The organism is uncultured Pontibacter sp. (assembly GCF_947502515.1).
GTDB lineage: Bacteria > Bacteroidota > Bacteroidia > Cytophagales > Hymenobacteraceae > Pontibacter.
The window spans coordinates 519043-576713 of sequence record NZ_CANNAI010000002.1 but is presented as its reverse complement, the minus strand read 5'-3'; the positions used below and the strand labels follow the sequence as shown (position 1 = coordinate 576713).

Genomic DNA, 57671 nt, shown 5'->3' with positions numbered 1-57671 from the left:
GCAGTTCCTGCTGCTTCTGATCGAAGTTTTTGCGGTTCTGCTGGTGCTGCTCGTTTTTGATGCGAACTGTGAGCAGGTCCTGTTGTAGTTTGGCAACTTCTTTTTCGAGCTGCTTGATCGCATCTTTCTGAGACTCGCTGCGGTAGTTAAGCAGGATCTGTTGCTGTGCGTTGATACGGCTCTGCATCAATTCCACTTCCTGCTGCAGTTGCTCGAGTTCTTCGGCCAGCTGCTCCAGGTTTTGCTTGCGGCCTAAGCGACTGCCGTCAAACAAGCCTACCGAACCACCTGACAAGCTCAATGGCTTCTTAATAGCAGATCCGTCTTTTAGGATGATCGTACGGTAATCCTCTGCTGAGAAGTCCTCCTCGGATTCGTCACTGATATATACATTGCGCAGCATGTACTTAAGCAGGCTACTATATTTTTTGTCAGCTTTCGTTACCTCAAAAGCTGCTTTCAAGTCACCGTCGCTAAAGGTTGCGGTTGGCTCTAATTCTTCGATCTCGGAGAGGATGATGAAGTTTGCGCGACCTTTGTTGTGCTGCTTGAGCAGTGCGATTGCTTCCACAGCATCCTGCAGCTCATCAACCACAAAGAAGTTCATGTAAGGCTCCAGGTAGCTTTCGATAAGCGACTTGTACTCAGGCTCACATACGATGATATCCGATAGGAGAGGAGCCGGTTTGTTCCAGTCATCGGACTGGGCCAGGTACTTGATCGCCTCCGGAAAACCTTCCATGTTCTCGACCAGCGATTTGGTCAGGTTGTACTGGTTCTGACGAGCGTCACGCTTTCTGTTCAGCGCTACCAGCTGCTCTTTAAGCCCCTCTATATCAGTTTCTGTTTTCTCAATGTTTTGCAGCAGCGACTCTTCTCTGGCCTGTAGGCTCACCATGGAAGAGGTCTTTTCCTCTAGTTCAGCCTGCGCCTCTTGTAGTTGCTCCTGCAGCACGCCTGCGTCTTCTTCAGCAGTAAGTTGTTGTTGACGAAGTTGCTCCAGGTCCTGCGTCAGGTTCTGGATCTGTACCTGGCTAATCTCAAGCGATTTGTTCAGTTGAAAAACGGCATTCTGCTTGCTGCGCTGTTCCTGGGTCAGTTCCTGAAATGCCTCCTGCAAGCTGAACTTCTGCTCATTGGCCTCCTGCAGTTGCTCTTTTAAGGCATTCACCTGCTCTTCGGCACCTGCAAAGCTGTCCTGTACCTGTATCAGTTCATCGCGCAGCTCTACAATGCTTTCCTGTGTATGCTCCAGGTTGGCCGTGTCCTGACTGATCTGCTGGCGCAGCTGCGTCATGCGCTCCTTCAGGAAATTGCTGCGCTCTGATTTGAGTTTTATATCATTCTCCAGCTGGCGCAGTTTAGCAGTCTGAACCTGCATGGTTTTCTGCATCTCGGCCAGTTGCTCCTGTGTCAGGTTCAGTTCGGCTTTCTGGTCGGCTATGGCGTCTTCAGCTTCTGTTACAGCCAGCACATAACCCTCTTTCAACTCCGTCTCACGCTGTACATCCTGGTCCAGGCGCTCCAATGTTTGCTGATACTGGTTGATGTTGCGGCGGGCATATTCCAGGCTGAATTTCTTATAGTCATCCTTTAACTGGAAGTACTTAATGGCCTGTTTTGCCTGACGCTCCAACGTTTTCATGTTCTTGCCAATCTCGAACAGCACGTCTTCCACACGTTCCAGGTCAGCGTCAGTTTCTTCCAGCTTCTTCAGCGTCTGCTTTTTGCGAACACGGAACTTAGAGATACCGGCAGCTTCTTCGAACAACAGTCGGCGGGAGTTCTCCTTGTCGTTCAGGATCTCGTCCACCATCTTGAGCTCGATGATGGCATAGCTGTCGGATCCTATACCTGTGTCGAGGAAGAGTTCATTGATATCTTTGAGGCGGCAGGTAACGCCGTTGAGCATGTACTCGCTGTCACCGTTGCGATAATACTTACGGGTAACGGTTACCTGGGAGTACTCGGTAGGGAGGATGCCCTTGTTGTTGTCGAAAGTGATGGACACCTCGGCCATCTGCACCGGCTTGCGGGTTTTGGAGCCGTTGAAGATGACGTTCTCCATTTTGTCAGATCGCAGGTTACGCGTCTTTTGCTCTCCTAACACCCAACGTATGGCATCGACAATGTTGGACTTGCCGCAGCCATTTGGGCCAACTATACCTGTGATACCTTCATCAAAATTAATGACGACACGGTCGCCAAAGCTCTTGAATCCTTTAATTTCTAATCTTGATACTTGCATTCGCGTCAGCGGAATCTATTCAAACCAAACTCAAAAATAAGACTAATTTGTTTACCATGACGCAAGGGAACAGTATAAATATGCAGGAAGTATGCAGACGGAATACATTATTTCTGCTATATTTGATAAGAGACTGACAGCATGGAAGATTTTAAACTGATTCTATACATATTGGCCATTGTGGCTTATTTCATCTACACGGCCTGGCGCAAAGCCTTCAACACGCCGGACGATGATGGCAGGCCGGCTGCACCCCAGGAACAACCGCCACAGGAGCGTCAAGCCCCTCGGCCCATGCCTACGGCACAAACACAGCCCCGCCAGCAAAGACCCTCGGCACCAGCTACTTCGTTTGAGGACATTCTGCGGGAGATGCAGAGCAAAATGGAGCGTGCCAATGAGAAAAACAGGGCGCCTGTAGAGCAGCCAAAGCCAGTACTGCAGCCGGTTATGCAACCCACCGCCAAGGAACGGGAGCCGAAGCGGGCTTTGTCACTGGAAAATCCGGAGCATGCCCGACTTTACAACCAGCAAAGAAAAGAGCGCATTGCAGCCGCTGATGCCCTGTATGAAGCCAAGAAGCAGGAACGGGTAGCGGTACCTAATGTATATGCTCAACTTTTGCACAATCCGCAGTCCGTTCGTCAGGCGTTTATTCTTTCTGAGATATTCAACAGGAAGCAGTACTAGTGCTTCCTTAAGCTATAAAGTAGGAATGTAATTCACGCTTACTGCTTAGTAAGATAAAACCGATTAGCAAGACTATACCTATAGAAATTCCCTACAAATACTGTGTGAGGGCATAAGCCAGAATGTTGGCTCCCATCTGAAGTGCTTCCTGCCTTTTATTTTCTGGATCATTGTGTACCTCTGCATCCTCCCAGCCGTTTCCTAAGTCTGTTTCATAGCTGTAAAAGCACACTAACCTGCCTTTGTGGATGATACCGAAGCCCTGTGGCGGCTTGTTGTCATGTTCATGTATCTTCGGCAAGCCATTCTTGAAGACATATTTCTGACTGTAGATCGGGTGGTCAAAAGGTAGCTCTACGAATTCGTACTCAGGAAACACTTTCTTCATTTCTTTGCGGATGTACTGGTCCAGCCCATAATTGTCATCGATGTGCAGGAAGCCTCCGCTCGTCAGGTAGTTGCGAAGATTCTGCGCATCGGCATCAGAGAACACCACATTTCCGTGTCCTGTCATGTGCACAAAGGGATAGCTGAAAAGCTCCGGACTCCCGACCTCTACTATACTTTCTTCGGGCGCGATGTTCATGTTCAGATTCTGATTGCAGAACCTGATCAGGTTTGGCAAAGAGGTTTTGTTCGCATACCAGTCTCCGCCGCCGTTATACTTGAGCTTGGCTATTTTAAAGCTGTACTTTTGCTGTGCGCCCAGCGAGCCACAAAGCAGGACAAGGTATAGGAAGAGGAGGGTGCGCTTCATGTATCGATTTTCTTAAGTTTATAACGGGGCGTAAATATCATGTAGTACGTGCAAAGTATGGCAAGCGACCAAGGCGGCCGTCTCGGTCCTCAACCTGCTCTGACCCAGCGTAACAGGCCTTATACCTAGATCATAGGCAGCCTTTATTTCCTTAGGTGAGAAGTCTCCTTCCGGACCGATTAGTATGCAATGCTGTCTGTCTGGTCTGTAGTAGTCCCTGATTGATTTGGTAGCATCGTCTTCCAGGTGCGCTATAAAGGTATCTTCCGGTATGCAGGATTTGATAAAATGCTGGTATGGTGTCAGCTCATTCAATAAGGGAAGGTACCCTTTCTGGGACTGCTTCATAGCACTGACAGCTATTTTCTCGATGCGATCTAATCGAAGTTGTTTACGCTCTGAATGCTCACATTCCAGAAAGGTAATGGCGCTAACACCGATCTCTACGGCTTTCTCTACAAACCACTCGATCCGGTCCATGTTTTTGGTAGGGGCCACTGCGATGTGCACATAGTAGGGGAGTTTGCCATACTCGAGCTGCTTGTCTATTATTTGCAGCTGACAGCGCTTCTGGTGCGCATCCTGAATAATGGCCGTATACATGCCGCCTCGTCCGTCTACCAGGTATACCGTATCCCCCTGATGAAGCCGCAGCACACGCGTGCAATGCTTTGATTCATCTTCAGCCAAGGTATAAATTTCGGAATTGATGTCAGGGGTATAGAATAAGTGCACAGTAGTTTCAGTTGGTTTCGATGCCAGATAAAGGTATACGAATGTAGGTAATTTTATAACAAGGAAACAGATTCAATTTCATAAAAAAAAGCCTTTCCGCTTTAGCAGAAAGGCTTTTTTTATCTTGTTTAGACGAACTAGTCGATCGATACTTCCACCTGAGGTGCACCGGCCATGATGTCTTCGCTCGCAAAGTCAGCGTACTTGCTGAAGTTTTTCACAAACTTAGCAGCAAGGTCTGTTGCCTTGGCATCATACTGCTCTTTGTTAGCCCAGGTATTACGAGGATTCAATACTTCGTCTGGAACGTTAGGGCAGCTATTCGGCATTTCAACGCCAAACACAGGATGCTTCGTGTACTCCACGTTATCCAGCTCACCGTTAAGAGCAGCCGTGATCATAGCACGTGTATAAGGGAGTTTCATGCGTGAGCCTACACCGTAAGGACCGCCAGTCCAGCCAGTGTTCACGAGCCATACGTTCACGTTGTTCTCGTTCATTTTCTGGCCCAGCATCTCGGCATACTTGGTTGGGTGCAGCGGTAGGAAGGCTGCGCCAAAGCAGGCAGAGAAAGTAGTCTGTGGTTCCGTTACGCCAACTTCAGTACCGGCCACCTTGGCAGTGTAACCAGATATGAAGTGGTACATAGCCTGGCTAGTGTTCAGTTTAGAGATCGGAGGCAGTACACCGAAAGCATCTGCTGTCAGGAAGAAGATGTTTTTCGGGATATCAGCTCTTGATGGCTCGATCGCATTGTCAATGTGATGGATCGGATAGGCTGTACGCGTGTTCTCTGTTACAGAATTGTTCGTATAGTCAACTGTACGCGTGTTTTCTATAAAGCGTGTGTTCTCCACGATAGCGCCAAACTTAATGGCATCCCAGATCTGTGGCTCTTTCTCACGTGTCAGGTCAATTACTTTGGCGTAGCAACCACCTTCAAAGTTGAATACACTGTCTGTTGTCCAGCCGTGCTCGTCGTCACCGATCAGACCACGGTTAGGGTCAGCTGACAGCGTTGTCTTACCTGTACCTGACAGACCGAAGAAAATTGCCGTGTCACCGTCTTTGCCCACGTTGGCAGAGCAGTGCATCGATAATGTATTCTTCTCCTCAGGCAGGATGTAGTTCAGCACGCCGAAGATACCTTTCTTCATCTCACCTGCATAGCCAGTACCACCGATCAGGATGATGTTGCGGGTAAAGTTGATGATGGCGAAGTTAGACTGGCGTGTTCCATCTACTTCAGGATCAGCCTCAAACTCAGGGGCACAGATGATCGTGAAGTTTGGATTGTGGTCTTTAAGCTCTTCTTTCTCCAAACGCAAGAACATGTTGTTGCAGAAGAGGTTATGCCATGCTTGTGTGTTTACAATGCGCAGGTTCAGACGGTAGTCAGGGTGAGCACCGGCATAAGCATCGCGCACATAAAGTCGACGATCCTTCAGGAAGTCGATCATTTTGTCGTAGAGTCTGTCGAACTTCTCAGGGTCGAACGCAATGTTGATGTCGCCCCACCATACGGTTTTTTCGGTTTTGGCGTCTTTTACCACAAAGCGGTCCTTAGGAGAACGACCTGTGAATTTGCCTGTGTCACACATCAGGGCGCCAGTGTCAGTGAGTACGCCTTCGCCATTTTTCAGAGCCTCTTCCACTAGCTCGGCAGGAGTGAGGTTCCAAAGCACTTCTTTAGCTTCTTTGATGCCCAGGCTCTCCAGACCTACTGTACCTGATTTAATACCAGATTCTTTCATTTGAAAATAAAGGGTTTTAAGTGAACTGTTTGTTTCACAACGGTGCTACAAAAATATAAAATATTAGATATTAAAATAAGATTAGTCGCTATAATTAAAAAAGAGGTCTGCAAATGGCGTTGCCCCAAAAAATATTTGTCTGTAAGTGTTTAAACCGATATATTTACCTTCTTTGTATGCTCAACTAAACTAAACAATCAACTAACAAATCCTATGTCTTATAAAGAACATACGCTTACTGACCAGGTAAGTGAGCAAAATGCACCGATTGGCGCTGACCCGACCGGCCCAGAGATGTTCGGGCATCCGAAGGGACTGTTCTACCTTTTCTTTGCCGAGCTCTGGGAGCGCTTTAGCTTTTATGGTATGCGCGCCCTGTTGGTGTTATACATGGTGAACAACCTGTTTGAGTCATTTGCGAATCGCGATGAGATTGCAATTGGTATCTACGCAGCTTATGGCGCCTTAGTTTATGCTACTCCTGTAATTGGCGGTATGATCGCCGATAAATTACTCGGCTATCGTAAAGCGATCATGCTGGGTGCCGTTTTGATGGCGCTTGGACACTTCGCACTCGCGATCGAACATCCTGTATTCTTCTACGGTTCTCTTGCTCTTTTGATTGTAGGTAACGGCTTTTTCAAACCGAATATTTCAACGCTTGTAGGCACGCTTTACAGAGAAGGCGATACGCGCCGCGATGCTGGTTTCACCATTTTCTACATGGGTATCAACATCGGTGCGATGGTAGCCCCGCTTGTTTGCGGCTGGTTAGGCATGGAATATGGCTGGCATTATGGTTTCGGCGCTGCCGGTATCGGTATGTTGCTCGGTCTGGTGATGTTCTGGCAAGGTGGACGTAGCGGCGTGTTTGGTAACAACGGGCTTCCGCCGGAGCCAGCTGTTATTAAAGAGCGTGTAGCAGGTGTAACAAAAGAGGCATGGGTAACAATCCTCAGCTTCCTGTCACTTCCTGTTTTCGGTCTCCTCCTGTACAATGGTACACTGGATCTGCCAGGTTTCGGTGAGACGGTATTCGACGGTTCCATCATGCACATCGTGATGAACTACATCCTGCTTCCAGTTATCACGCTTGTGTTGATTTACAACCTGGTGAAGGTGGACAGTGTAGAGCGTCAGCGCCTTTTTGTGGTAATCCTGTTGACATTCTTCATCACAGTGTTCTGGTCATTCTTTGAGCAGGCAGGTTCTTCTCTTACCCTGTTTGCCGAGCGTAACGTGAACCTGACGTTCATGAATGCGGCGCAGACCAACTCGATCAACCCATTCTTTATCATCCTGTTTGCACTGCCGTTCTCAGCTATGTGGGTGTTCCTTTCCAAACGTCGTGTAAACCCATTCACGCCTGTAAAATTTGCCTTAGGTATAGCACAGCTTGGTTTGGGCTTCCTGATCTTCGCCTGGAGCGCCAACTATGCTGATGCGGAAGGCAGAGTGTCGATCTGGTTCCTGATCCTGGGCTATATGTTCATCACAACTGGTGAGCTATTCGTATCACCTGTTGGTCTTTCTAAAGTAACGGAGCTTTCTCCTAAGAAGATCGTGGCCTTCATCATGGGTATCTGGTTCCTGTCATCTTCTTTCGCGCACTACATCGCTGGCCTTATCGCTAAGCTGACTGCTGTGAGCGGTGGTGAAGGCGAAGCTGCCACAGGTATGGCATCCTTAATGGTATACACTGGCGTGTTTGAACAAATCGCCTATGTGGCCTTCGGATTCGCGGTGCTTGCCCTGTTGCTGACTCCGATCATGCGCAAGTGGATGCACGGCATTCACTAATCTGCAGAATATAGTATTCAAAAGAGCCCGCACTTTAACTAGTGCGGGCTCTTTGTTTTTATAGTACAATTTGTGATATTGCGAAAAATTCTGAAAATACGCTAAATATGCTTGATATTTAATTATTTGCTGCTATTTATGAATTTCGACTTTTAGCCATTTTACAATTTCCATGCATTTCTTATTCAGGCATCTTTTTTCAGCTGCCGTCCTATTGCTTATTGCCACCTCCTGTGAGGTAGAAACAACTGCCATTACGGAAACTGATCCTCCCACTCCGGAGCCGCCAGTCACCACGTATACTATCAAGAAAGGCGAACACGCCACCAACAGCCAGTTCAGGTTTGTCCAAGCTTCCATCATCCGTTTTGAAGCGGCTTTTGACAGCTCAGCCATTTACACCACAGCTATACCTAACAACCAGGCAGACATTAATAAACTGTATGGCCTGTCAGACTGCGATACAGACCACCACACCAACAGTGCCCGTTTTGGCTGGCGCTGGTACAATAACCGTCTGGAGATTCACGCCTATACCTATAGCAACAAGCAGCGCAACACAGCCTATATTGCTTCAGTACAACCCGGCCAGACGAACAGGTATGAATTAGAGATGGGAGAGAAGGTGTATACTTTTAAGGTAAACGACACGCAAATCACACTGCCGCGTAACTGCGCTACAGCTAGCAGCCACTACCAGCTATACCCATACTTTGGGGGAGATGAAACGGCACCACATGATGTCACGATTAAGATCAGAGAATTGTAATTAATTATTCTAATAACATTTTTACCTATTTTTATGGATGTCGTATAATTAATTGACCTAATGTTTTATTTAAATAGATAGGGTATGGGGAATAAAAAAGCAGTTTTACAACTCTGTGCTATTGGTTTGGTTCTTACATTAACAATATCATGTGATCGCTCAGAGCAACCTATACCTAGGCAGGATACAACTCTAGCAGCTCCTGTGCATACAGCAGACGCAAAAAAAGGTAAACCGATTACTTATACTACATACATTATTCGCAAAGGTCAGCATTCTTCTACAAGTTCCTATAGAAGTGTAAAAACAAGTTTTCTCCGTTTTGAGGCTGTCTTTGATAAATCGGCTGTATATACTACCATACTGGCCAATAATCAGGCAGATATCAATAAGCTGTATGGTATGTCCGATTGCGGAAGCCTACACCAAACCAATAGTGCCCGATTTGGTTGGCGCTGGTATAACAACAGACTCGAAATTCTAGGATATGTTTACAATGGAGGCAAGTGGTCGTATCAGTACATCACATCTGTCGATCTCGACAAACCCTATACCTACGAACTCAGTTTGCTTAGTCAAAGCTATTTGTTTAGCGTTAATGGCGTAAATGTCAGTTTGCCAAGAAGTTGTAGTGGGCAAGGGAGTGGGTATATGCTTTATCCTTATTTTGGTGGTGATGAAACAGCACCACACGATATTACCATCCGAATCCGAGATTTATAGACTGTGCAAATGCCTTACCAAGCACAAAATGTTAAATTAGATGACTTCGGTTTTAACATAAATTTAGAATAAAAAGCAACATAAACACAAAGCCCCGGACCAAAAGGCCCGGGGCTTTGTTAAATTCAATCTTTGGGAGTCGATTACATCATGCCACCCATACCGCCCATGCCACCTGGCATGCCAGCAGGAGCGCTACCTTCTTCAGAAGGCTCTTCTGATACTACACACTCAGTTGTAAGTAGCAGACCAGCGATAGAAGCAGCGTTCTCAAGCGCCAGACGAGTTACTTTAGTTGGGTCGATGATACCGGCCGCAAACATGTTCTCGTACTTGTCGTCGCGGGCATTGTAACCGTAATCAGCCTTGCCTTCACGTACCGCCTGCACCACTACTGAACCTTCGCCACCGGCGTTGGCTACGATCGTGCGAAGCGGAGACTCAAGCGCAGTTTTGATGATACTTACACCTGTCTGCTCGTCAGCGTTGTATACGTCCACGTTGTTCAGGGCGTCCAGCGCACGGATCAGGGCTACGCCACCACCGGCTACGATACCTTCTTCAACGGCAGCTCTTGTTGCATGCAATGCATCGTCTACACGGTCTTTCTTCTCTTTCATCTCTACTTCAGTAGAAGCACCGATGTAAAGGATGGCAACACCACCAGAAAGCTTGGCAAGACGCTCCTGTAGTTTCTCTTTGTCGTAGTCAGATGTAGTTGTTTCCATCTGAGCCTTGATTTGGTTTACGCGAGCTACGATATCATCTTTCTGGCCAGCACCATTCACGATGGTAGTGTTGTCCTTGTCGATGATCACTTTCTCTGCCTGACCGAGGTAGTCCAGGGTAGCGTTCTCCAGTTTGTAACCGCGCTCTTCAGAGATTACAGTACCACCTGTCAGAATAGCGATGTCTTCCAGCATGGCTTTTCTGCGGTCACCAAAGCCAGGAGCTTTCACAGCAGCGATCTTCAAGGAGCCACGCAGTTTGTTTACTACCAGTGTAGCAAGCGCTTCGCCGTCCACATCTTCAGAAACGATCACAAGACCTTTACCAGTCTGAACCACTTGCTCCAATACAGGAAGCAGTTCTTTCATGGTAGACACTTTCTTGTCGTAGATCAGGATGTAAGGGTTGTCAAACTCTGCTTCCATCTTCTCTGGGTTGGTTACGAAGTAAGGAGACAGGTAACCACGGTCAAACTGCATACCTTCTACAGTCTTTACCTCAGTTTCAGTACCTTTTGCTTCCTCTACAGTGATCACACCGTCTTTACCAACCTTGTCCATCGCGTCGGCAATCATCTTACCGATCTCAGCGTCGTTGTTGGCAGAGATAGTACCCACCTGAGCGATCTCAGAAGAGTTCTCGATTTTCTTAGACTGTGAACGCAGGTTCTCTACTACAGCGTGCACCGCCTTGTCGATACCACGCTTAAGGTCCATTGGGTTGGCACCAGCCGCTACGTTCTTGATACCGGCTGTGTAGATAGCCTGGGCTAGTACAGTAGCAGTAGTCGTACCGTCACCTGCCTGGTCAGCTGTTTTAGAGGCAACCTCTTTTACCAGCTGAGCGCCCATGTTTTCGATCGCGTCTTTCAGCTCAATCTCTTTCGCTACAGATACACCGTCTTTTGTGATCGTAGGGGCACCAAATTTCTTATCGATGATTACGTTGCGACCTTTAGGGCCCAAGGTAACTTTTACAGCATTTGCCAGTTTGTCAACGCCAGACTTAATTTTGTGGCGAGCGTCAGCATCAAATGTGATGTTCTTAGCCATAGTTATATCTCTTTGGTTTTGTTTAAATGGAATAGATTAAAGGATAGCCAGGATATCTGACTCACGCATGATCAGGTAATCGTTGCCGTCAACAGAAATCTCTGTACCTGCATACTTGCCGTACAACACCTGGTCGCCAACGGCAACCTGTGGCTTCATCAGAGCGCCTTGCTCAGATACTTTGCCCTCGCCTACAGCTACGATCTCACCGCGCTGTGGCTTCTCTTTAGCAGTGTCCGGAATGATGATACCAGACTTCGTTTTTTCCTCTGCTGCAGCAGGAGCTACAATCACTCTGTCTGCTAATGGTTTAATGCTGATTGACATAGTTTGTTATGTTTTTAGTTTTTGTGGTTAATGATTTAACGTTGAAACCATACTGTCCCTATCATTTCCTGTGCCAAGGCCAATTTCCTGCCAATTTGGGTCATTTTAGCAGTTCAAATTAGTTCCCTGCCTGACAAATTTGTCAGGTACTGTCAGTCAGGATCTATTTGTCAGTTCGCACTGGTAGGGTACAGGACAAAATAAAAAAGCCGGCTTTGAAGGCCGGCTTTCAATTTGTCAGTTCTTTATTACTGTGCAGTGTCTACCATTTCCGGTATCTCACCCGTTCCCGGGATTGACATGTCTTCTTCACCTTCAGCGCCTGGCAGGGCTGGGGCAGCCGGAGCACCCATCTGGCGGGCACGCTCTTCGTTCACGCTGCGGACAGTAGACTCAGTATTGGTATCGATCATCATGTGCGTACCAAGTGTTAGTACAACCAGTGCGATTGCGAAGCCCCAGGTCAGTTTTTCGAGCAGGTCGCCTGTGCGCTTTACGCCCATCAGCTGGCTGGCACCGCCACCACCAAACTGGCTTGAAAGTCCGCCTCCTTTAGGATTCTGGGCTAGTACTACTAAAACAAGAAGTACGCAAATGAAAAGAATGATACTGATTAGGGCGATATACATTTTATGTTATGTTTTGTAATTTCTCGATCTGTTCGGCAAAGTAAGACTTTTTTTCCGGATATTTCAAAATAAGCTGTTCATAAATTTTAACAGCCTTTTTAGGCTTTCCTTGTTGGATAAAGATGTTGGCCAGGCTTTCAGAAGCCATTCCCTTCTTTATTTTAGAGCTCTTAAGCGATAAATCCTCCTGTGGCTCAGGCTTTAGCTTCAGGTTGGCCATGGTCTTGAGCTTCGGATTCAGCTTAAGGAACTGGTCGATAATGTCAAGCTGCTTGCTGAGCACGTGGGCAGTTGGCTGTATCGCTTTTTCGAGTTCGTGCGTTTTGCTATACTCTAAAATCAGCTCTGGGTGGAAGCTTTGTGGGCGTGACCGGGTATAGTCATCCTTCAGTTGCAGCACCTCGCCCATGCGGCTCGATCCCATCCAATAGCCCAGTGCATCTTCCGCGTATAGTCGGTCTATCTCGTCAAAAGAATAGTTGATCTCGGCATCTTCGGCGTTTACCAGTGCAGGTTCGTCTGCATCTTCAGCAAAAATGTCACTGTCAGGTTCTGTATTCTCCGCTATTGACGTCTCGGTAGTGAGTGAATTAGCTTGGTAAGTTTCTGTTTGGGGAACAGGTATAGCCTCTTCTTCAGTTTCAGCGTGCTGATCTTCTGCTTCGGCTTCTACTTGTTCTGTCTGCTGCGTTACTTCCAGTTCGTGCAGTACTTCAGCCGCTTCTGTCAGGTGGGCGTGCTCTGTTTCCTGTTCTGCGGCTTCGATGCTTTCTTCTTCCCGCTGGCTCAGCAGGTCAGTGGAAGAGGAACTGATGCTGTTGAAAGTGAACAGCAAGGCCAGTTCAGAGTCTATTTCTGCATCAGGCGATTCTGTTTCCGACTCAGCTTCTATGTACAGACTTTCCTCAACAGGAGCAGGGGCGTATACTTCTTCCAGTGTTTCTTCCGGATATGAAGTTTCCGGCTCAGGTATAGCTTCTGTTGTTTCAGCATCTTCTGTTACGGATTGTTCAGCAATAGCCGCTTCTGTGTCGCTTTCCAGCTCTGTTACTGTATCAGAAGTTATAATTTCCGCTTCATCTGCCAGTGCTATTTCTTCTGTCTCTTCGGCATAAGCAGGTTCCAGAACAGGAGAGGTATAAATGATGCGCTTGAGGAGCTGACGGTCTGTTGCGTAGGCAGAAGCACGGCGCAGACGCTGCGTGGAGAGCATGCTGCCTTTGTCATAAGCTGACTTTGCCAGCAGCAGATGGGCCGTCTGGCAATAGGGGAAGGTAGCCGCTACCTGCTCCAGTTCGCTTTGCTGCTGGTCAGAAATGTCGGATACCTGCTTGATCAGTTTAAGAAAGGCAGATTTATTCATGTAAAGGTGATGATGCTATGTTATGACTACCAGTTGGCAACCGTCTTGTTAAACACATCAGCCACAAGGCGATCGGTCATACGGTCGATGGCCGCAGGCGGAATGCTTGTGATGTCCACATTTTGAGGAAAGTCCTCTGTGATTGTAAACTGCTGATCAAAGTCCTGCTCCGGATCTTTTGCGTTTGTAAAGCGGATCTGGATGCCCATGGTAAGGCGGTTCAGCGTCGCCTGGTCGATGTTGCCGTCGCGCTGTACTGCCGCTGGAGTCAGTGTAAAACTAATAATCTGTCCTTCCAATTGCAAGTCGCCGTCGCGCTGTAGTACGGTTAGGTTGGTGTTACGCTGATAATAGTTTCGGAAACTGTTGGTTACCACCTGTGTCAGGTTAGAAGGACCTTCGCCGGCACTGTTTTCAAAGTTCTGAATCGAAATGGTTCGGATGTCAGGTGATATAGAGGTTCCTGTGAAAGAGTACACCCCGCAGGCGGTGCAGAAAATTGCCAATAGCAGGCTCAGGAATAAAGTGAGGCCCTTAGTTCTCGATATCATATTGCTTTAGTTTACGGTAGAGCGTTCTTTCGGAAATGCCCAGGTCATTGGCTGCATACTTCCGCTTGTTGTTGTGCTTTTTGAGCGCTTTCAGAATCATTTCCTTTTCCATTGATTCCAGCGAAAGGCCTTCCTCCTCAGTTTCATGGGAGATGTCTTCTACTCTTTCGTCGTACTCTTCCTCGTGGCGGGGTTGCTGCACTGGTAAGTAATATGGCTCTGGCTGCTCTGCCCCTTTGTAAGGACGCACATGGTTTACTTTTTCTATGTTCTCAAACAGATGGCTGTGCTCCTTAAGTAGTTCGTTATCACCTGGCTGACGCGTCATGAGCTCGAACACGAGCTTTTTGAGCTCCGATACATCGCGGCGCATGTCAAAAAGAACCTTGTAAAGCAGGTCGCGCTCCGAAAAGGACTGGTCAGCACCAGGTTCTTTTGCCAGCAGGGCTGGTACCTGGCTGCCGCCTTGCTCACGGGGCAGGTAGTGCCGCAGCTTGTTGGCATCCAGTTCACGGTCGTACTCCAGCACCGAGATCTGCTCTACAATATTCTTCAGCTGACGGATGTTGCCCGGAAAGCGAAAGCTCAAAAGCTCCTCCACCGCATCTTGCGTCAGGCTAATGGGCTTGACACGATAACGCTCAGCAAAATCTGAAGCAAACTTTCTGAACAGTAGGTAGATATCCTCACCACGTTCACGTAATGATGGAACTGTGATCGGAACCGTATTGAGGCGATAGTACAGGTCTTCCCGGAAGCGGCCTTTCTCTACTGCGTTGATCAGGTTCACGTTGGTAGCGGCAACCACACGCACATCGGTCTTCTGCACTTTGGAAGATCCTACCTTGATAAATTCTCCGTTTTCGAGCACACGCAGCAGGCGAGCCTGCGTACCGAGTGGCATCTCACCGATTTCGTCAAGAAAGATCGTACCGCCGTCCGTTACTTCAAAGTAACCCTTACGGGTGTCTGTGGCGCCGGTAAAAGATCCTTTTTCGTGACCGAAAAGCTCCGAATCAATGGTGCCTTCAGGTATAGCGCCACAGTTGATGGCGATAAACTGACCATGTTTGCGCGGACTCAGGTGGTGAATGATCTTGGAGAAAGACTCTTTGCCGCTGCCGCTCTCACCCGTGATCAGCACAGTCATATCGGTGGGGGCCACCTGGGCCGCCACCTGTATGGCGTAGTTTAGCAAGGGTGAGTTGCCGATGATGCCAAAGCGCTGTTTTATACTCTGTATATCGATATTGCGCATTATTTTTTTATTTGAAGATTAGATGACCTGGAAAAATTCCAAGCCTAATCTACCGCTTCGCCGAAGAGCGTGCCTACGGAGCAGTCGTTTACAAATACATTCACGTAATCGCCTTTCTTATAATGTTTCTTGTCAAAGATCACGACTTTGTTCTGGTCATTGCGGCCGCTCAGCTGTTGATCTGACTTCTTAGAAAAGCCCTCCACCAGCACACGGTGCACACGACCCAGATCACGCTTGTTGCGGTTCAGAGAACATTCGCGCTGCTTTTCGATGATCTCAGCCAGGCGACGCTTCTTTACTTCCAGCGGAATGTCGTCTTCCAGTTTGCGGGCAGCCAGTGTGCCTGGGCGCTCTGAGTAGAAGAACATGTATGAGTAGTCGTACTGCACGTAGTCCATCAGCGACAGGGTATCCTGGTGCTCTTCCTCTGTTTCGGAGCAGAAGCCAGCGATCATGTCCGAAGAGATGCCGCAGTCTTCACCCAGTATAGCACGGATAGCGTCTACACGATTCAAGTACCACTCCCGGTCATAGGTACGGTTCATTAACTCGAGTACACGGGAGTTACCGCTCTGGGCAGGCAGGTGTATGTATTTGCAGATGTTGTCGTACTTTTTCATGGTATACAACACCTCGTCTGTAATGTCTTTCGGGTGGGAGGTGGAGAAGCGTACACGCAGGGTAGGGCTGAGTTTAGCCACCATTTCCAGCAGCTGCGCAAAGTTTACGTGCTCGTTGCCGTCTTCTGAAGCCCATTTATAAGAGTCCACATTCTGTCCAAGCAGTGTCACCTCCTTATAGCCCTGTGCAACCAGTGCCTCGGCTTCCCGCACGATAGAGTGCGCATCGCGAGAGCGCTCACGCCCGCGTGTGAATGGCACTACGCAGAAAGAGCACATGTTGTCACAACCACGCATGATCGAGATAAAGGCACTCACTCCGTTGCTGTTCAGTCGGATCGGGTTGATGTCGGCATAGGTTTCTTCGCGTGAAAGAAGTACGTTCACAGCCTTCTGGCCACCATCCACTTCATTGATAAGGTTAGGTAAGTCACGGTAAGCATCTGGGCCTACTACCAAATCCACGATTTTTTCCTCTTCCAGCAGCGATTTTTTCAGGCGCTCGGCCATGCAGCCAAGTATGCCAATCACCATTTCAGGCTTCTTCTTCTTGAAGTAATTGATCTGGCCCAAACGATTGCGAACTGTAGTCTCCGCCTTCTCTCGGATAGAGCAGGTGTTAAGGAATACCACATCCGCCTGCTCGATCTGAGCCGTTGTGTCGAAGCCCTGCTCAAACATGATTGACGACACAATCTCGCTGTCTGAGAAGTTCATCTGGCAGCCGTAGCTCTCGATGTACAGTTTGCGGGTCTTGCCGGTATTAGTTTCAGCCGTTACTTTGGTGTCGCAAGAAGCGGCTGCGGTAGCCTGTTCAGGAGTGCGGTTATCTATAAAATCTAAATCAACGATTGGGTCCATACTTCAAAAAATCTCTTAGGAGGTGCAAATATACTATAATCCGCTGTAAAACGTGACAGAATGGCAGAGGAATTCTTTAAATCTAATGCGCTTATTCAAGCCCTAAGGCTTTCCGTATACCTTGTGCTTTGAGCAGGCACTCTTCATACTCCTGTTCAGGTATAGAATCGTAGGTGATGGCGCTGCCCACCATGAACGACAAGTAGCCTGTTAAGGCGTTGTACTGCAGACTTCGGATCACGACATTAAAGTCGAAGTCCTGATCAGGTTTCAGGTAGCCGAAGGCGCCTGAGTAGAGTCCTCGTTTGGTAACCTCTAGTTCTTCAATCAGCTCCATGGCCCTGATCTTGGGTGCACCGGTCATGCTCCCCATCGGGAAAGCCCCTTTCAGCGCATCGGTGATCGTACATTCTGGCCGCAGTTCACCAGATATCGTCGAGATCATTTGCGAAACCTGCCTAAAACCGTAAATGCCGAACATTTCTTCGACCTGAATGGTGCCCGTAGCGCAGGAGCGGCGCAGGTCGTTGCGTACCAGATCCACGATCATCATGTTTTCGGCCAGTTCTTTTTCGTCATGGCGCAGCTGCTGTTGTAGCTGCTGGTCCTCCTTGGGTGTAGCGCCGCGACGAATCGTCCCCTTGATAGGCTGTGAGATCAGTTTGTTGCCTTCTTTCTTGAGAAAACGCTCCGGGGAGGCGCAAAGCAGGTATAGATCATCGTATTTCAGAAAGCCCGAAAATGGTGTAGGAGAAAGTGCGTTGAGCTGCAGGTATAGCGGCAGGGGAGACAGCTTCACTTCCTCTGCATAAAACTCCATACAGTAATTCAACTCGTATACCTCGCCATCCCGGATATAGTCCCGCACCCGCTCTACATTACGAATGTAGTCTTCCTTCTGCACTCGCTGCTGGAGCTGAATAGGGGATATAGAGAAGTCCTCAGGTATAGGAGTCGCTAGTATCTGCTGTAAAGAAACTTGAATATTATCAGCTTTGCTGCTGATGATTAGGCTGTTTTTATTAAAGTGAAGGTATAGCTCCGGTTCAAAAAAGAATATGTCCGGAAAGCCTATCGCATCTGCATTATGGCTGATGAGTTTCTCTACCTGATTCTTGAGGTCGTAGCCCAGATAGCCGCACCATAGCGCTGGTTTTGCCTTCAGTTTGTCCTGCAGCTCCCCGAAGACATTCTCCTGTCCCCACTGAATTGGCTGCCCGTTTGATACAGCGATCAAATCATCAAAACCATGGTAAGGATAGGGGATATCATTGGAGGTATAGCTGGCTGCTAACCTGAACTGCTGCGCCCAGGCAAGAGCTTTCCGGCGAAGGAGGCTAAGTGAGCAGGATATATCTGCCAGCAGAATGGTTTTGGTATAAGCCATGTTATTACAGCTTTTTAAGCGTTTGGAGAGCCAATTTGGCTTTCCCGTCAATGCTATTTTTGTAATCGTGTCCTTTGTAAGCTAAGGCTCTGCTGAACCAGTGTCTGGCGAGCTCCGGTTTTTGCTCGTCCTGGTAAATGTAGCCCAGTTGCAAAGCCGAATAAGGAGCAAAATAAAGTGTAGTCAGCCGGCTTGCCTCTATGGCCTGTTCATAGTGCTGTTTGGCCTGCTGCAACTTATTCATGCCGTGGTAAATGCGGGCTTTGCGGTAATAATACTCAGCCCGCTCCGTAGGAGCAGTATCCGGCTTCATAGGCATTTGGTTCAGCATGCCAAGGGCTTCCGGGTAATAGCCTCCGTCGGATTGAAGTCGGGCCAGCATCAGGTAGCGGTTAGGCTTTACCTGCTCTTTGGCAAAACGGGCGGCGTAAGCATCTTCTTCCATCTCGGTTCGCCCTGCAAGCCCTATTTGTGTCAAATGCTTTTCTGCTTGATGAGCATGGCCGCCCAGCCAGTAAGCCAGGTATAGCTTGTAGTTGGCTGCTTTTAAGTAGTTCTCTCCTTTGTGCTGGGACAGGAACAGTTGGTTTGACTTTATAGAGTTGTTGAAATCAACTTTGTACAGGTATAGATCTGCCGCCATGTGATGCAGGTAGGGGAAGGAAAGATAGCCGGCCTGATGTGGTCTGCGCTGGTATACCTGCAAAGCGACTTCACTTTTTTTTGTCTTTTTGAGCACATGCATCGCTGCGAAAGTATAAAGGAGGTTGTCCGGATGCTGGCGGCTTAGCTGCAACATGGAGTTGCCTGCAACTTCATCTGCCTCCGGGTCAACCAAGTGTAATAACAGGATCTGCAAAAGCTGCGCCTCTTCCCGGAAAGGATTGTCTCTGGTGGCAGCTGCCTTCAGGTTTGCCATACCTGTTTCGATACTGCCCTGCATTCCGATGATGTTGAGCAATACACGGTAGGAGTCAGGCACGGAGCCGATCAGGACCTGCAGGGCACCGAGTGTTTTGCGGTTTGGCAGAAAATCGGGGTACTGCCGGGCATTGGCGCTGTATTGCAGGTAGGCCTGTCGTAAATCCCAGGCGGCGCCCAGTTTGTTGCCTTGCAGCAGTTTGCTCAGGGCGATCTGCAGCCGTACTTCAGCCAGGGCATAACCCACCCAAACGGAATTCTCTTTCAGGCTGCCAAGTAGCTGCAGTCGCTTTTCCTGACGAGATAGTATACCTGCGTATACCTCCGGGTTTTGTTGAATGGCCCATGTTAGAAAGTCCTGCTGGTTGTCGATCAGGATCGCGGCGGCATTGTCAGGATTATGCAGGAGCTCCTGCTGGATCAGACGGCGTCCATCCGGTATGCGCAGGCTGATGGATGCCTCGTAGGCCTGTCGCACGGTAGGGCCATAGACAGAGGTCGCCTGGGCAGGGTGGGAAAGGAGCAGGGATAGTAACAAAAAAAAAGGATGGGCAAACGCCATCCTTTTTCTATATGTATGCAAGCGCATAACGCTCAGCATGCTGTCATTTAGTAGATACGCTGCTCAACACCAGCCATAATACGGCCGCAGTGCTCGCAAACGATAACTTTTTTCTGAGCCGCTATATCAGCCTGGCGCTGAGGCGGAACTGTGTTGAAGCAGCCACCGCAGGCATCACGCTTCACTAATACTACTGCAAGTCCGTTGCGCACGTTCTTACGGATACGGGTATAGGCGCTAAGCAGACGGTCTTCGATCTGCTGTGCAGCATTGTCACGGTCTTTCTCCAGGTTCTTTTCCTCTTCTTCGCTCTCGGCTACGATCTGGTCAAGCTCGTGCTTCTTGTTTTCAAGGTCTTTGCGACGCTCTTCCAGACGGTTTTTCGTGCCTTCGATCTCGTTGATCTTCTGCTCGATCTGGTAGTGTGCCTCTTTGATTTTCTTTTCTGCGATCTGGATTTCCAGTTTCTGCAGCTCGATCTCTTTCGTGATGGCGTCGTACTCGCGGTTGTTGCGTACGTTTGTCTGCTGGTCTTCGTACTTGCGGATCAGACCTTCAGCGTCTTTGATAGACTGCTTGCGTTGGGCAATGCTGTCGTTGAGTGCTGCCACTTCATCGTCAAACTTACGAACCCTTACCTCATAGCCCTCAATTTCATCTTCCAGGTCCTGAACCTCTTCAGGGAGGTCGCCTCTTACGCGTCTAATTTCATCAAGCTGCGAATCGATACTCTGAAGCTTTAGCAGTGCTTCTAATTTGCTGGCTACCGTACTTTCCATGTAGTTAATAGGTGTATCTGATAGGGTTTGTGTTTACTTCCGATAAATAGACTGCAAAATTAGTAAAGTTTTTGGAAATTGTATCATAAAAAATCTCCTTTGTAAATACCTCACTTTCATAGTGTCCGATGTCAGCAATGAGCAGGCGGCCCTCTGCGTCGAAGAATTCGTGGTATTTCACGTCGGCTGTCACATAAGCGTCGGCACCCTGGCGTAGGGCGTCTTTTATCAGGAAACTGCCTGAGCCACCGCAAACCGCTACCCGCTTGATTTTTTTGTTACCCACCGGGGTATAGCGAACGCCCGGCAGCTGCATGTGCTGTTTCAGATAATCAAGAAATTCCTGCTCCGCCATAGGCGTTTCCAGCTCTCCGATCATCCCGATGCCAACTTCCTGGTTGCTGTTCTCGAGCAGGGTCAGAAAATGCGCTACTTCCTCGTAAGGGTGCGCCTCCAGTAATGCCTGCATGATACGCTGCTGCTTGAAGACAGGGAAAATCACCTCCACCCGGTTTTCCTGAACCTGCTCCGGCTTGCCTTTCTCACCAATGGTGGGATCTGCTTGTTCAGAAGGAAGGAAGCGACCGGTGCCCTGTACCTGGAAACTGCAGTCGCTGTACTCGCCGATTTGCCCGGCGCCGGCTTTATGTATAGCAGCCAACACTTCATCTGTATTCTCAACGGGAACAAAAAAGGCCAGCTGCATCAGGGTATGGGGTTTGGAACTGAGCATGCGGATGTTCTGTAGCTTCAGCTTTTCCGCAATTTTGGCATTCACGCCATTGTGCACGCTGTCCAGGTTGGTGTGGGAGGCGTAAATGGCGATATTATTTTGAATGGCCTTGATAATGGTGCGCTCCACATAGCTGTGCCCGGTCAGACTCTTCAGTCCTTTGAAAATGACCGGATGGTGTGCCACGATCAGGTTGCAGCCCTTCGCTTTCGCCTCATCTATGACTGCTACGGTGCAGTCCAGGGTCAGCAGCACGCCTTTTACTTCGTCGCCCGCGCTGCCGGTTTGCAAACCGGAGTTGTCGTAGCTTTCCTGGTAGGGTACAGGGGCGTACTGCTCCAGCACCTTTACTATATCGCCGATGGTGTTCTTATCTTTCATAGTCTAGTCTGCAATTAAAACACCAAATTACTAAGTTCGGCACAGCCCTGAAAATTTAAAGCACCTGTAGTTGCAGATAACCTGTGTCGGGCTGGCGCTTGAGCTCTTTGCCATTGAAGTAAAAAGCGGAGTAAGTATAGTCGGTATAGCACTTGCCCCGGTTCACGGTATAGGCGATGTCCAGCGTGTCAGTGTTTAGGTTGTTAAGGCGTAGCAGCATGCGCACCCTCGACTTGGTGTACATGACCGGGTAGGTCTCAAAAATCAGGTTATTCACGGTTTCATCAGTGCCGGTAAACAAGTAGTTAAAAGGCTCCCCATCAAGTATCAGTTGAATAGAATCCGGATGGATGCCGGCAGCCGGGTTATCGAATGGGCTGCTGCCCGAGGCGTCCACGAGGTAAAACGAAACAGGGGCCGGCGGATCGGAGCGTATAGTGGCACAGGGAGTGCAGGCCGAGGTGCCAAGCAGCAGAAAAAATGCAAAAAGGGTAAGGGTACGGCTTGTTTTCATGTGAAGATAAATGAGGTCGGATATTGCAAGTATTAAATATAGTGTATTCAGGGTATACAAATCAAGTCCGGACAACAGGCTTTGATCATATTTCTATACCTTTGCAATGTACAGCTGCACCTTATGACTGTTCTACGCTACCTGTTATGGCCATTTTCGATCCTCTACGGCGGTATCATGCTGCTGCGGAATCTGCTCTATGACAAGGGCTGGCTATCCTCGGTGCGTTTTGATCTGCCAGTCATAGCTGTTGGCAATCTCACGGTAGGAGGCACCGGCAAAACCCCGCACGTGGAGTACCTGCTGCGGCTATTGACCGACAAAAAAACAGCCGTGCTGAGCAGGGGTTACCGTCGTAAAAGCAAGGGTTTTGTACTGGCTGATGATAAAGCAACTGCCCATACCCTGGGGGACGAACCATTTCAATACTACCGCGATTTTCCGGACGTGACGGTTGCTGTCTGCGAGAGCAGACCCGCAGGTATAGCACAGCTGCTGCAGCTTAAACCTGCTCCTGAGGTCGTGGTTCTGGATGATGCCATGCAGCACCGCCCCGTCAATCCTTCGCTTAACCTGATGCTGACGGACTATGGTCGTCCGTTCTATGAAGACCATGTCCTGCCAACCGGACTATTGCGGGAGCCCCGGCAGGGTGCCCGGCGTGCTGATGCTATCATCGTAACAAAATGCCCTGCAACGCTAGCAACAGCTGAGATGATGCGTATAGACAAACGCATCCGCAGGTATAGCCGACCTGACACACCTGTGTTCTTCAGCGCATTTCGCTATGGCAACCCGGTAGGTATAGGCAATGCGACACAGCTGTCAATACGTGTTGTGCTGCTGACAGGTATAGCCAATGCCAGACCATTGCTGCGCTATTTAGCTGAGAAGAAATTTGAAATTGTGCAGCACCTGGAGTATCCAGACCACTATAGCTATACCTTAGCGGATATAGAAAAGCTGAAAGGTATACTAGAAGGAGGTAATGGTAAAGGTGTGATTATCATTACAACACGTAAAGATGCTGTAAAACTGTCAGATGGTATAGTTGCAACGTTGACCCGGGAGCTGCCTATATTTTACATACCGGTTGAAGTGTACTTTCTGCAGCAGGCTGGAGAGGCATTTGATGAACTGGTAGGGCAGCATGTAATCACATTCAAAGCATCTATACCCATCGCGGGGGATAAAAAATAAACTAAAACACCTTATACTTCATAGCAGTACGTATACGGGTTGCACGAAAATCACTAATTTTGGCTTGTGAAAAGTAAGCTCTTAGCAGTAATATGGCTCCTGGTAGGTCTGGCTGTTGCCCCGCAGGCACAGTCCCAGATCGTTGACGACACAACAAAAGTGCTCTACAGCCCTAGAACAACACTCCAGTTGTTCGAAAACGATGTGCTGGAAGGACGGTATCTGTTGCAGCGCATTGATACCAGCATCAACAACATGCATAATGAGCGCTTTTGGTACCAGGACACAGCGCATTATCAGCACCTAGGCAATGTGGGTACTGCATCCAAGCCTATTCTTTTCAGAGCCCCAAACAAGATTGGCGCCCGACTCGACAAAAACGTGTTTGACCGCTATGCTTATGATCCGCACCGCGTCAACTACTATGATACACGGTCTCCATACTCACACATTTACTACATTCAGGGGCAGCGTGGAGAGCAGATCTTTGAGGCCACTCACGCCAGGAACATCACCCCGCGCTGGAATGCCGGTGTGGCTTACCAGATCATTTCAGGGAACCGACAGATAGGTGTATCCAACCTGCGTCGCGATGGCATCCTGAGCAGCCAGGCTGTGAAGGCCTTTACGCATTATCGGTCCGAGAATGAAAAGTATGACCTCTTTGCAAATTTTACCCACCTCAATCACGAGCAGATCGAATTTGGCGGTATTATTCCCGGAGAAGCCAACCGTTTTCTGTTTCAGCAGGCGCTGACCTACCTCGACCAGGCCTCTACACGGGAGTTACGAAGCAACTATCACCTGATGCACATTTATAAACTGGCAGGCGAAGACCTGAAGCTCTTCCACAGCTTCGACTGGGGGCGTCAGCGCGATATTTTTCAGGATGATGCTATTTCGCGTCAGAGCAACGGTGAGCCAGTGTTTTACCCAAAAGTTCTCACACCGCTCACCCGAACCGATGACCGCACTGCTTACCGCGAAATGGAAAACATCGCTGGTGTAACCGGAAACAACAAACTGTCCTTCTACAAGGCCTACGCCAAGTTCCGCAATTCCAAACTCGACTACAGGGTGCTCAGCATAGCACAGCAGGACAGCTCGGAGCGTTACAACGAAAGCAATGAAAGTCTGAGCCAATTGTTTGTAGGGGGGGAATTGCGTCTGATGTACGGCCAGGCACTATTGTCTTTTGACGGTGAGTTTCAGATGACTAACGACTACAAAGTAGGTGCCACGGCTAAACTGGGTCCATTGCAAGGGCGTGTCAGCCGTGTGCTACGCTCACCCTCACTTATAGAGCAACGTATAATCGGTAACCACTTCGAGTGGACCAACGATTTCAACAATTCTGTGACTGACCGCTTGGAGGCAACATTTGCCGGCAAACTGGGCGCACGTCAGTTTGTTCGGCTAACCGGTCACTTTAACCACATCAAGCGCCATATTTATTTCGATCTGAATGCCGTTCCAGCGCAATATGCCGACAATCAACAGGTGTTTGGCGCCGAGCTTCAACATCATATCCGTTTCGGCAAGATTCACTTTGAAAATTTTGTCGCTTACACGAATACGAGCGAAGCGCCTGTGATCCGCATACCGGAGTGGTTGTTTGACTCAAAGCTTTACTTTGAAGGTGCGCTGTTTAGAAATGCACTGATAGGTCAGTTTGGGGTGCAAGTGTATTCTCCTACCGCCTACATGGCCGATGCCTACATGCCTGTTACGCAGCAGTTCCATCTGCAGAATGACTTCACTATACAGCCTTACCCCGTAACGGATGTGTTTATTACAGCTGATATCAAGAACCTGAACGTGTTCCTTAAAATGGCGAACATCGCTTCCGATCTGACAGCGCCTGGTTATTTCAGTACGCCTTACTACCCGGGCATGCGGACCAGCTTTGTTTTCGGCATTAAGTGGATGTTTTTCGATTAATCTATCTGACCCCGTATGTCTTCCCAATTTACCAAAACGATACTTCGCCTTCAGCTCCCTTCTGACCCGCGTTGGGTGAACATTGCTGAGAAAAACATTGAAGAAATATTAGTTGACCACGCTTACTGCGAGCAGAAAGCGGCCACCTCAGGTATATCCCTCATTGTGAAGTACCCTGACAAGACTCGCCTAGTGGAAGAGATGACAGATCTGGTAGCAGAGGAGTGGAGCCATTTTGAGCGTGTACTGGCAGAGTTGAAAAAACGTGGCTGGGGTTTGGGTCGCAATAGGCCGGATGAGTATGTGGTGGAATTGACAAAGCATATCCGCAAAGGTGGGCAACGGGAGCGCCAACTGATGGATCACTTGCTGGTGAATGCCCTGATCGAGGCCCGCAGCTGCGAACGCTTCAAACTGCTCTGGAAAAATATACAGGACGAAGAGCTCCAGAAGTTTTACTACGAGCTCATGGTATCAGAAGCGGGGCACTACGTAAGTTTTGTGAAGCTTGCCAAGGAGTATATGCCAGCAGACGTAGTGGATGCCCGCCTGAATGAACTACTCGAAATAGAAGCTGAGATCATCCGAAATCTGGAACCCCGACCGGATAGGATGCACTAAATTTATATTGATCTGAACTTTTCATTGTTTGACCGCCTAATTACACCTCTTTACTTTATTTAGTTTAATTAATTATAGCTTAGTTAATACTTATTCCTTTGGCAGGAGTATACTGTATGTAAGTATCACTTCTCAAATCGAATAATTATGAAACAAGCTTACTGTATTTTGTTTGCTCTGCTTATAGTATGTCTAAGCAGTGGACAAGCTTTAGCACAAGGTAAAAGCCGGATTGGCAAGGCAGCAGAGATTTCTCAGCTCTACAAGAGTAAAGCCAACCTAAAACAAACTCAGCGATCTGCCTCTCCTGAGGTGCGCCATCAGCTCCCTGGTAACAAATCCATTTCACTGTCAATTCGCAAGAGTAAAACCGCAAGGGACGGCGAGATTTTTTACGGGGAAGTTTCCAATGTTCCTAACAGTAACTTCTTTCTGAAAGTGTTGGGCAATCGGGTAACAGGCGATGTCATGATACCTGATCAGAAGCGCTATTATCGCTTTATGACAGAGCCAAACGGCGATGTATACCTACAGGAAGAGGACATTGACAAGGTGCTTTGTGTCGATTTCATGCGGCATCAAAGTGGTGAGCCTGGCCGTCCTGAGAACACCTTAGGCGCAGCTGCCATCCAGGTTCCAAAACTCGAAAGTCTGCCTGGAGCCACAGCCGTAGTACTGCTTGACTACGATGGACACTATGTTAACGGCACACTTTGGAACGAGATGTTCAATGGCGGCAATCCTATAGTCGCGCTGCTATGAACTACAGCGAGTCAGAGATAGCAGCTATGTGGGCCCTCATCAGTGCAGACTTCAGCGCCTTTGATGTCAACATCACGACTAGTGAGGAGGTCTTCAACCGTGCGCCCGTCAACCGGCGTGGCAGAGTCATTTTCACGCCGACAAATTATTTTTCGCCTGGTGATGGTGGTCGTGCTTACATCGGCTCTTTTACCTTTGGCGGCGAGATTTGGGGAGAAACACCCAGTTTCGTCTGGAATACAGGTGTCGTGGATGGCGGTAACACGGCTTCCCATGAAATTGGGCATATGCTGCACTTGTCGCACGATGGCAGAACTTCGCCCGCAGAGGAATACTACTATGGTAATGGGAGCTGGGCGCCTATCATGGGAGCAGCCTTTATTCCGTTCGCTCAGTGGAGCAAGGGAGATTATCCATTTGCTAATAACACAGAGGATGATCTGAACATAATCGCCACACGCAATGGTTTCGGTTATCGAACTGACGATCATGGTGACCATCATGAAGCGGCTTCTGCTTTGTTGATAGATGGGACGGGGGTAGTTGCACCAGCTTCGAATAAAGGGAACATCAGCAATTCAGATGATATAGATGTATTTTCATTTGAAACCTCGGGTGGTTTGGTTACGCTGCAAGTACAGCCAACTGCAGAGCATTCTAACCTGAACCCTCTGCTTGTCCTGCGGAGTGAAAGCGGTCAGGTGATCCGTGTGCAGGATGTAGGGCAACCTGCTGTCAGCATAGAAGAGGAACTTCAATCTGGCAGGTATTTTCTATCGATCGAGGGGGGAACCTCTGTTTACGGAGCATATTCTAAATATGGATCGCTTGGGGAGTATACCATCAGTGGGTACATACCAGTCGTTTCTCCAGTTATAGCAGTTGATCTAGTTTCTCCGGCAAGTGGCACTTATTTTAAAGCTGATGCTTCTGTGGATCTGGTTGTAGCACTCGACATTCCAGATAATGCCTCTATTCGACAGGTTGTCTACTACCAGGGGAATAAGGTATTGGGCGCTTCCAGCAAAGCACCCTATACTTTCCATTGGAAAGGTATAGGAAAAGGATCGTATGAAGTATACGCTGTAGCAGTCAATCAGCAGGGAGAAACATATGCCTCGGATCCTATCAGTATAACGGTTGTAAACGGTTACGGGGGAGGTAACAGGAACAGTTGCGAACTTCCGGATTGGCAACCTGATTTTAGGTATGTGGCAGGAGCACTTGCGTCATTAAACGGCAACACGTACGAAGCCCAGCGCATCTCAACAGGAAGTAATCCTTCGCAAAATAGTCACGCAAAGGGTGATTGGAAATACAGGGGCCCATGCCGTGGAGCAATTGCTTCAAACAAGTCTTCTTCTAAAGCTACAGCGGCTTTTTCATCGGACGACATCCTGGTATATCCTAACCCGGCCAGAAACAGAGGCGTTTTGCAGGTGGAGCTGCCTGAAGTACTGACTACAGCGCAAGTCACGCTGCAGGAAGTAGGTACTGGAGCCAGGTTAATGGAAAGCAATTACAGACAGGTATCCAAGATACCGATTCAGCTTAATAAGCTTCCTCATGGTTACTATGTGCTCAGAATTGTATCAGACAACCAGGTATGGACCAGAAAAGTTATCATAAATCCATAGACTGACACTATAGATCAGGGGCTATAATAATATAAGCCCCTACAGTTGCAGGTTGTCAAATGCCTGCACCAGTAGGGGCTTACATTTTGTGTATATCACGTCTTCTGTTTTTTCTTCTTAGCTGCCGGGAACAGGATATTGTTCAGGATAAGCCTATACCCGGGTGAGTTAGGGTGCAGGGCCAGGTCGGTAGGGTCTTCGCCTACCAGGTGCTGGTAGTCTTCCGGGTCATGACCACCATAGAAGGTCCAGGTGCCACGGGCTAAGGTGCCATGCATGTAGCGAATCTCGCCCACTTCTTTGTTTTCACCCATCACCACCACTTCTGGTTTGACCAGGCTTTTGCGGAAGGCAGTTGTCTGGCCCATGAACCCTTTGATGGTTTTGGCGTGGTTTTGCGTCAGCATGGTAGGTATAGGGTCCCACTTGGCTGAGAAGGTAAAGAGCTGGAAGAAGTCGTTTGGCTCTGTCAGACCGCGCTCCTGTGGCTGCATGTCAATATTGGAGTACTCATACTCAAGCGGGTTGCGCACCAGCGAGAAATCTTTGAATGCAAAGGTTTTACTGAAATCCAGTTTACTTTGCGCATTGGGATCAGCACCGTCACCGTCGTACATCGACTCAATAAAGTCCACGCCTTCTGCCGCCAGGGCAATGTCGTAGGTATCAGTGGCAGAGCACATGGCAAACAAAAAGCCGCCTCCGGCACAGAAATCACGGATGGTGCGGACTACTGCTCCTTTCAGTTCTGATACCTTTTTGAAGCCAAGCGATTTGGCAGAAGCCTCTGCTTCGCGCTGTTGTTCCTGGTACCAGGGATAATGGCGGTAGCTCGAGTAAAACTTGCCGTACTGCCCTGTAAAGTCCTCGTGGTGAAGGTGTAGCCAATCATACTTAGGTAGGTCACCGCGCATGATCTCTTCGTCATAGATCTTGTCATAAGGGATCTCGGCGTAGGTCAATACCAGCGTCACCGCATCGTCCCAGGGCATTTTGGACTTTGGAGTATAGACAGCAATCTTAGGTACCTTTTCCAGCTTCATGACATCCATATTGGCCTCCGGGTCGCTAATCTGGGTGAGGATGGTGTTGTATTGTGCATCAGAGATAACCTGGTAGCTGATCCCGCGCACGACCAGCTCGTTTTCAAGCTGCGGGGCATGCTGGAAGGCAAAGCTGCCACCCCGGTAATTAAGGAGCCAGTCAACCGACACGCTTTTGGAAAGCACCCAATAAGCCGCTCCATACGACTTCAGGTGGTCTTTCTGGGTGTCATCCATCGGTATAAGGACCGTGGAGCTGAAAGCATGAAAGGGGAAAACCAGGTATGCGATGAGCAGTATCAGGTAGCGGAATGACTTCATGGGCTTAACATATGGTAACAAATGTATTGAAATTGGTTCTTTTTTCAGATATTGGAGGTAAATTAGAAACCAGAGGTTCTTCCTTATACTTAACGCAGGGGGGAACGTTTCGCATATAAGACCTAAGCTATGGACCTGTTCGAAAATATACGGGAAAGTATTCGAGCCATCAAAAGTAACCTGCTACGGACCGTCCTTACCGGTCTGATCATCTCCATCGGCATTATGTCACTGGTAGGTATACTCACAGCCGTTGATGGCATGAAGAACTCCCTTAACCAGACTTTTTCGAGCCTAGGCGCCAACTCTTTTGATATCCGAAAGAAGTACAACAGCGGCAGGGGAAACAATGGACAGGGAAGAACAGACAAGGTATACCCGGATATCACCTACGACCAGGCAGTGAAGTATAAGGAGTTGATGGAGGCGAAGTCACAAGTGAGCCTTTCAGCCAATATTTCAGGTGCTACTGTTGTAAAGAGTGTGTCAGATAAGACAAACCCGAATATAAACATAATAGCCGGAGATGAATTTTATCTGTCTGGCCAAAACCTAAACCTAGAGCGGGGCCGGGCTTTCTCCAACTATGAGCTGGAGCTTGGTTCCAACGTTGCCATCATCGGTAAAGAAATATCTGATAAGCTTTTCCCGAAGACCGATCCGATTAACCAGTATATCTCCTTTTTAGGGCGCCGCTTTAAAGTAGTAGGGGAACTGGAGAAGCGCGGCAGTAGCATGGGCGGCAGTGGAGGTGATCGCATGATTCTTATCCCACTCGAAACGGGGCGGCAGATTCCGCAGCAAGGCAATGGCACACTGACTTACAACATCAAAACCTCCATTTCTAAGCCTGAGGAACTTACCTATGTCATGGGCGAAGCAACGGGCGTGATGCGCAACGTGCGCCAGGACAAGCTGGGACAGGAGGAATCCTTTGAGATCAGGAGAAGTGACTCGCTGATCCAGAGCCTGAACGAAATCACGGGTTATCTTAAAGTGGGCGGATTCATCATTGGATTTATTACCCTGCTGGGTGCCTCTGTCGGGCTAATGAACATCATGATGGTGTCTGTGAATGAACGTACACGAGAAATTGGTGTTCGCAAAGCTTTGGGTGCCACTGCTATGCAAATTCAGCAGCAGTTCCTAATCGAGGCCATCGTGATCTGCATACTGGGAGGGCTGGTCGGTATTTTCCTGGGTATACTCATGGGCAATGGCATTGCATCCCTGATCGGTGATGGCGGCTTTATTGTTCCCTGGATCTGGGTGTTCGTAGGTTTAACGATCTGTGTGGTTGTTGGTGTGCTTTCGGGCTATTATCCCGCTCACCGTGCCTCCAGACTCGACCCAATCGAATCGTTACGCTACGAATAGTGTATGATAAAGCCATATGAAGGTCTGAGCCATATCTTAGACGAAAAGCGCTTAGTCCCGATCATGAATAACACGAAATGGCAGGAGTTGATTTCGGCCATGCGCAGTCTTCCTCAGATTGAACCGCATGTGCGCATCAAATATCTCCATGACGATGTTGCGCCGAAACATTATGCCCCCATATGGTGGGAGCAACTGGAGCAGACGGGCCTGGCAAATATTGAGTGGCTGGAGATAAAGGCGATGAAAGAATCCAGCACCGGGCTCTTAGCTCCAACACTGCAGGCAGACTATACAGATCTGTTTCAGGAGGTGCTAGATAAGTATGGCATACCGCATGAAGTTGAGGGGGAGATATTTAGGATAATGGGTTACCAACAGCTACAGTAAGAGATCAAAACAAAGAAGGCGGGCTTATGGGCCCGCCTTCTTTGTTTACTATACCTGGTGTCAGGTTATTTCTTTTTGGCAGCTGGCTCTTTTGTAGTGGCCGCTGTTTTCTCCTGATCATATTCGCTGTTCAGTCCAGCCAATACTTCTTGTGTTATGTCCAGTGAGTTGTCGCCGTACAAGATTGCACTTTGCCCTCTAGAGTAAGTCAATACCATTTTATAGCCTCTTTCCTGGCTTAGCTTCTGCAGGTATGCTTCTACGCGATCGTAGATCTTTTTCATCTCTTCAGCTTCTTCAGTAGCCAGTTGGTTGCCCGTGGTCTGGCTCTGCTGCTGCAACTGCTGCTGACGCTGTGAGAGTTTCTGTTCTGTAGAAGCACGCTGCTCCACTGTCATATTGCCGCCAGTGCGCTGGTAGTTTTGTACATCCTTCTCGAATGCAGCTGCTTTGGCCTGAAGATCTTTCTCAGCTTTCTGCGTTTTGGACTGAAAGCGTGTACGAGCGTCTTTAAAATACTCATAATTGCTCAGCAGAGAGTCTGAGTTGATGTACACAATATCAGCTACGGCAGCAGTAGCCAGGGTATCAGAGCTGTTAGCTGATGTAGTAGAAGTAACAGTCGCCTGTGGCTTTTGATCTGTGTTACAAGCAGTTACTAGAGCGCCCAAAGCAACTCCCAAAACGATTCTAGATAGGTTCACAATTAGATAATTAAGCTGTTATTGATTGTTTCAGACTGAAAATATAGGGCTAATTTTTAAAAATTCAGAATTTTTAATGTTTCAGCACCTCTATATAAGTTTCTTCGGCCTCCATTAAGCCCTGCTCGTTGATGTCGGTCAGTCGTACATGCTTTGTTTCATTTACTAATACGGGGTCGTATTTGGCTGCTACACGCACATAATTCTCAGTCCAGCCTTCCATCACACCGTCTTTCACATCGTCTTCGAATAGCACCGTAAACTCCCGGCCTATGTTCTGCTCGTAGAAGAAACGCTTTTTCTTTTCGGAAAGAATGCGCAACATATCGGCTCTGCGGTTACGGTCTTTGATGCTTACCTTGCCCGGCATATCCGGAGCCATCGTGTTTTCACGCTCGGAGTAAGGGAACACGTGCAGGTAGCTTACATCAAGTCCATTGATGAAGTTATAAGTCTCCAGGAAGTCTTCTTCTGTCTCGCCCGGGAAGCCTACGATCACATCCACCCCAATACAGCAATGCGGCATCAGCGATTTAATTGTGGCAACACGGTCAGCATACAGCTCACGCAGGTAGCGGCGGCGCATCAGCTTCAGTATCTTGTTAGAGCCTGACTGCAGCGGCACATGGAAGTGCGGCATAAAGCGCTTGCTCTGGCTCACAAATTCGATGATCTCGTCTTTTAGCAGATTAGGCTCGATAGAAGAGATGCGGAAGCGATCTATACCTTCTACTTTGTCAAGTTCCTGTACCAGTTCGTAAAACGTCTCCACACGTTCCCCATCCTGCAAACCGAAGTCGCCTGTATTTACACCTGTGAGCACGATCTCTTTCACACCCGACTCAGCTATTTCATTGGCAGAGCGCACCACATTGGCGATGCTGTCGGAGCGACTATTGCCACGGGCCAGCGGTATGGTGCAGAAGGTGCAGGAGTAGTCGCAGCCGTCCTGCACTTTGAGGAAGGTGCGCGTACGGTCGCCAAATGAGTAGGAGTTGTGGAAGGTGTTTGCCTCGCTGATAGCGCTGGCATATACCTGTGGTTGCTCCTTTTTCTCGAATGTCTCGAGGATGTCCACCAACTGAAACTTCTCAGCGGCTCCCAATACGGCGTCAACACCAGGGATTTCGCTGATCTCTTTTGGCTTAAGCTGCGCATAGCAGCCGACAATGGTGATAAATGCGTTAGGAGAGTACTTCTGCGCCTCCTTTACGATTTTACGGCATTTCTTATCTGCATTGTCGGTGACAGAGCAGGTATTGATCACGTATATGTCAGGCGTATCAGTAAATTCCACCTTCTCAAAACCGCGCTCCTGGAAAATTCTTCCGATCGTGCTGGTTTCAGAGTAGTTCAGCTTACAGCCCAGTGTATAAAATGCTACCTTTTTCATAATCAGGGTGCAAAGATACAAATTTAAATTTTGAATGAGTCAGTAGGGGCCTATGTAAACAGCCTTGTTAATCAGCGTTATAGCTAGCCAACCTATTTTTTTATACGGAACGCCCATGTATATACCCAGCGCTCTATCTACTTTCTGACAAAGTCTTCGAAGGAGTATTGCATATAGGCTTTCCCAAGCTCGATCTGTTCGGGCGTTACACCCTTGCCCCTGATGATAGGCTTTTTGGCCACATTATCGTAGGACAGCACTTTGCCGGGTGTGATAAAAGTAAAGCCATCCCTGAAAACATAAAATGCAAAAGGATAGTCACTTGGCGCCAGCAGGTTGCGTCCCCACTTGAAGTCCTGGTGTGGCAGGTCCAGCTGGTAAAGCAGGGTCGTGGCAATGTCAGTCTGACTGCCAATCGTGGAAACGGTTCGTCCTTTTTCCGCCAAGGCGCCTCCTGTCAGAATGAAAGGTATGCGGAACTTGGTGCTTTTATAGTTCGGATCATCATAAGGCAGCGGATGGCCATGGTCGGCTACCAGCACAACCAGGGTCGAGTCCCACCAAGTTTGTTGCCGCGCCTGCGCTATGAACTGCCCCAGTGCCCAGTCGGTATAGTACACGGAGTTCTTAAACTTGTCACTGATTTTGCTTCCTTTAAACTTCGCAGTTATAGGAATCTCGAAAGGCTCGTGGCTACTCAGGGTATACACAGTACTAAAGAAAGGCTCTTTTTCCTGATCAAGGTCCTGTAGCACTCGCTCAAACAGCACATGGTCATGCGCGCCCCACTTGGAGTTATAACTCTCAGCCGGGAAATCATGCTTGTCAATCAGTCGGTCATACTTTCCGTTTTGCAGGTATGAGCGTATGTTGGCAAACTCCAGTTCTCCTCCATAATAAAACGAAGTGCCATAACCAGCCTTTTTAAATGTCTGACTCAGGTGCGGCAGTTGCTCTGTTTTCTTAGGGTTTTTGATGATCGAAGTAGTCGTCTGCACCGGATAGCCACTCAGAAGCGCCACCATGCCTTTTTCGCTGCGGTCGCCACTAGAATAAAGCTTCGAGAAAGTGATTCCCTCTTTGGCCAGTTTATCCAGATTGGGAGTAACGCCAGGTTTCCCACCTAAATGCTCTACATACTTAGCGGTATAGCTTTCAAGAATGATGAAAAGTACATTGGGTCGCTCTACCTGAAGAATTTTCTCAGAAGAGTCTGCAGTGGAGGTATAGAGTTCAGCTACTTTAGCAGCGGCGGCTTCATAGTCCATGTACTGATAAGGGTTGCGCGTTTCCTCGTTATACTTCAGCATGGTGTCCATCAGGTTCCAGGGCATATTGAGACCGGCGTGATTAGCATATGGGTTCTCCGAGAAATACACGACACTCTGGTTGATCGGGATCTGCTGCCAGCCACCCCGCATCGGCAAGACCAGAACAGCGGTAAACAACAGCGCAATACCGGCATACTTCAGCTTTGAGAAATTGAGGTGGTAATTTTTATAATCAAAGGTATAGCGAAAGAGCAGCGCAAAAAACAGGCTGGTAGCCAGCGCTATGATGCTTAACAGCAGAATTGGTGCCGCTGCTGCAGAGGCTGCCATTTCGCCTGGTGTGTTCAGGTATAGCATCGGCGTGGAGTCGAGCCGGAAACCCCAGTAGGTATAGAGCTCCAGGTCCACCGCCATGAGCACCGACAGTAGTACCAATATAGTATAGGTATAGTAGCGGATGAACCCGCGCACCTGAAGCCCCGGGAAAAGGGCAGTAGCCAGTATGGCCAGAAAGGGGATAGCACTGACATAGGAGCTGAACGAAAGGTCCAGGCGAAGTCCCTTTGTAAAGATAGTCAGAAGGTCTGCCTGAGATAATTCCTGCGTACGGTTATCGTGGTAAAGCAGAAACGTAGCTCTGGCTGCAATAAAATAAAGCACCCAGAACAGAAAGTAGAGTGGCTGATATAAAAGGCTTCGTATCACGGCTGCAAATATACAACTTATGTAACCTCTCCTAAACGCCAGATCACCGATTATAATTCAGCCCATTCAGATTATATCAGGCCTTATTTATATACTGGAAGCATAATTTTAACATCATTAGGAGTGTACCCCTGTTTAAAATAGGGGGTGTGGGAAATTATCAGCTAAAATTTAAGGTGGACCCCCTAAAAAATAATACCCTATCTGATACAAGGTATCTATTTACTACATACCTTTGGTCAGAATTTATACCCTAACCTCTTTAACCCATGGCAATTCTTCGTTTTAAGGCGCTCGAACTGGTAAGTCAGCGCAAACCGGCAGAGGTCGTGCTGCCATCCAGTAAAATTTCAGAGTACTTCGGTGAAAACGTATTCGGCTTTTCTGCCCTGCGTGCCACCATGTCTACCGAAAACTTTAAAAGGCTTTGCGCCACAATTGACGCGGGTGATAAGGTAGACCGAAATCTGGCTGATGCCGTGGCTGCCGCCATGAAAACCTGGGCCATGAGCAAAGGGGCTACGCATTACACGCACTGGTTCCAGCCTCTGACTGGCGCTACGGCTGAGAAGCACGACTCTTTCTTCGACCTGACCGGAGAAGGTGACCCGATCGAGAGCTTTAAAGGCAGCGCCCTGGTGCAGCAAGAGCCGGATGCTTCTTCTTTCCCAAGCGGCGGCATTCGTAATACCTTCGAAGCGCGTGGCTACAGCGCCTGGGATCCGTCTTCTCCTGCTTTCCTGATCGAGAATGCCGGTACCCGCACCCTCTGTATACCTACTATTTTCGTTTCCTATACCGGTGAGGCACTGGATTACAAGACGCCTTTGCTGAAGTCCCTCCACCTGCTTAACCAGGCGGCTGTGCCGGTTTGCCAATATTTTGACAAGGATGTGGTGAAGGTGAACACCACCCTGGGTATTGAGCAGGAATATTTCCTGGTGGACCGCGCCCTATACGAGGCTCGTCCTGACCTGGTGATGACGGGTCGCACACTCTTCGGACATGCGCCTGCAAAAGGTCAGCAGTTGGAAGACCACTATTTTGGTTCTATACCAAGCCGCGTGCACTCTTTCATGGTGGACTTTGAGAAGTCAGCCTTGAAACTGGGTATACCTTTGCGTACCCGCCACAACGAAGTGGCTCCAAACCAGTTTGAGTGTGCTCCTACGTTCGAGGATGCCAACCTGGCCGTGGACCACAACCAGCTTCTGATGGACATCATGGACCGTGTCGCTGAGCGTCATGGCTTTAAAGTATTGCTTCACGAGAAGCCTTATAAAGGGGTTAACGGCAGCGGCAAGCACAACAACTGGGCGATGAGCACCAACACGGGTGTGAACCTGCTATCACCTGGCAAGAAGCCAAAAGAGAACTTACAGTTCCTGACTTTCTTTATTAACACAGTGATGGCAGTGCACAAGCACGCCGACCTGCTGCGTGCCAGCATCGCCTCTGCCAGCAACGACCACCGTCTGGGTGCTAACGAAGCTCCTCCGGCTATCATGTCGGTGTTTGTGGGCCAGCAACTGACGGCAGTACTGGAAGAGTTGGAGCGCACTGCTAAGGTGCCGATGGAGAAAGGAGACAACATGTACCTGAAATTAGGTATAGACAAGATCCCGGAGATCCTTCGCGATAACACCGACCGTAACCGTACTTCTCCGTTTGCCTTCACGGGTAATAAGTTCGAGTTCCGTGCTGTAGGTTCTTCTGCCAATAGCTCTTCTTCCATGACGGTGCTGAATACCATTGTGGCTGATCAGCTGATCGATTTCCGTGTTGCTGTGGATGACCTGATCGACAACAAGAACATGAAAAAGGAGCTGGCCATTATTCAGGTGCTTCGTGAGTATGTGGCTGCTTCCAAGGCTATCCGTTTCGAAGGCAACGGTTACTCCAAAGAGTGGGAGGAAGAGGCTGCCAAGCGAGGGCTTTCTAATATCAAATCTACGCCGCGTGCACTGGATGTATACCACCGCGAGGAGGTGCAAGATCTGTTTACCCGTCATGGCATCTTTAGCAGAGTGGAAATTGCGGCGCGTCACGAGATCCTGCTGGAAGATTACATCAAAAAGATCCAGATCGAATCGCGTGTGATGGGTGACCTTGCCTTTAACCACGTGATACCTACGGCTGTCGCTTATCAGAACAAGCTGATCCAGAATATCCGTGGCCTAAAAGACCTCGGCCTGGAAGATGAGTACACAGAATCTACTTTGGATTCCATTAAACGTATCTCACGCCATATCAAAACAATTCAGACCAATGCGGTGGACATGATCCAACAGCGTAAGGTTGCCAACAAGATGGAGGATGTGCGGGAGAAGGCGATTTTCTACAACGAGAAGGTAATGCCTTACTTTGAAGCGATTCGTACCAGCGTAGACAAGCTGGAACTGATGGTGGATGATGAAGATTGGCCACTGGTGAAGTACCGCGAGCTGATGTTCAGACGCTAACCCGTATACTTTATAGATAAAAAGAGCACCTGCCTAAGGTGCTCTTTTCTTTTAGCGTCTGTTTCTGATCCAGCCGATGACTTCTCCCGTTACTTTGGCCAGGATAATCGGTAAAAGCACAAGCACCAGTGCTGTGGCAATTACAGGCCGGAGTCCCATGCGCATAATCAGTTTCCGGACCACTTTGCTGCGAAGTTCGCCTAGCATATACCTGCCAGCCTGTGTCATCGGTTTACCTTTAAGCACCTCCAGCACACCGCGCCAGTTGCCGTGCTCTATTTGCCGTTTCAGGAAGCCCAGCACCGTATCCTTGGTGATCAGGAAGGCCTCGCTTAGCTGTTCCTGCCGCAATCTGCCCCAGTGCAGGAGGGAGCGGAGCTTGTCATCCGCATTTTTGGGTATATAGGCACTCATGTGTATCATTTCTGTTGAGCTGATTTAATATATCATGTACTGGCAACATCTTTAACGTTTATCCGGATGTTTTATATTCAAGATACAGATAATTTCTATTTGTTCCATACCTGAGCAAGGTCTGAAGCTTCACAACACATTCAAATAGCGCTACAATTCTTTCTGCTCTTAGCTCTCTTTAAAATAATGATGCTAAATTTACGCCTTATGCCTGTTGAACAAAGCAGGCCTGATTTAAGTTAAGAGAACGTAGCTTTAGCGAAGGCCCACTTATATATGAACAAGATCTATTGCCCCAGCCTGACGGAGTATAAACGCAGAGAAACCATTGAGGTGCATATCGGCGAGGTGCCGATGGGCGCCCACCACCCGATCAGAGTGCAATCCATGACCACCGTGGACACCATGGATACCTTGGGTTCTGTGGAGCAGTGCATCCGCATGATCGAGGCAGGCTGCGAATACATCCGTATAACGGCACCAAGTATAAAGGAAGCCGAAAACCTGCGCCACATCAAGGCCGAACTTCGCCGACGCGGATATAATACCCCTTTGGTAGCCGATATTCACTTCACACCCAACGCCGCGGAAGTGGCCGCCCGTATTGTCGAAAAGGTGCGTATCAACCCGGGTAACTATGCTGATAAGAAGAAGTTTGAGGTAATTGAATACAACGATGAGACTTACCAGGCTGAGCTGGACCGTATCCGCGACCGCTTTGTGCCGCTGGTGCGCATCTGCAAGGAACATGGCACGGCTATGCGCATTGGCACTAACCACGGCTCTTTGTCTGACCGCATCCTGAGCCGTTACGGCGATACGCCGCTGGGTATGGTAGAAAGTGCGCTGGAGTTTCTGCGCATCTGTGAAGATGAGCAATACTATAACATCGTCATCTCCATGAAAGCATCAAACACGCAGGTGATGGTGCAGGCCTACCGATTGCTGGTGCAGAAACTGGAAGAGGAGGGACTGAAGCCTTACCCGCTGCACCTGGGTGTAACGGAGGCCGGAGAGGCTGAGGATGGACGTATTAAGTCGGCCGTAGGTATAGGCACGCTGCTCGAAGATGGTCTGGGAGATACCGTGCGTGTATCCCTGACAGAAGCACCGGAAGCTGAGGCACCTGTAGCCAAAGCACTTATTGACCGCTATACCTACCGGGCAGAGAAGGCACAGCCCATCAAGCCGCTTTGCAACATTCCGATCGATCCGTTCCAGTACCACCGCCGCGAAACTGTAGAGGTAGAGAATGTAGGAGGGCAGAATGTGCCGCGAGTGGTAGCTGATCTGAGCCGACTGCGCGAAATCCAGTATGCCGACCTGAAAAGCGTAGGCCACCTGTATTCTATGCTTCTCGATAAGTTCAACATGAATGACCTGGGGGCAGACTACATCTACACAGGTGACCACCCCATCAACTTCATGCTGCCCAATGGTTTGAAGGAAATCATTAACTATGTGCCTTGGCAATTAGCTGAGGATCAGGAGCACCGGCATCCTCTACTGACTGTGAAGCAGTACCTGGAAACTAATCAGTTGCATCCAAAGCTGAACTTTGTGGAAGCTACCATTAGTGAGTTAACCACGGAGTTACTAGATCGGCTAAAAAAAGACAGTACTGTTGTGCTGATGCTGCATACCACCAATGAGCATGCTATGCCGGAACTGCGTAAGTGCTTTTTCCGCCTAATGAATAACGGAATCAACACACCCGCCGTCATCAAGCGCTCTTATGATGAACTTACCCCGGATCAGGTACAGCTGTATGCTTCGACTGATGTAGGCGGATTGTTAATCGACGGTCTTGGAGACGGCATCATATTGGGCACTGAATTGTTGCCTGAGCAGGAAAAGGGTGAATTGCTGCAGACGATCGAGAAACTGAACAACCTAAGCTTTGGTATACTACAGGCTGCACGTACCCGCATGAGCAAAACCGAATACATCAGCTGCCCAAGCTGCGGTCGTACCTTGTTCGATCTGCAGGAGACCACCGCCATGATCCGCAAGCGCACCGACCACCTGAAAGGTGTTAAGATCGGGATTATGGGCTGTATCGTGAACGGCCCCGGTGAAATGGCTGACGCTGATTATGGTTACGTAGGCGTAGGTAAAGATAAGATCGCCCTGTATCGAGGCCAAACGGTAGTGAAGAAGTCAGTACCAGCTGACAGAGCAGTGGATGAACTGATCGAGCTGATTCGGGAAGACGAAAAATGGATCGAACCGCTCGTGCTGGAGGAGTAGAGAAAGCAACTGAGTCCTTCTCGCAATCATTCAGTTGCAATAGTTGTTATACTTAGCCGGATATGGCTATACCTGTAGCCACATCCATTTTTATAAAATACAGAAGCCGCACAATGAAAGGATTATTTGATTTTACGGAAGTGGCCACTTACTTCTTCCGTAAAAAAGACCCGAAACGTAAGACAAATTTTAATTTACGGGCCATGCACACCATCAACAAGATCTCAATTCTGATGTTTTTGGCAGCCATGGTATATTTTGTGATCAAGCACTGGTAAACTTACTGCTTTGAACATCGAGGATTTCAGAGATTACTGCTTGGCCAAGCCCGGTGCTACCGAGGAGATGCCTTTTGATGAAGACACGCTTGTATTTAAGGTAAGCGGCAAAATGTTTGCGCTGTGTAGTCTGTCTGATTATGCGAAGGGTATAGCCTTGAAATGCGATCCTGAGCAGGCCATTTTGTTGCGTGAGCAGTATGAGCAGGTTTTACCAGGATATCACATGAATAAAAAGCACTGGAATACTGTGCTGCCCGAGGCAGGTTTAACATTTGACTTTCTTAAATCCCTGATTGATAATTCTTATAGTCTGGTCGTTTCGAAATTACCAAAGGGAAAGAAACCTTCCTGAGCAATAAATATCAAAAAAAATCGTTAGGCTTTAATATTTTTTTAACCCCAATATTTGCCTATCAAATAAACAATCCCGCATAAACCTGCATTGGATTGTAACATAAGATATACTTCACTGCCTGTTTTTGAGTGTTTGGTCATAAAACGCTTTCAAAACAATTTAAATGTACATTTTGATGTGTAGCGGTTACTGCGAACATTGTAACACATATAAAAGATTATATGTATATTAAGAACAATTTCGCAACTATTCACCCTATCTCACTATGCAATCTCAACGCAGTGTAGGCATATTCGCTTACAGAAACGAATGGCAGAAAGCCAGCCTGAACATTTTCCTAACAAACAGTTTAATGCTGAACAGCTACGAAGAGTTTTTTAAAAAATTCGAAGTGACAGGGCAGCAGTACAATATCCTGCGGATATTACGTGAACACTATCCTAAACCTGTGTCAACGTCTGTTTTGCGCAACCACATGCTCGACAAAATGTCGGATACCTCCCGGCTCGTCGGCAGACTCAAAACCAAAGGTCTGGTGGATGTGGAGCGCAATGTGTCAGACAAACGACTGGTTAATATTGTTATCTCCGACAAAGGCTTCAACCTGTTGGATCAGATCAGCCATGAACTATACAAGCTTGACAACCTGGTTCAGGGATTGACAGAAGAGGAGGCCACGACGCTTGCTGGTCTGCTCGAAAAAGTCCGTGATTCAATCAACTCTGCGGAGGAACGCCTTACAGGTGCACTCACACTCAACGAGGCTGTTTAGTTGAATCGAAATGAGCAGCATGACAACAAGGATAGCCTGATGGCTATCCTTTTATTTTTTCAGCCATATGCAGGCGTGCAGGAATCGTTTCGGCTGCATCGACAAATGGAGACAGTATAATGTCAGCTTCTGAAGCATGAAGTCGCTCAGCGTCTGGCTGGCGGTGTGCTGTGAGAGCTATAACTCCTTTATAACCGTTAGAGCGCAACTGCTTGACGAGCGCTATATTGGCATTGACATCTGATAAGCTGCTAATCACATATTTTGCCGTGCTTAGGGGAAGCCTGTCAGGTAACTCCGGATCTTCCACATCACCGTATAAGGCTGACAAGCCCTGCTTCTGCCAATAACGCACCTGCTGCGGATCAAAATCAATGCATAACAGGTGAATGTTATCCTTTAAGAGCGTAAGCGCAATGTTACCACCATAACGCCCCAACCCAAACAAAATCACATCGACCTGCTGTGGCATGCTTTGCTCTGCTTCACTTTCACGGTAGGGCCTCTTGCGTTCAAATATGCTTAATACTGGCGCCAGCACATCATAGAGTCTGTGCGAGTAGATGATCATGTAGGTAGACAGCCCGATCGTGATCAGTCCGACTAATGTGATCAGCCCGACGGTGCTTTCCTGGATATGGCCCATGGTCAGACCTAGTGCAGCAAAAATAAGCGAGAACTCACTGATCTGGGCAACTGTCAGACCTGCCAGGAAACTGGTGCGCTTTCGGTAGCCCATTATACCCATGATAGCTACAACGATCAGCGGATTACCAACCAATACAAAAACGGAGAAGAGGATGGAAGGCCCTATCTGCTCCCCCAGCAAACCCAGGTTCAATTGCGCCCCCAGATTGATAAAAAAGAACAAGAGTAGAAAATCCCGCAGGCTGACAAGACGCCCACTGATCATTTCACGGTACGGGGTAGAGGCAAGGGAGACACCAGCCAGAAACGCACCAACCTCCCGGCTAAAGTTAAGGTAGTCGCAGGCAGACGCTACGATCACTGCCCAAGCTATGGAGAAGAGCACCAGCAATTCCTGGGACCTTGCCAGATAATGAACCAGTGAGGGAATGACGAAGCGCATCAGTAAACCTATGACTGCAACAATAGCACTGCCTGTTACTACCACCTGCATGATACCGAGTACAGGATGGGCTCCGGTCTTCGCATTCATGGCTGAGAGCATGATCATTAGCAGCACCACCACAATATCCTGCACAATCAGGAAACCAATCGCGATCTGCCCATGCAGGGAGTCGATTTCTTTTTTGTCTGAAAGCAATTTCACGATGATGATGGTGCTGGAAAAGGTCAGCGCAATCGCAATGTAGAGTGCCGTGATGGAATCATAACCTAGTGCTATACCTATCAGATAACCGAATACAGATGTGAAAATGACTTGGCCCAGCCCCGTCATCAGAGCGATCATGCCTGTTGAGCGGATAAGGGAGAGGTCCAGCTTGAGTCCAACTACAAACAGGAGCAAAGCAATGCCCAGTTCTGCCAGCAGATGCACCATGTCCGATGATGACACCAGGTTAAGAAAGGAGGGGCCAACCAATATACCTAATGCAATAAACATTACAATGAGCGGTTGCCTGAGCATGAGTCCGATAGCACCGAGCAAAGCGGCAATGGCCAGTATGACTGACAGCTCAAAAAACGGATTGCTCAATACGTCCTGCATAGGGCTATACTTTATGTGGAAGTATCAATAATGGCATATGTGCTCTGGCGGCTAGTTCTTCACTCAAGTTTTTGGAGAACAAGGCCTCCCAGATACTTAGCTTCTCAGGCATCAGCACGACTAAACTGGAATTGGTGGCTGCGATGTGGGCGCGCATACCTGTTGGCGCTTCAGAGTCTGCCATTAAGTTGGTGGTATGTGGCCTTTTTAAGACTTGTAGCCAGGAGGAATGTTGCTCTTGGAGTTCGGATACATCCTGCACCTGTTGCCCATCTTTCGTTAGTATCAGAAAATGCAGGATGGCGTTGTAGGTCTGCGCAATGCTGTCGAGCATCTCTATACCTGCCCGTTCCGGTAATTTCATTTGCTCAAGCAGGATCGTTATATTTTCAAACCCGTTAAACACGTCATAGCTAGGTATAACAAGCAGTGGCACAGGACTCAAGCGCATCAATTCTAAGGTGTTGCTTCCGATCAGAATTTGTTTTAATTGACTGCTGCCGCGACTTCCTATGACCACAAGGTCTATGTTTTCGCTTGCGATTACCTGTAGCATGGCGTCTGCAAATGGTGTTGGTACGACCAAAGTCTTATACCTGACTTCGGCGTGACGCAGATCAAGAATATCCAGGAGATGCTGTGCCTCATCCAAAAGTCTAACTTGCGTTTTTCGCATTTCTTCAGAGTAAACACTCCGGAAGATTGATTCTGGAGAAGCTGCCGGAACAGGCGGTTTTGCCATTGCATGCACAAACACTACTTCAGCTCTCAAAGCTTTGGCTAGCTGCATAGCAACCAGCGTAGCATTGTAGCCATCGGTCGAAAAATCGGTGGGTGCAAGTATACGCAGCATAGCAGAGTGGTTTACTAGTCTATACGGTATACATTGAGCTTTTAGTTAGGTATAGAAAACCAAAAGCCGCCAGATTTGGGGTCTGAGCGGCTTTTGGAAAAGTTAGTGGTAAGATGGAAATCCTTATACCACCACGTTGATGATTTTGTTAGGGACGATAATAATTTTCTTTGGTGTTTTTCCTTCCATGAATTTGGTAATCGTTTCGTCAGCCAACACCGCTTTTTCCATTTCTTCGCGTGGTGTGTCAGTGGCGAAGGCAATCTTGCCACGCGTCTTACCATTCACGGATACGGGATACTCAAAGGTATTCTCCACCAGATACTTTTCATCCCAAGCCGGGAACGAGGCGAAAGTGATGCTCTGGCTGTGACCCAACTTCTCCCAAAGCTCCTCGGCGATATGCGGCGCATAAGGTGCCAGTGCAATCGTCAGTGGCTCCAGAACGGCTCGCTTGTTCGTCTTAAGAGCTGTCAGTTCATTTACACAAATCATGAAAGTTGATACGGAAGTATTGAAGGAGAAACGTTCAATGTCTTCTTCTACCTTCTTAACTGTCTTGTGCAGCGACTTCAGCTCCTCAGCAGTTGGCTCGTCATCCGACACGGTGAAGTTGCCCTCATTGTCATGGAAGAGTTTCCAGAAGCGCTTCAGGAATTTTGTAACACCGTCCATGCCATTGGTATTCCAGGGCTTGAACTGCTCCAATGGCCCCAGGAACATCTCGTACATGCGCAGGGTGTCAGCTCCGTTACGCTCCACAATAATATCCGGGTTCACGACATTGTATTTCGATTTCGACATCTTCTCGATCTCGACGCCGCAGATGTATTTGCCGTCTTCGAGTATAAACTCAGCATTGGAATTCTCTGGTCTCCAGGCTTTAAAAGCTTCCAGATCCAGCTCATCATTATCTACGATGTTCACATCCACATGCAGTGGTGTGATGTCGTAATCCTTGCGCAGACCGTACGACACATAGGTGTTACTGTCCTTCACACGGTATACAAAGTTTGAGCGGCCTTGGATCATCCCCTGGTTGATCAGCTTTTTGAACGGCTCTTGTTCTACCACCAGACCCAAGTCATACAAGAACTTGTTCCAGAAGCGGGAGTAGAGGAGGTGACCAGTCGCGTGCTCAGCACCACCCATGTAAAGGTCCACATTGCGCCAGTACTCAATCTTGGCTTTGCCAGCAAAGACCTGATCGTTCTGAGGATCCATGTAGCGGTACCAGTACCAGCTCGAGCCGGCCCAGCCCGGCATGGTGCTCAGTTCGTACTCGTACTGATCTAGATATTTCCAATCCACGGCGCGGCCCAGCGGCGGCTCACCTGTCTCAGTAGGCAGGTAGGCGTCGATTTTTGGCAGCTCCAGTGGCAAATCACTTTCGTTTAATAACTGCGGTATGCCATCTTTAAAGTATACCGGAACAGGCTCACCCCAATAACGCTGTCGGCTAAACACCGCGTCGCGCATACGGTATTGCGTGCGGCCTTTGCCCACACCCAGTTCTTCGGCTCTGGCTATACCTGCATTTATTGCTTCTTTTACCTCCAGTCCATTCAGGAAACCGGAGTTGACGATCTTGCCTTCCTTAGCGGCATAGGCTTCTTCTTCCAGGTTGCCTCCGGCTACAACTTCGCGTATCGGTAAATTAAAATGCTTTGCGAAAGCGTAATCACGGGAGTCGTGCCCCGGAACGGCCATAACAGCACCGGTACCATACCCAGCCAGTACGTAGTCCGCAATCCAGACTGGCACGCGATCTTCGGAGATCGGGTTGATGGCATAGGCTCCTGTGAACACACCACTTACCGTTTTCACGTCGGTCATGCGCTCGCGCTCAGAGCGGTTTTTGGCTACGTTCACATAAGATTCCACCTCGTTACGCTGTGCGTCTGTCGTGATTTCATTCACGAGTTCATGCTCCGGCGCCAGCACCACAAAAGTGGCGCCATAGATGGTGTCGATACGGGTCGTGAACACCTTGATCTTCTCGGAAGCTCCGCCTTCGATGGCAAAGTCCAGCTCGGCACCTACGGACTTTCCGATCCAGTTGCGCTGCATTTCCTTCACCGGCTCCGGCCAGTCGATGGTATCGAGGCCTTGCAACAAGCGCTCGGCATAAGCGGTGATGCGCATCATCCATTGACGCATTTTCTTTCGCTCTACCGGGTAACCACCACGCTCTGATACTCCACCAACCACTTCGTCATTGGCCAATACCGTACCTAAGGCAGGGCACCAGTTCACTACCGCGTCAGCAACGTAAGTGAGTCTATACCTGAGTAGCATCTCCGCCTTCTCCTGCTCGTTCATAGCTTTCCATTCCTCGGCCGTGAAGGCAGGGGTGTCTTCGTCGCAAGCGGCATTGATGTTGGCATTTCCGTTTGCTTCAAATGCAGCAATCAGCTTATCGATGGACTCTGCTTTGTCAGCGGTATAGTCATAGTAGCTGTTGAACAACTGCATGAAGATCCACTGCGTCCACTTGTAGTAGCTTGGATCGGAGGTACGTACTTCGCGCTCCCACTCGTAAGAGAAACCGATGTTCTTGAGCTGCTCGATGTATCGCGCAATGTTCTGCTCTGTTGTAATGGCCGGGTGCTGACCAGTCTGGATGGCGTATTGCTCGGCTGGAAGACCAAAGGAGTCGAAGCCCATGGGGTGCAGCACGTTAAAACCTTTTGAGCGCTTGTAGCGGCTCACGATATCAGAAGCGATGTAACCGAGTGGGTGACCTACGTGAAGACCCGCACCCGATGGGTAAGGGAACATATCCAGCACATAGTACTTCGGCTTATCGGTGTTTTCGGTGGCCTTAAAAGTCTGGTTTTCTTCCCAGTAACGCTGCCACTTCTTCTCAATCTGATTGAAATTATACTCTGACATAGTTTATCGTGAATTCGCTTGATCTAAACAAGCTGCTAAGATACTTGATATTTGTGAATTGGTTAAATGGCTGTATGGTTAAATTGTTGGTATGAACCATATAGCCATTTAACAATCAATAAGTACCTTTGCACTTTGAAGCAAAAGGAATAAAATGGAAAAATACGACCTGCTGGATGTGCCACACCTGATCTACGTGATGGATCCGATGTGCTCTTGGTGCTATGGATTTGCGCCGGTACTGCACCAGCTCAAAAAAGAACAGGAAGGCAAGCTGAATTTCAAGCTGGTGCTGGGTGGCTTGCGCCCGGGTACAACCGAGCCGATGGGTAACGAGATGAAAGCCGCTGTGAAACAGCATTGGCAGGAAGTAGAAAAAGCGACGGAACAGCCTTTTGACTTTGGTTTTTTTGAGCGAGAAAGCTTTGTGTACGATACAGAGCCGGCTTGCCGCGCTGTAGTGACCATGCGCTACCTGCAACTTGAGAAGGAGCTGGAAATGGCCGAAGAAGTACAACGCGCCTTTTATGCCCGCAACAATGATGTGACTAAGGCTGATGTGCTGGCCGAGATCGCCTTAGGACTAGGTATAGCGGAAGATACTTTTCTGGAGAAATTCCACTCCGATGAAATGAAAGAGAAAACACAACAGGATTTCAAGATCGCCCGACACTTGCAAGCCAATGCCTTCCCAAGCTTATACCTGCTCGTCGGGCACAACTTGAGTCTCCTGAGTCGCGGCTATCGTCTGTATGATGCCCTAGAAGCTAAATTGAAAGAAGCGCTAAAAGGGGCTCAGCCTAAGTAACAGTACAATACCATCGTAACGGACCGGCACTAAATGTCGGTCCGTTTTTTTATACCTGTCCGGCGATTTACGTACAAATCTAAGTCTGTCTCCACATAATTCGCAGGACTTGAAAACCGCCGTTTGCCATCTCACCAAAAGGCAACTCCCTCTAAACCAATTGGTGCTGGGAGCTACTATCAGGCGGCCTATCTTTAAGCTAATCCAAGCCGACTATCCCGATTTTACTGACGAAACTTATGTGGCGGTGGGGAATCTGAATAAGTACCGTAAATTGTATCTGGAGCAATTACTTGAAAAAGAGCTAGGTGAGATCTCGGAGCTTGAAAAAGAAGTACTGGAAAGTATTCAGGAGAACGAGCTGCTATCTACAAACATCGAGGAGGAAATACTGGATAATCTGCCTCTTGGGGACCGAATGGCGGACAAGATCGCTTCTTTTGGCGGCAGCTGGACGTTCATCATGGCTTTCTTCGGATTCATTTTGCTTTGGATGATGGTGAACGTATACCTGCTGGCTACCCGTCCTTTCGATCCATACCCTTTTATTTTGCTTAACCTGATTCTCTCCTGTCTGGCGGCGATACAAGCACCGATCATCATGATGTCGCAGAACCGCAAAGAGGCCAAAGACCGGCAACGCTCCGAGTACGATTACAAAGTGAACCTGAAGGCTGAGTTGGAGATACGCCTGTTGCATGAAAAAATCGACCACCTGATCGTGCACCAGAACCAGCGCTTGCTTGAAATTCAACAGATCCAAGTCGATTTGATGGAGGACATCCTGAACCGTACGCGAAAATAATTGCAAACCCTGCGTCTTTTTAAAGATGCGAGCGTCTCCATTCTGTAATCTACTAATAGACAGAAATGGATTCAATAAAAGCATTTGTATTTGGGGTGACCTTGGCTGTAGCCGTTGGTCCCATCGCTATTTTAATTATAAATCGAGGTTTGGTTTATGGCTTCAGGAGCGGTATGCTGAGTGGGGTGGGCGCAGCCTTGGCAGACTTAACCTATGCACTGGTGGCTTTTACGGTAGGCTCCATCATCGTGAGTTACCTTAACATGAATCAGGTATATTTTTCTTGGGTAGCTTCCGGTGTCCTGATCATATTCGGTTTGTGGATGTTGATCGGTAGTCTTAAAATTAACGCCACTGCAAATGAAAACAACAGTTCCGCCATTCAAAGAGGGGATTTTGGCTACCTGACTTCCACTTATTTGCTCACGGTAGTCAATCCACTCACCATTATTGCTTTTGTAGGCTTCTCAGGCCAACTGGTAAAACCAAACTTTGGGGTTTGGCAGGTTCTAAGTATGTCTATTGCCATATTTTTAGGTAGCGTCATCATTCAGACGATATTGGCGACTTTTGGAGCATCACTGGGTAGGTATATACAAAACCCTAAGATGATCCAAGTGCTCAATATCATCAGTAGCCTCTGTATTATTGGATTCGGGCTAATGGGTATGCTGAAGGTATAGCTTATTCGGTAGCTTTAAGTACCGAGGCCAGCGGGTTCACGCCGTTCCACAATCCATGACTTTCCACAGGTATAAACCGGGCAAAGAGCTCTTCGCTATACCACTTCTCAGACCTGGTGCGCTTGATAACTTCTTTGTGTAGATCCCCTTTGTAGGCATAGGTCTTCATGGCGTCCATTGATTCCCACACGCTAAAGGTTGCCTGTCGAATAAGTGGCAGCTCGCCAAGCCCGATAGAACAGATCAGCCCTTTCGCATCTTCGAGTGCCTTACTCACTTTGGGGGTAAAACGCCAGAACTGCGGCAAAGCCCGCCAATTAATGGATGCCCGTGTAAGCACTGCCACAGGTCCATCGTGTTGCTTTTCGGACAGTTGTGGCGTAAAGGGTTGCACGCCATCCCACAGGCCATGCGCCTGTGTGGGCAGAAGTTTAACCGTCCAGATCTCAGATGCATGCAGGCGGTACTCCAGCATCAACTCAGAGCGCTCCAGAAACTCGTCAGCAGCTTCTTCACTCTCCCATGTGCACATCAAACCATACCTTCTGAAATTGGGTTTGATGCTGAAGCCTTTTCCATGGCCGCTGCCCAGCAATTTATGAAACAATAAGCCGGGTATTTGATTAAGTTCAGCGCCTTTGGTGCCCATTTGAGCCAAACCCCAACGGATATGGCCTTTCCGAAAACCAAAAAGCGTCAGGGTGGTAAGTCGATCGGACTGTGGGATAATTTGTCGCACGGGATTCGGGTATTTAAAAGGAGGACTAGTATAAGAGCTTGTTTAAACTCTAAATGCAATTTACAAAACGAATAAACCAAAAACACCTGCCGAACGGAAATGTTTGGCAGGTGTCTCAGGAAATTTTTTGAGCTATACCTACAGGTTCATTTTGTCATGGTCGCCCGTCTTGTAACGCTCTCCGGTAATAGCTGCTTTCGCCATACCAATCAGGTGCACCACAGCACTGTTTGGTGAATCCCAGTACTCCGCTTTGTCAATGGTTACTTTGATCAGGCCAATATTCGGGTCGTCTTTACCCTCCGGGAACCAAGCTTTCATGGCTGGGGTCCAAAGCTCGTCGATCTTTGACTTGTCTTTGGTGAGTGTAGCTTTGCCTGAAACCGATACATACAGATTATCCGATGGCTTGGCATAGCTCAGGTTAACATGTGAGTCATTCTTGATCTCGTGTGACTTGCCGGACTCGTAGCCAGTGAAGAACCAGATGGCCCCATCGTCCTTGATTTGCTGGTTACGCATCGGACGACTACGGATGCTGCCGTCCTCGTCCATAGTCGACATCATGGCAGTGTCTACGTCCTTTATTTTATCTATCAGTGTTTGCAGTTTTTCTGTTCTGTCGTTGTTCATAGTTTTTAGGTTGTATGTGTTTAAGTGGTACGGGCTAATGCGCTAAAGTGTTTATGCCCGTTTTGGCTATACCTTTACAACCGAAGCAAGTATAAGATGTTTATATTGCAACCGAACAAAACCACGAACCCTTGAACTACCTTGCCCATATTTTCCTCTCAGGCGACGACGAAGAGCTTTTGCTGGGCAATTTTATTGCCGATGCTGTGAAGGGAAAACAACTAGAGCTATACCCATCCGGCATAGCCCGCGGCATCAGATTACACCGCCTGATCGATACCTATACCGATACTCACCCGATTGTTAGCGAGACCAAAGCCCGTCTGCGGCCACATTTTCGCAAGTATGCCCCAGTGGTGGCAGACCTGTACTTCGACCATTTTTTGGCCAGTCGTTTTGATGAATTCTCTAATGAATCTTTGAAGCCGTATACTGCCCGCATCTATGCCCTGATCAACCAGCACCTGCCTAATTTGCCGGAGCGGGTCCAGTATTTTTTCCCTTACATGATGCGGCAGAACTGGCTCCTGTCTTACGCTGAGGTGTCAGGTATAGCGCAGGCTTTGGGTGGTCTGAGCCGCCGCACTTCTTTTGAGTCAGGTATGGAGCGGGCAGGAGAGGAGTTACTGGAGAACTATACCCTGTACGGTGAAGATTTCTCGCTATTCTTCCCGGAGCTGATTGCTTATGTAGAGGAGGTGCTGCCGAAATGAAATAAGGTATAGCCCGAAGAATAGGCACAAAAAAAGGAGCCGCTATACCTGCGACTCCTTTTCTTTATCATGTTCGTGAATCCTAGTGGTGATGCACACCACCTTCGCCGTGCACGTGGCCGTGGTCCAATTCTTCGGATGTTGCCTCACGCACTTTTTCTACTTTGCCTTTAAAGAATAGCTCCTTGCCAGCAAGTGGGTGATTGAAGTCCATTACCACTACATTCTCCTTCAGCTCAGCCACACGGCCCTGCAGTTGGTTGCCTTCGCTGTCAGCCATCGGAATGAAGTTGCCTACTTCTAACATGTTCTCAGGTATACCACCTTCCACTTCAAACACGCTCATCGGTAATTCTACTACCGCATTCTGATCAAACTCACCGTAACCGGCATTTGAGTCCAGTTTAAAGTCAAAGTCGTCACCAGCGCTCTTGCCGTCAAGGTTCTCTTCGAACTGGTCTGGCAGGCCGCTCATGCCGTATATGAACACCATTGGATTTTCTGTATTGGCAGTTTCAACGAGGGTTTGCTCACCGTTTTCGTTCTGAATACGGAGCTCGTAAGAGAGCGTCACCACTCTGTTTTTCTCAATTTTCATAATTGTGTGTTTTGGTTTGGTATCAGAAAGGTAGAAAGATTAACCGGAGAAGCATAGCCGACCCGGTATTATTTGAACTACTCTCTGATGGTGAATAATTAAAATGTAAACTTATACCTACGCTAAGGCAGGCTCTCAGTTAGCTCCCAAGCACTCTTATAGGCCCCGATGCTCTCCACATAAGCGATCAATTCCGCAAAGAACGGGTTGATTGAAAGCGTGGCGCTGTCACCTACAATGATCAGCTTGCGACGGGCACGGGTCATGGCCACGTTCATGCGTCTTTCGTCCGCTAAGAAGCCGATCTCGCCGCGTTCGTTGCTGCGCACTAGGCTCATGCAAATGATGTCGCGCTCCTGCCCCTGAAAACTGTCCACGGTGCCGATGCTCAACTGTCGCTTCTGATGCAGTTCGTGCAGACGTGGCGTATGTTCCACTTTGTCCTGTAGGTAATTAATCTGGGCACGGTAAGGTGCTATTACCCCGATCTTCAGCGGCGCCACCTCATCTTCCTCGTCGTAGTCTTTCAGAAGGTTGGAAAGGTGGTTGATCAAAAGATCACCCTCTTCCGGGTTGGCAGAGCTTTGTGTCTCGGGCATTTCTGCCTCGTTATACCCACAGCCGGCCGTATCGATAAACTCAACCGGCATATCGGGCGCGAAGATCGTGTTATACCCATGCAGCTCGGCGCTGTGCACGCTTTCGTGCGCTATCAGTTCACCGCCATAGAATTGCTGGTTCGAGAACTGCATGATGTGGTGGTGCATGCGGTACTGCGTTTTCAGCATCACCGAAACTTCAGGCTGCCGATTGATGCACTTCTCAAACAAGGTCACGCTTAGTCCGCCTTTGTCTGCCTGAATAGACTTGATAGTAGGAGGCAACTGGCAGTGGTCACCGGCCAGCACCACACGGTTCGTGCGGCTGATCGGAATCCAGCAAGCCGGCTCCAGCGCCTGCGCCGCTTCGTCGATGAACACCGTGTCGTAAGTCAGGTGGCGGATGGCTTTATTGGCCGCGCCCACCAAGGTACAAGTGATCACCTGCACGTTGTCGAGCAAGTCATCGGTGATGTAGTGCTCCACATTGTCAGCCTCGTCAAGCAAACGGTGGCTCTCTGATTTATAAAGCTGGCGCTGTGCCCGCTCTTGGTGCCCGAACTTGCGCTTGAACTGATAGGCCATGCGCTTATACTCCTCAGCCGTCTTACGCAGATTTTTGAGGTCCTTGTAAGCCCGGTGTGCCATTACCTGTGCATCCAAGGTATGCTCCAAGAGCACATCCGATACCCGGGACGGATTGCCGATGCGAATCACATTTACACCTTCATTAGCCAGTTTTTCGGTTAAAAGGTCGACCGCCGTGTTAGAAGGAGCCGTTACCAGCAAGCGCTTCTGCGATTTCAAGGTATGGAGAATTGCCTGCACCAGCGTGGTGGTTTTGCCCGTACCCGGAGGTCCGTGAATGATGGCTACATCCTTGGCCTGCGAGATTTTCTGCACGGCTTCGTTTTGCGACTCGTTCAACGACTGAATCTCCTCTAGCTTCTCGTCTGAGAAAGTGGCGGGTTTTATACCTAGCATAATGTCACGTAGCTCGGCCAGACGCGTGCCTTTGGCTTCCTGCACCTTTTTGAGGGCGATCTCCATCTCGCGGTAGCTGATCTCGTCGAAGGTCAGCTCGACGCCCATACGCCCGGTTCCTACCCAGTCAGGCAGGTCCTCCTTGTTGGTCGCTAGGATCACCTTGTTGCGCTTGACGCCCAGTACCACACCGCTCAAACTGGATTTATCGCCGTTGTTGATGAAAAGGGAGGCTGTCTTGCCGGGTTGGAAAAGGTGCAGTTGGTCCCGGTCGGAGGTACGCTCCAGCTCGATCACCACCTTGTTGCCAAACCCGATTTCTTCTTTTGAAATGACGACTGGATACCAGCAAAGACCCATTTCCTTGCGCTCCGTAATCGTGCTCTTCAGTGCCTTCAGCTTGTATTGCTGCCGGTCTTCTTCCTGTTCAATTTTCAGCAAGTCCTGTACCTGCCGTAGTTCTTCAAAAATATCGATCATTCTTATTTAAAAAAGAAAGGCTGGGTACGAAGCGCCAGCCTTTTCCGTAGCTTTTGTCTTATTAGTGTATACCTGTGAGGGCATCAGTTTATAACAAAAAGCGAGTGCTAAATAATTCCGCTGCAACAGGCTGTTTCTTATACCTGTTAAGAGCTTTTCTACTATCTTATATGTCATCCTATAAGGATCTTGGCAGCTGTTAGCTTAGGCTTGACCTCCCTTCAAACAAGTTTCATAACAGAATGACAGAAAGGTTCTGTTTTTCTCCTAATATGAATCAGCCCTTATACCTGTGGCAACTATACGGCCTTAGGCCTTCTTGCGTTTTTTCGGCGTCTTCTTGGTACTCAGTCTAATCTGCAGGAACACCGCGTAGAGGAACATAATGAACGCGGCACCACCCAGTATAGCGATCACACGGTCTTTGCCGTAACGCACCTCGTCAGTGGCTTTCAGTTGCTCTTTCAGGTCCAGAATGGCACGCTCACGCTTTTTGGCCTGACTCTCCAGCGTACTGATCTGTCCTTTGAGGTCGGTGATCTGGTTGTTGATCAGGCGCTCGTCCTGTTGGATCATTTTACCGGCCCGCTGATTCTCCACGGTGCTCTCGGCGATCTTGCGTACACTGGCTTCCTTCACGGCTGCGATCAGTTCAGAGTCTTTGCGGATGATCTCTTTGAGCGTATCAATGATGTTGAGAAGGTCTTTCTTGGATTGCTTGCCCCAGAAGTTGCTATTCTGTTGGCTGTAGTACTGGTATTCCAGAATCAGCTGTTCACGCTCGCCCATCAGTCGGCTGAGCTTGTCTTCTTGCGGTGGTGCTTGTTCCTGTGCCTGCGCGCCCACAAACCAAAGGCAGTAAATGCAAATAGCCAGTAGTTTCTTCATCATCATAAAAAGGAATGCTTTACTCTATCACGCAAATATGGCCATCCTTATTGGATTAGGCACAAATTATTTTTGATTTGGCCTGTAAAAATAGAGGATCAGCACGGGCAAAAGCAAGAGGTCGGCCACCACGGCGAACACCAGCGTGAGACTCACAAACACCCCCACATAAAAGGTGGCATCGAAGGAAGACAGCACCAGCGTCAGAAAGCCGGCTACCAAGATGCAGGAAGTGATGATAATGGCCTTGCCCGCTGAGATAATGGTTGTTTTAATGGCATAGGGCAGTGACTTGCCTTTGCGCAACTCGACTTTGAGTTTGCCAAGGAAGTGAATCGTGTCGTCCACGGCAATGCCAAAGGCAATGGTGAAGATGATCGAAACCGACACGGTCATGTTGATGCCCAGAAATCCCATAATACCTCCGATCATTAGCAAAGGGATGATATTGGGCACAAGCGAGATCAGGATCATCCGCAGCGACCTGAAAATCAGGCCTACCAATATCGCCACGACCAGAAAGGCGATCAGCAAACCCTGCAGCATGTTGCTCACCACATAGTCATTGTTTTTGTCGAGCATGACGGCGCTGCCCGTAATGCGGGTCTGTAATAGCTCAGGATTGATGTGCTGGTCAATAAAAGCCTCTAGCGAGTCGTTGAGCTCGGCGGCCCGCACACTGCCCATATCCGTCATTTTGCCAGCCAGTCTGCCTTCCTGTTGGTCTGCCGTCACGACAGCCCTTAATTCACTTCGTTTGATAAAAGCCGCCAGTCGCCGTTGTACCTGTTGCATTTCGCGCTCGTTGGCTGGTAAGGTATAGTAGTCCGGCAGACCACCGTTCTGTGCGCGATGGATGGTCCGAACTACCGTGGCAGGCGAGGTGATGAAGTTGAGTCCGTAGGTCTGGTAAAGGTAAGTTTCCAACTGATCGATCTCCTGCAGCACCTCCAGATCATACATGCTTTTGTAAGGACCAGCGATCAGGTGCAACTCAAAGGGGCGAACTCCTGAGAACTTTTCTTCAAAGTACTGGAAGTCCTTGATTATCGGGTCGTCATCGCCAAGGTCTTCGAGCAAAGTCGTATCTACTTTGATCATGCTAATGCCGATCAGGGAAACCAGCACCACACCCATACTGGTATAGAGAATAGGGTAGGGCCTGCGCAGCACAAAGGTATAGACACGGCGCAATAGCATCGGCCATGAAAAGTCCGTTCGCCGGGCACGCCGCGGGTTAGGCTTTCTATTCAATAGCAGAATAGCTGGGAGCATGGTGAAAGCCAATACAAAAGCTAGCGCAATGCCTATAGCCGTATATAGTCCAAACTCCCGTATTGGCACGATCGAGGTAGTGAGAAGTGTCAGGAAACCGACAGAGGTGGTGAGTGACGTGAGTAAGGTGGCCATACCCACTTCCCGAATCGTAACCCGCAGCGCCTGAAGTTTAGAAGCACCCTGCCCGATCTCGGTGATGTAGCGCGACATGATATGTATGACATCGGACATACCAACCACAAACATGATGGTCGGTAACAGCACTGTCATCACATCGATGGGTTTGTTGAACAGTCCCATCACCCCGAGGCTCCAGAGTACAGAAAGAAGTACCACAACCAGTGGCACCAGCACACCCCAAACCGATCGGAATGCGATCCAGAGAAACAGGATGACCAAGAGGATAGAAGCTGACATGAAAATGGCCAACTCGATTTTCATTTTCTCAATGAAGACCGACTGCGCCAGTACCTTTCCGGCCACATGATGCTCCTGCAAACCCAGTCGCTCGATCTCACCATACATGGCAGCTATCAGCGTGTCGCCGGGTTCCTTTGCCAGATTGTCACTGGTCTGGATGAAAAGGGAAACGGCCGTGGCGTCCTCTGAAAACAGCGTGCCCACCAGTTCCCTGCTCTGGTAGATCAGTAAAGAGTCTTGGGTGTAGCGCTCAGGTTCGTCGGGGTGCAGGTAGGGAATCTCAAAATAGCCGAACTGCTCGATGATCGGACTTTTGACGGTAGTAGGAGAAAGCACCGATTCCACATGCGGCTGTCGCTGCATAAAGCGTGTCAGTGTATCGACTTTTTGTAGGAATTGCTGATCGAACAAGCTGCCGCCGTTGTCGAGGCCAATCAGCAAATAATCGTTGTCGTTGCCAAATTTATCGCGGTAGCTGAAATAGTAGGCCAGATCCGGATCGCCCTTCGGGAAGAAGTTGTCGAAGTTGTAATCGAAACGCAAGCGGGAGGCGTAGA

The 57671-nt window shown here is 48.7% G+C and carries 50 protein-coding genes (2 of these 50 only partly in view); 20 read left to right on the top strand and 30 right to left on the bottom strand.

The features are described 5' to 3' along the window. Nucleotides 1-2248, bottom strand: partial view of a chromosome segregation protein SMC gene (gene smc, locus Q1A54_RS07215; protein WP_299986273.1) — the 5' portion only. The gene continues 1295 nt to the left of window position 1, outside the view; 2248 of the gene's 3543 nt are visible here — the first part of the coding sequence; its start codon is at nucleotides 2246-2248; its stop codon lies off the left edge, out of view. Nucleotides 2249-2389: 141 nt separating this feature from the next. Here smc and Q1A54_RS07210 point away from each other — a divergent pair, with 141 nt between their 5' ends. Further along, a complete protein-coding gene (locus Q1A54_RS07210) occupies nucleotides 2390-2938 on the top strand; it encodes a hypothetical protein (protein WP_299986271.1) in 549 nt (182 codons plus the stop codon). 91 nt (nucleotides 2939-3029) lie between these two features. On the opposite strand, the gene Q1A54_RS07205 is transcribed toward Q1A54_RS07210, so the two are convergent. From Q1A54_RS07205 to pckA, 3 genes are all read right to left on the bottom strand, one after another. Continuing rightward, nucleotides 3030-3695, bottom strand: coding sequence for a DUF4159 domain-containing protein (locus Q1A54_RS07205; RefSeq protein ID WP_299986269.1), 666 nt, complete (start codon nucleotides 3693-3695; stop codon nucleotides 3030-3032). A gap of 18 nt (nucleotides 3696-3713) precedes the next feature. Beyond that, the gene (locus Q1A54_RS07200) at nucleotides 3714-4430 is read right to left on the bottom strand and encodes a 16S rRNA (uracil(1498)-N(3))-methyltransferase (protein WP_007659294.1); all 717 of its coding nucleotides are present in this window, start codon (nucleotides 4428-4430) and stop codon (nucleotides 3714-3716) included. Nucleotides 4431-4567: 137 nt separating this feature from the next. Further along, nucleotides 4568-6184 (bottom strand): phosphoenolpyruvate carboxykinase (ATP), encoded by a 1617-nt coding sequence (gene pckA / locus Q1A54_RS07195; RefSeq protein ID WP_299986266.1) that lies wholly within the window; start codon nucleotides 6182-6184, stop codon nucleotides 4568-4570. Nucleotides 6185-6397: 213 nt separating this feature from the next. On the opposite strand from pckA, the gene Q1A54_RS07190 reads away from it, so the two are divergent. The 3 genes from Q1A54_RS07190 to Q1A54_RS07180 all read left to right on the top strand — a co-directional run bounded on the left by Q1A54_RS07190 (nucleotide 6398) and on the right by Q1A54_RS07180 (nucleotide 9476). Further along, nucleotides 6398-7984, top strand: coding sequence for a peptide MFS transporter (locus Q1A54_RS07190; RefSeq protein WP_196114990.1), 1587 nt, complete (start codon nucleotides 6398-6400; stop codon nucleotides 7982-7984). Between the two features lie 214 nt (nucleotides 7985-8198). Next, nucleotides 8199-8753 (top strand): hypothetical protein, encoded by a 555-nt coding sequence (locus tag Q1A54_RS07185; RefSeq protein WP_299986263.1) that lies wholly within the window; start codon nucleotides 8199-8201, stop codon nucleotides 8751-8753. A gap of 84 nt (nucleotides 8754-8837) precedes the next feature. Beyond that, the gene (locus Q1A54_RS07180) at nucleotides 8838-9476 is read left to right on the top strand and encodes a hypothetical protein (RefSeq protein WP_299986261.1); all 639 of its coding nucleotides are present in this window, start codon (nucleotides 8838-8840) and stop codon (nucleotides 9474-9476) included. A gap of 143 nt (nucleotides 9477-9619) precedes the next feature. On the opposite strand, the gene groL is transcribed toward Q1A54_RS07180, so the two are convergent. The 12 genes from groL to Q1A54_RS07120 all read right to left on the bottom strand — a co-directional run bounded on the left by groL (nucleotide 9620) and on the right by Q1A54_RS07120 (nucleotide 22146). Beyond that, nucleotides 9620-11257 carry a chaperonin GroEL gene (groL, locus tag Q1A54_RS07175; RefSeq protein WP_299986259.1) on the bottom strand — a complete coding sequence of 546 codons (1638 nt, stop codon included), beginning with the start codon at nucleotides 11255-11257 and terminating at the stop codon, nucleotides 9620-9622. A gap of 36 nt (nucleotides 11258-11293) precedes the next feature. Then, nucleotides 11294-11584: a co-chaperone GroES gene (groES, locus tag Q1A54_RS07170; protein ID WP_007659288.1), complete on the bottom strand. Its 291-nt coding sequence runs from the start codon at nucleotides 11582-11584 to the stop codon at nucleotides 11294-11296. Nucleotides 11585-11832: 248 nt separating this feature from the next. Further along, a complete protein-coding gene (gene secG, locus Q1A54_RS07165; RefSeq protein WP_299986256.1) occupies nucleotides 11833-12213 on the bottom strand; it encodes a preprotein translocase subunit SecG in 381 nt (126 codons plus the stop codon). Nucleotide 12214: 1 nt separating this feature from the next. Beyond that, on the bottom strand, nucleotides 12215-13576 hold the full coding sequence (locus Q1A54_RS07160) for a hypothetical protein (protein ID WP_299986254.1): 1362 nt from the start codon (nucleotides 13574-13576) through the stop codon (nucleotides 12215-12217). A gap of 26 nt (nucleotides 13577-13602) precedes the next feature. After that, the gene (locus Q1A54_RS07155; RefSeq protein WP_230391981.1) at nucleotides 13603-14127 is read right to left on the bottom strand and encodes an LptE family protein; all 525 of its coding nucleotides are present in this window, start codon (nucleotides 14125-14127) and stop codon (nucleotides 13603-13605) included. Continuing rightward, nucleotides 14111-15385: a sigma-54 dependent transcriptional regulator gene (locus tag Q1A54_RS07150; protein ID WP_299986251.1), complete on the bottom strand. Its 1275-nt coding sequence runs from the start codon at nucleotides 15383-15385 to the stop codon at nucleotides 14111-14113. The genes Q1A54_RS07155 and Q1A54_RS07150 overlap by 17 nt, the downstream gene beginning before the upstream one ends. Nucleotides 15386-15429: 44 nt before the next feature. Then, on the bottom strand, nucleotides 15430-16869 hold the full coding sequence (miaB, locus tag Q1A54_RS07145) for a tRNA (N6-isopentenyl adenosine(37)-C2)-methylthiotransferase MiaB (RefSeq protein ID WP_299986249.1): 1440 nt from the start codon (nucleotides 16867-16869) through the stop codon (nucleotides 15430-15432). 91 nt (nucleotides 16870-16960) lie between these two features. After that, a complete protein-coding gene (locus tag Q1A54_RS07140; protein WP_299986247.1) occupies nucleotides 16961-18256 on the bottom strand; it encodes an anthranilate synthase component I family protein in 1296 nt (431 codons plus the stop codon). Nucleotides 18257-18260: 4 nt separating this feature from the next. Further along, a complete protein-coding gene (locus Q1A54_RS07135; protein WP_299986245.1) occupies nucleotides 18261-19715 on the bottom strand; it encodes a tetratricopeptide repeat protein in 1455 nt (484 codons plus the stop codon). A gap of 71 nt (nucleotides 19716-19786) precedes the next feature. Next, nucleotides 19787-20518 (bottom strand): C4-type zinc ribbon domain-containing protein, encoded by a 732-nt coding sequence (locus Q1A54_RS07130; protein ID WP_196114982.1) that lies wholly within the window; start codon nucleotides 20516-20518, stop codon nucleotides 19787-19789. Nucleotides 20519-20522: 4 nt separating this feature from the next. Beyond that, the gene (locus tag Q1A54_RS07125; RefSeq protein ID WP_299986243.1) at nucleotides 20523-21632 is read right to left on the bottom strand and encodes a Nif3-like dinuclear metal center hexameric protein; all 1110 of its coding nucleotides are present in this window, start codon (nucleotides 21630-21632) and stop codon (nucleotides 20523-20525) included. A 55-nt stretch (nucleotides 21633-21687) separates the two neighbouring features. Next, the gene (locus Q1A54_RS07120) at nucleotides 21688-22146 is read right to left on the bottom strand and encodes a hypothetical protein (RefSeq protein ID WP_299986242.1); all 459 of its coding nucleotides are present in this window, start codon (nucleotides 22144-22146) and stop codon (nucleotides 21688-21690) included. A 123-nt stretch (nucleotides 22147-22269) separates the two neighbouring features. On the opposite strand from Q1A54_RS07120, the gene lpxK reads away from it, so the two are divergent. The 5 genes from lpxK (at nucleotide 22270) to Q1A54_RS07095 (ending at nucleotide 28307) form a co-directional block, all read left to right on the top strand. Then, nucleotides 22270-23346, top strand: coding sequence for a tetraacyldisaccharide 4'-kinase (lpxK, locus tag Q1A54_RS07115; protein WP_299986241.1), 1077 nt, complete (start codon nucleotides 22270-22272; stop codon nucleotides 23344-23346). A gap of 66 nt (nucleotides 23347-23412) precedes the next feature. Further along, the gene (locus Q1A54_RS07110) at nucleotides 23413-25287 is read left to right on the top strand and encodes a putative porin (protein WP_299986240.1); all 1875 of its coding nucleotides are present in this window, start codon (nucleotides 23413-23415) and stop codon (nucleotides 25285-25287) included. Between the two features lie 15 nt (nucleotides 25288-25302). Further along, nucleotides 25303-25908: a tRNA-(ms[2]io[6]A)-hydroxylase gene (locus Q1A54_RS07105; RefSeq protein ID WP_196114977.1), complete on the top strand. Its 606-nt coding sequence runs from the start codon at nucleotides 25303-25305 to the stop codon at nucleotides 25906-25908. Nucleotides 25909-26055: 147 nt separating this feature from the next. Then, nucleotides 26056-26670 (top strand): hypothetical protein, encoded by a 615-nt coding sequence (locus Q1A54_RS07100; RefSeq protein ID WP_299986238.1) that lies wholly within the window; start codon nucleotides 26056-26058, stop codon nucleotides 26668-26670. After that, complete coding sequence (locus tag Q1A54_RS07095) at nucleotides 26667-28307, top strand: T9SS type A sorting domain-containing protein (RefSeq protein WP_299986236.1); 1641 nt, start codon at nucleotides 26667-26669, stop codon at nucleotides 28305-28307. Before Q1A54_RS07100 ends, Q1A54_RS07095 begins: the two co-directional genes overlap by 4 nt. 95 nt (nucleotides 28308-28402) lie before the next feature. On the opposite strand, the gene Q1A54_RS07090 is transcribed toward Q1A54_RS07095, so the two are convergent. Continuing rightward, nucleotides 28403-29671: an asparagine synthetase B gene (locus Q1A54_RS07090; protein ID WP_299986234.1), complete on the bottom strand. Its 1269-nt coding sequence runs from the start codon at nucleotides 29669-29671 to the stop codon at nucleotides 28403-28405. Between the two features lie 129 nt (nucleotides 29672-29800). On the opposite strand from Q1A54_RS07090, the gene Q1A54_RS07085 reads away from it, so the two are divergent. Continuing rightward, nucleotides 29801-31048, top strand: a complete 1248-nt coding sequence (locus Q1A54_RS07085; RefSeq protein WP_299986232.1) for an ABC transporter permease — start codon at nucleotides 29801-29803, stop codon at nucleotides 31046-31048. A 3-nt stretch (nucleotides 31049-31051) separates the two neighbouring features. Continuing rightward, nucleotides 31052-31438, top strand: coding sequence for a DUF6678 family protein (locus Q1A54_RS07080; protein ID WP_366915789.1), 387 nt, complete (start codon nucleotides 31052-31054; stop codon nucleotides 31436-31438). A 65-nt stretch (nucleotides 31439-31503) separates the two neighbouring features. On the opposite strand, the gene Q1A54_RS07075 is transcribed toward Q1A54_RS07080, so the two are convergent. The 3 genes from Q1A54_RS07075 to Q1A54_RS07065 form a co-directional block, all read right to left on the bottom strand. Next, the gene (locus Q1A54_RS07075) at nucleotides 31504-32142 is read right to left on the bottom strand and encodes an OmpH family outer membrane protein (RefSeq protein WP_299986228.1); all 639 of its coding nucleotides are present in this window, start codon (nucleotides 32140-32142) and stop codon (nucleotides 31504-31506) included. A gap of 73 nt (nucleotides 32143-32215) precedes the next feature. Then, a complete protein-coding gene (gene mtaB / locus Q1A54_RS07070) occupies nucleotides 32216-33535 on the bottom strand; it encodes a tRNA (N(6)-L-threonylcarbamoyladenosine(37)-C(2))-methylthiotransferase MtaB (RefSeq protein ID WP_299986226.1) in 1320 nt (439 codons plus the stop codon). 137 nt (nucleotides 33536-33672) lie between these two features. After that, nucleotides 33673-35511 carry an LTA synthase family protein gene (locus Q1A54_RS07065; protein ID WP_299986224.1) on the bottom strand — a complete coding sequence of 613 codons (1839 nt, stop codon included), beginning with the start codon at nucleotides 35509-35511 and terminating at the stop codon, nucleotides 33673-33675. A 269-nt stretch (nucleotides 35512-35780) separates the two neighbouring features. Here Q1A54_RS07065 and Q1A54_RS07060 point away from each other — a divergent pair, with 269 nt between their 5' ends. Then, on the top strand, nucleotides 35781-37973 hold the full coding sequence (locus tag Q1A54_RS07060) for a glutamine synthetase III (protein WP_299986222.1): 2193 nt from the start codon (nucleotides 35781-35783) through the stop codon (nucleotides 37971-37973). 51 nt (nucleotides 37974-38024) lie between these two features. Here Q1A54_RS07060 and Q1A54_RS07055 read toward each other — a convergent pair whose 3' ends face one another. Further along, complete coding sequence (locus Q1A54_RS07055; RefSeq protein ID WP_299986221.1) at nucleotides 38025-38387, bottom strand: hypothetical protein; 363 nt, start codon at nucleotides 38385-38387, stop codon at nucleotides 38025-38027. 276 nt (nucleotides 38388-38663) lie between these two features. Here Q1A54_RS07055 and ispG point away from each other — a divergent pair, with 276 nt between their 5' ends. From ispG to Q1A54_RS07035, 4 genes are all read left to right on the top strand, one after another. Further along, nucleotides 38664-40637, top strand: coding sequence for a (E)-4-hydroxy-3-methylbut-2-enyl-diphosphate synthase (gene ispG, locus Q1A54_RS07050; protein ID WP_299986219.1), 1974 nt, complete (start codon nucleotides 38664-38666; stop codon nucleotides 40635-40637). Between the two features lie 113 nt (nucleotides 40638-40750). Beyond that, nucleotides 40751-40915, top strand: a complete 165-nt coding sequence (locus Q1A54_RS07045; protein WP_007658564.1) for a DUF6728 family protein — start codon at nucleotides 40751-40753, stop codon at nucleotides 40913-40915. Between the two features lie 10 nt (nucleotides 40916-40925). After that, nucleotides 40926-41270: an MmcQ/YjbR family DNA-binding protein gene (locus tag Q1A54_RS07040; protein ID WP_299986217.1), complete on the top strand. Its 345-nt coding sequence runs from the start codon at nucleotides 40926-40928 to the stop codon at nucleotides 41268-41270. Nucleotides 41271-41538: 268 nt separating this feature from the next. Then, on the top strand, nucleotides 41539-42045 hold the full coding sequence (locus tag Q1A54_RS07035) for a MarR family transcriptional regulator (protein ID WP_299986215.1): 507 nt from the start codon (nucleotides 41539-41541) through the stop codon (nucleotides 42043-42045). A gap of 43 nt (nucleotides 42046-42088) precedes the next feature. Here Q1A54_RS07035 and Q1A54_RS07030 read toward each other — a convergent pair whose 3' ends face one another. From Q1A54_RS07030 to leuS, 3 genes are all read right to left on the bottom strand, one after another. Further along, on the bottom strand, nucleotides 42089-43738 hold the full coding sequence (locus Q1A54_RS07030; RefSeq protein ID WP_299986213.1) for a cation:proton antiporter family protein: 1650 nt from the start codon (nucleotides 43736-43738) through the stop codon (nucleotides 42089-42091). A gap of 4 nt (nucleotides 43739-43742) precedes the next feature. After that, nucleotides 43743-44591 carry a universal stress protein gene (locus Q1A54_RS07025; RefSeq protein ID WP_299986211.1) on the bottom strand — a complete coding sequence of 283 codons (849 nt, stop codon included), beginning with the start codon at nucleotides 44589-44591 and terminating at the stop codon, nucleotides 43743-43745. 123 nt (nucleotides 44592-44714) lie between these two features. After that, entirely contained in the window at nucleotides 44715-47486 is a 2772-nt protein-coding gene (gene leuS / locus Q1A54_RS07020) for a leucine--tRNA ligase (RefSeq protein ID WP_299986209.1), read from the bottom strand. Nucleotides 47487-47640: 154 nt separating this feature from the next. Between leuS and Q1A54_RS07015 the strand changes: the two genes are divergently transcribed. The 3 genes from Q1A54_RS07015 to Q1A54_RS07005 all read left to right on the top strand — a co-directional run bounded on the left by Q1A54_RS07015 (nucleotide 47641) and on the right by Q1A54_RS07005 (nucleotide 49782). Continuing rightward, nucleotides 47641-48294 (top strand): DsbA family protein, encoded by a 654-nt coding sequence (locus tag Q1A54_RS07015; RefSeq protein ID WP_299986207.1) that lies wholly within the window; start codon nucleotides 47641-47643, stop codon nucleotides 48292-48294. A 109-nt stretch (nucleotides 48295-48403) separates the two neighbouring features. Next, complete coding sequence (locus tag Q1A54_RS07010; RefSeq protein WP_299986205.1) at nucleotides 48404-49099, top strand: DUF1003 domain-containing protein; 696 nt, start codon at nucleotides 48404-48406, stop codon at nucleotides 49097-49099. Between the two features lie 65 nt (nucleotides 49100-49164). Further along, entirely contained in the window at nucleotides 49165-49782 is a 618-nt protein-coding gene (locus Q1A54_RS07005) for a LysE family transporter (RefSeq protein ID WP_299986203.1), read from the top strand. Nucleotide 49783: 1 nt separating this feature from the next. Here Q1A54_RS07005 and Q1A54_RS07000 read toward each other — a convergent pair whose 3' ends face one another. Further along, nucleotides 49784-50521: a spheroidene monooxygenase gene (locus Q1A54_RS07000; RefSeq protein WP_299986201.1), complete on the bottom strand. Its 738-nt coding sequence runs from the start codon at nucleotides 50519-50521 to the stop codon at nucleotides 49784-49786. A gap of 138 nt (nucleotides 50522-50659) precedes the next feature. After that, the gene (locus tag Q1A54_RS06995; protein WP_299986199.1) at nucleotides 50660-51154 is read right to left on the bottom strand and encodes a pyridoxamine 5'-phosphate oxidase family protein; all 495 of its coding nucleotides are present in this window, start codon (nucleotides 51152-51154) and stop codon (nucleotides 50660-50662) included. Between the two features lie 131 nt (nucleotides 51155-51285). Here Q1A54_RS06995 and Q1A54_RS06990 point away from each other — a divergent pair, with 131 nt between their 5' ends. Next, entirely contained in the window at nucleotides 51286-51867 is a 582-nt protein-coding gene (locus tag Q1A54_RS06990; protein ID WP_299986197.1) for an ACP phosphodiesterase, read from the top strand. An 82-nt stretch (nucleotides 51868-51949) separates the two neighbouring features. Here the strand turns inward: Q1A54_RS06990 and Q1A54_RS06985 are convergent, their stop codons facing one another. The 4 genes from Q1A54_RS06985 to Q1A54_RS06970 all read right to left on the bottom strand — a co-directional run. Beyond that, nucleotides 51950-52465 carry a peptidylprolyl isomerase gene (locus Q1A54_RS06985; protein WP_299986196.1) on the bottom strand — a complete coding sequence of 172 codons (516 nt, stop codon included), beginning with the start codon at nucleotides 52463-52465 and terminating at the stop codon, nucleotides 51950-51952. A gap of 122 nt (nucleotides 52466-52587) precedes the next feature. Then, nucleotides 52588-54528, bottom strand: a complete 1941-nt coding sequence (locus Q1A54_RS06980) for an AAA domain-containing protein (RefSeq protein ID WP_299986194.1) — start codon at nucleotides 54526-54528, stop codon at nucleotides 52588-52590. A gap of 309 nt (nucleotides 54529-54837) precedes the next feature. After that, nucleotides 54838-55422 (bottom strand): hypothetical protein, encoded by a 585-nt coding sequence (locus Q1A54_RS06975; protein WP_299986192.1) that lies wholly within the window; start codon nucleotides 55420-55422, stop codon nucleotides 54838-54840. A gap of 60 nt (nucleotides 55423-55482) precedes the next feature. Then, on the bottom strand, nucleotides 55483-57671 hold the 3' portion of the coding sequence (locus Q1A54_RS06970; protein WP_299986190.1) for an MMPL family transporter. Its footprint extends 67 nt past the window's final position; 2189 of the gene's 2256 nt are visible here — the last part of the coding sequence; its start codon lies off the right edge, out of view; the stop codon is at nucleotides 55483-55485.

Coding starts and splice junctions, on each gene's coding strand:
- Q1A54_RS07210 (WP_299986271.1), top strand. CDS start 2,390: ATGGAAGATTTTAAACTGATTCTATACATATTGGCCATTGTGGCTTAT.
- Q1A54_RS07205 (WP_299986269.1), bottom strand. CDS start 3,695: ATGAAGCGCACCCTCCTCTTCCTATACCTTGTCCTGCTTTGTGGCTCG.
- pckA (WP_299986266.1), bottom strand. CDS start 6,184: ATGAAAGAATCTGGTATTAAATCAGGTACAGTAGGTCTGGAGAGCCTG.
- Q1A54_RS07190 (WP_196114990.1), top strand. CDS start 6,398: ATGTCTTATAAAGAACATACGCTTACTGACCAGGTAAGTGAGCAAAAT.
- Q1A54_RS07180 (WP_299986261.1), top strand. CDS start 8,838: ATGGGGAATAAAAAAGCAGTTTTACAACTCTGTGCTATTGGTTTGGTT.
- groL (WP_299986259.1), bottom strand. CDS start 11,257: ATGGCTAAGAACATCACATTTGATGCTGACGCTCGCCACAAAATTAAG.
- groES (WP_007659288.1), bottom strand. CDS start 11,584: ATGTCAATCAGCATTAAACCATTAGCAGACAGAGTGATTGTAGCTCCT.
- secG (WP_299986256.1), bottom strand. CDS start 12,213: ATGTATATCGCCCTAATCAGTATCATTCTTTTCATTTGCGTACTTCTT.
- Q1A54_RS07160 (WP_299986254.1), bottom strand. CDS start 13,576: ATGAATAAATCTGCCTTTCTTAAACTGATCAAGCAGGTATCCGACATT.
- Q1A54_RS07155 (WP_230391981.1), bottom strand. CDS start 14,127: ATGATATCGAGAACTAAGGGCCTCACTTTATTCCTGAGCCTGCTATTG.
- Q1A54_RS07150 (WP_299986251.1), bottom strand. CDS start 15,385: ATGCGCAATATCGATATACAGAGTATAAAACAGCGCTTTGGCATCATC.
- miaB (WP_299986249.1), bottom strand. CDS start 16,869: ATGGACCCAATCGTTGATTTAGATTTTATAGATAACCGCACTCCTGAA.
- Q1A54_RS07140 (WP_299986247.1), bottom strand. CDS start 18,256: ATGGCTTATACCAAAACCATTCTGCTGGCAGATATATCCTGCTCACTT.
- Q1A54_RS07130 (WP_196114982.1), bottom strand. CDS start 20,518: ATGGAAAGTACGGTAGCCAGCAAATTAGAAGCACTGCTAAAGCTTCAG.
- Q1A54_RS07125 (WP_299986243.1), bottom strand. CDS start 21,632: ATGAAAGATAAGAACACCATCGGCGATATAGTAAAGGTGCTGGAGCAG.
- Q1A54_RS07120 (WP_299986242.1), bottom strand. CDS start 22,146: ATGAAAACAAGCCGTACCCTTACCCTTTTTGCATTTTTTCTGCTGCTT.
- lpxK (WP_299986241.1), top strand. CDS start 22,270: ATGACTGTTCTACGCTACCTGTTATGGCCATTTTCGATCCTCTACGGC.
- Q1A54_RS07105 (WP_196114977.1), top strand. CDS start 25,303: ATGTCTTCCCAATTTACCAAAACGATACTTCGCCTTCAGCTCCCTTCT.
- Q1A54_RS07100 (WP_299986238.1), top strand. CDS start 26,056: ATGAAACAAGCTTACTGTATTTTGTTTGCTCTGCTTATAGTATGTCTA.
- Q1A54_RS07095 (WP_299986236.1), top strand. CDS start 26,667: ATGAACTACAGCGAGTCAGAGATAGCAGCTATGTGGGCCCTCATCAGT.
- Q1A54_RS07090 (WP_299986234.1), bottom strand. CDS start 29,671: ATGAAGTCATTCCGCTACCTGATACTGCTCATCGCATACCTGGTTTTC.
- Q1A54_RS07085 (WP_299986232.1), top strand. CDS start 29,801: ATGGACCTGTTCGAAAATATACGGGAAAGTATTCGAGCCATCAAAAGT.
- Q1A54_RS07080 (WP_366915789.1), top strand. CDS start 31,052: ATGATAAAGCCATATGAAGGTCTGAGCCATATCTTAGACGAAAAGCGC.
- mtaB (WP_299986226.1), bottom strand. CDS start 33,535: ATGAAAAAGGTAGCATTTTATACACTGGGCTGTAAGCTGAACTACTCT.
- Q1A54_RS07060 (WP_299986222.1), top strand. CDS start 35,781: ATGGCAATTCTTCGTTTTAAGGCGCTCGAACTGGTAAGTCAGCGCAAA.
- Q1A54_RS07055 (WP_299986221.1), bottom strand. CDS start 38,387: ATGAGTGCCTATATACCCAAAAATGCGGATGACAAGCTCCGCTCCCTC.
- ispG (WP_299986219.1), top strand. CDS start 38,664: ATGAACAAGATCTATTGCCCCAGCCTGACGGAGTATAAACGCAGAGAA.
- Q1A54_RS07045 (WP_007658564.1), top strand. CDS start 40,751: ATGAAAGGATTATTTGATTTTACGGAAGTGGCCACTTACTTCTTCCGT.
- Q1A54_RS07035 (WP_299986215.1), top strand. CDS start 41,539: ATGCAATCTCAACGCAGTGTAGGCATATTCGCTTACAGAAACGAATGG.
- Q1A54_RS07030 (WP_299986213.1), bottom strand. CDS start 43,738: ATGCAGGACGTATTGAGCAATCCGTTTTTTGAGCTGTCAGTCATACTG.
- Q1A54_RS07025 (WP_299986211.1), bottom strand. CDS start 44,591: ATGCTGCGTATACTTGCACCCACCGATTTTTCGACCGATGGCTACAAT.
- leuS (WP_299986209.1), bottom strand. CDS start 47,486: ATGTCAGAGTATAATTTCAATCAGATTGAGAAGAAGTGGCAGCGTTAC.
- Q1A54_RS07015 (WP_299986207.1), top strand. CDS start 47,641: ATGGAAAAATACGACCTGCTGGATGTGCCACACCTGATCTACGTGATG.
- Q1A54_RS07005 (WP_299986203.1), top strand. CDS start 49,165: ATGGATTCAATAAAAGCATTTGTATTTGGGGTGACCTTGGCTGTAGCC.
- Q1A54_RS06995 (WP_299986199.1), bottom strand. CDS start 51,154: ATGAACAACGACAGAACAGAAAAACTGCAAACACTGATAGATAAAATA.
- Q1A54_RS06985 (WP_299986196.1), bottom strand. CDS start 52,465: ATGAAAATTGAGAAAAACAGAGTGGTGACGCTCTCTTACGAGCTCCGT.
- Q1A54_RS06980 (WP_299986194.1), bottom strand. CDS start 54,528: ATGATCGATATTTTTGAAGAACTACGGCAGGTACAGGACTTGCTGAAA.
- Q1A54_RS06975 (WP_299986192.1), bottom strand. CDS start 55,422: ATGATGATGAAGAAACTACTGGCTATTTGCATTTACTGCCTTTGGTTT.